Below are 57,316 nucleotides of genomic sequence, written 5' to 3' on the forward strand. Positions count from 1 at the left end.
GCTGTTCACCCGGTTGTTCCTTCTGGAAAGTTCTGAAGCGTCGTAACTCCAGTCTCCCAGACTCTTCCGGGTGAACAACCTATTGAGACATCACATCTAGGCAGGCAGTCAAACAGGGAGACAACAATGATCAGGTTCAGGAAAGACGGCACATCATCGAAGAGGGCGGCAGCACTGGCCTGCCTGCTGTGGGCAGGCGCCACGTGGGCGCAGGGCTACCCGGCCAAGCCGATCACGCTCGTGGTGCCGTTTGCGGCCGGCGGGCCCACCGACGTCGTGGCGCGCATCCTGGCCGGGTCGATGACCCGCACGCTGGGCCAGACCGTGGTGGTGGAGAACAAGGTCGGCGCCGGCGGCACGATCGCCGCGGCCTACACCGCGCGCGCCACGCCCGACGGCTACACCTTCCTCATCCACCACAACGGCATGGCGACGGCGCCCGCGCTCTACCGCAAGCTGAGCTACAGGCCGTTGGCCGACTTCGAATACGTCAGCCAGGTGATCGACGTACCGATGACGCTGGTGGGGCGCAAGGACATGCCCGCCAGGGACTTCCGCGAGCTCATGGCCTACGTCAAGGCCAACGGCGACAAGACCAACCTGGCGCATGCGGGCCTGGGGGCCGTGTCGCACCTGTGCGGCGCGCTGCTTCGCCAGGCCATGGGTGCATCGATGACCACCGTCCCCTACCAGGGCACGGGCCCGGCGATGAATGCGTTGCTGGCCGGCCAGGTCGACCTGCTGTGCGACCAGACCACCTCCACCACGCCCTACATCAAGGCGGGTTCGGTCAAGCTCTACGGCGTGACCACGAGCACGCGCCTGAAGACGCTGCCCGACACGCCGACCCTGGCCGAGCAGGGGCTGAACGGATTCCACCTGGTGGTCTGGCATGGCATCTACGCGCCCAAGGGCACGCCCCGCGAGGCCATCGACAAGTTCGGCGCTGCGCTGAGGGCGGCGTTGAAAGACCCGGCGGTCGCGCAGCGCCTGGCGGAACTCGGTGCGGTGATTCCCTCCGACGACAAGCTGACGCCGGCCGGCCTGCAGAGCTGGCTGCAGGAGGAGACGAAGCGCTACGAGCCGGTGATCAAGGCGGCGGGACAGTTCGCCGATTGAGTCGGCCGCCTTGCCCTAGAAGCTCACGCCCAGCGACAGCACCACGACCTGGTCGGCCGATCCCGGATTGAACCAGTAGCCGCCCAGCGTGAACCGCTCCCAGCTCAGCTGGGCGAAGGGCCCGGCCTGGACGTTGCGGTCGCCGCCGTAGGCGCGGGTGCGCTGCACCGCCGCGCCCAGCCGCAGCCAGGGCGCGGCCTTGAAGCCCAGCTCGTTCCAGGCGTAGAGATAGCGGCTGCTGCGGTCGTCGGGGTTCCGCACGTATTCGATCTCGGTGTAGAAGTCCACGCGGCCCCAGGCGAGGCTGCCTTCCAGGCCCGGCACGAAGGCGTCCGTCGTGCCCCAGGCGCCGCCCAGCAGCGGCGTCAGCTCCCAGCTCAGCGGGCCGCTGCTGCCCGAGAAATTCCAGCCCACGAAGGCCGAGCGCGCGCCCACCGATTCATAGTTGTAGCGGGCTTCCAGGTGCAGCGCGCCGCGGTCGGCGGTGACGATGGCGGACGTGTAGCTGTCGCCGTTGCGGATGGAGGTGGGATAGACCGTGGCCGCAAAGCTCCAGGCCGACTCGTCCTTCTGTGCAGCACCGTCGTCTGCGGCCTGCGCAGCGCCTGCTGCAGCAGCCACCAGCAGAAGCAGGATGCCCTTGCGCACGATCGCCCTCATCCGCCCAGCGCGTGAATGGCGCCCACCAGCAGCGTGCCCAGCGCCGCCATCTTGATGCCGGCGCGCCAGCTGCCATAGCCGGCGTAGTGGCCCAGCGTGAAGCCGCCGAAGAAGAGCATGGCCAGTGCAATGATGCGCGACAGCGTCTTGGCCGCGCCTACGTCGTCCATCAGCGCGAAGGGAATCACGACCGGGAAGGTGGCAATGACCACCAGCAGGAACACCGCCAGCGCTGCCAGCAGGTCGCGCCCGTTCAGGCTGGCGCGCGCGGGCACCGAGGGCAGGGAGACGATGCGCAAGCGGATGGCCTCCAGCTCTGCGGTGGAGACCAGGCCGGAGACCACGCGCGTGAGCGAGCGCTCGATCAGGTCCTGGCCGGCCTGCGGACTGGCGCCCGCCGCGCGCACCGCGTTCAACAGCGTGAGCGACTTGCCGCGTTCGGTCGCCGTGCGCACCAGGTACATCACCGCGTCCACCAGCCCCCATGCCAGGTTGCAGCCCACGGCGGCCACGAACAGGGCGCGGATCTCCGCGTGCCCGGCCTCGGCCACCGACACGGCGCCTGTGAAGCTCACGGCCATCAGCAGGCCGAAGATCAGTTCGGAAATCCGGTCCACGGGATTGAGCACCGGCTCGCGTTGGGCACGTGCAGGGACGGCGTCCTGGCTCATGGGCATTTCTCCTCGCAACCCTCTTGGGGCCGGATGATGGCCACACGCAGGCGCCGTGGCAAGTAGACTCGTGCCGGGTGGAAGCTAGGAGGTGGTGATATGGCAACACTGTGGCGGGACATTCGCCAGAGCCCCTTGCTGTGGCTGCTGGTGTTCGTGCCGGTGGTCTTCGTGGCGGCCCGGCTGCGGCCGAGCTCGCACACGCTGCTCTTCGTGCTCTCGGTGCTGGCCATCGTGCCGCTGGCGGCGCTGCTGAGCCACGCCACCGAGTCGGTCGCGGCCAAGACCGGCGACGCCGCCGGCGGGCTGCTCAATGCCACGCTGGGCAACCTCACCGAGCTGGTGATTGCGCTCACCGCGCTGGCGGCGGGGCAGGTGATGCTGGTGAAGGCGTCCATTGCCGGCGCGATCGTCACCAACACGCTGTTCATGCTGGGCGCGTCCTTCCTGCTGGGTGGCCTGAAGCACCATGTGCAGGAGTTCAACCGGCTCAGCGCGCGAGTGCAGTCGGGGCTGCTCTTCCTGGCCACGATTGCGCTGCTGGTCCCCTCGGCCATCACCACCGCCGACCCCGCCGCCAAGGCGGCCTTCACGCAGACGCTGAGCGTGGGACTTGCAGTGCTGCTGATTGCGGCCTACGGGCTGGGCCTGCTGTTCTCGCTGAAGACGCACCGCGAGCTCTTCGCCAGCGCCTCGCATGGGGAGGAGGGCGAGGCACCCTGGCCCATCGGCCTGGCGCTGGCTACGCTGGCTGCCGTCACCGTCCTGGTGGCCCTGGTGAGCGAGGTCTTCGTCGAGTCGGTGCAGGCCGCTGCCGAAGCCTTCGGCATGACGCCGGCGTTCGTGGGCTTCATCGTGGTGTCGCTGGTGGGCGGCGCGGCCGAGATGGCCTCGGCCTTCTCCGGCGCGCGCAAGAACCGGCTGGACCTGAGCGTGGGCATCGCCCTGGGCAGCGCCTCGCAGATCGCGCTGTTCGTGGCGCCGGTGCTGGTGCTGGTGAGCTACTTCATCGGGCCGGCGCCGATGAGCCTGCAGTTCTGGCCCGGCGCGGTGGTGATGATGCTGGTGGCCACGCTCACTGCCGTGTTCGTGACCAACGGCGGACGCTCGGCCTGGTTCGTGGGCGTGCTGCTGCTGATGGTCTACCTGATTTTCGCGATGACGCTTTACCTGATGCCGCCGCGCTGACGCTGTACCTGATGCCGCCGCGCTGACGCGGCGGGCGGCGTGATGGCCAGGGTCTCAGCGGGCAGGCAGTGGTTCCAGTTTCTTGAGCAGCTCTCGATCCGCCGGCATTGGAACCGAGGCCGGGCGAAGCAGCGAGGGGCTTCTGGGTCAGCTACTGATCGGCGGGCGCCCACCAAGAGGCATGTCAAACCCCCCAGTCGCATCTCCCGGGACGCGGCGCCCGCGCGTCAACCACCTTGGCGCAGCGTTCAGCGAAATGACCCACGCCCGCGGTGGAATTTGACCTACGCGCGTGGCGCGCCGCAACGCTCACGGCTTGGGTTCCTTGATATTTACATTGGTGCGACGCAAATTTTCCAGAGCGAACGTCGAAACAGGACTTGCCATGACGAGCCGAAACACAACTTTTCAAACTTCGACTCCCGAGCCAACAGGCGTACCTGGCCTGGACGAGGTATTGACTGGCGGACTGCCCGGTGGCCATCTCTATCTCATCGAAGGAACGCCCGGTGCGGGCAAGACGACTCTCGGCTTGCAGTTTCTTCTTCAAGGTCGAACCCTTGGTCAGAAAGGGCTGTACGTGACCTTGTCAGAAACCTCCGATGAACTGGCTGAAGGCGCCTTCTCGCATGGTTGGGACTTGCAGGACATCGAGATCTTCGATCTCCTGAGCGACGAAGGTCTCAGCGCGGAGGCAGAGCAGAGCATCTTGCAGCCCTCCGATTTTGAACTCGGGGAGACGATTCGCGGGATCATGGCGCTCGTAGAGCGCATCCGGCCGGAGCGCGTGGTCTTCGATAGTCTTTCTGAGCTGCGACTGTTGTCGCAGAATCCGCTGCGCTATCGACGTCAGATACTGGCGCTCAAACGCTTCTTCCATACGCATCAATGCACCGTTCTGATGCTTGACGACATGTCGACTGGTGCAGGAGATATGCATCTGCACAGCATTGCGCACGGCGTGATCCGACTGGAGCAGAACACAGGGACTTATGGGCCCGACAAGCGGCGTCTGCGAGTGGTGAAGTTGAGAGGCGTTCGGTTTCGCGAAGGCGTCCATGACTTCAACCTGGACAAGGGCGGAGTTCAGGTATTCACCCGCCTGGTGGCCAGCGAACACGGACGCGCACATGCGGTCGAGGCCGTCAGTTCCGGCAACGCGCAGCTTGACCAGCTGTTGGGCGGCGGTCTCGTCCCCGGAAGCAATGTGTTGTTTGCGGGCCCTGCGGGCGTCGGAAAGACGACGACGGCTGTGTGTTGCGCGCGGGCGGCAATGGAGCGTGGAGAAAAGGCTGCTCTCTTCCTGTTCGACGAAGGCATCAAGACTCTTCTCATGCGGTCGCGGGCTTTGGGACTTGACGTCGAGCGGTTCCACTCGACAGGGCAGTTGTCCATTCGAACCGTCGATCCCGCCGAGATCTCCGCGGGCCAGTTCTCGCACTATGTTCGCGATGCCATCGAGCAGCAGGGCGTGAGCACGGTGGTCATCGATACGCTGAACGCTTACCTGCTCGCAATGCCTGGCAGCAACTTCCTGCTCCTGCAGATGCACGAGCTATTGACATACCTCAATTTGCAGGGGGTGACGTCCATTCTGGTCCTGTCTCAGCACGGCCTCGCGGGAGACATGCCGAACGATGTTGATCTGAGCTATCTGAGCGATTCGATGCTGCAGTTCCGCTACTTCGAGGCCCGAGGGCAACTCTTGAAGGCAGTGTCCGTGGTCAAGAGTCGCGCCACCGCTCATGCTTCCACCATTCATCAGTTTCGACTCGGTGTGGGTGGATTGGAGATCGGCAATGCGTTGACGGACTTTCAGGGTGTCATGGCGGGCGTTCCGCGCTACCTTGGTCGCACATCGTTGCTGGGCGAAACTGGTCAAGCTTGAGGGCAGCGTGGAAAACCGAATACTCGTGCTCGCCCCCTTCGGTCGCGATGCCCAGGTCATCAGCGAGGTGCTTTGCTCACGGAATCTCAAGGTACAAATCTGTCCGGATGGCGATTCATTGGTTCAAGAGATCCAGAAAGAATCCGCAGCGACCATCTTGACGGAAGAGACTCTTGGCGAGGGTTTGGTGAAGGAACTGCATGCGCTGTTGGAGCGGCAGGCGCCGTGGTCAGACTATCCTTTTGTCGTTCTGGCAGCGAAGCAGACGTTGCGGCGCTCCGAACGTGCGCGGTCAGCGCTGGAAGGCCTCACCAACCTGGTACTGCTCGAACGCCCGGTCAATCCTGACACGCTCGCGAGTGCCGCGCAGTCGGCACTCCGCGCACGCCAACGCCAGTACCTGACACGCAAGCATCTCGCCGAACTCCAGGCGTCGAAAATCAGCGTCGAGCGGCTCAACGACCAACTTGAAACACGAATTGCCGAGCGCACCACTGACCTTGCCAGCGCAAATGATCGACTGATGCGCGAGATACTGGAGCGCGAGCGAGTCGAGAACTCGCTTGTTCAGAATCAGAAGATGGAAGCATTGGGCAGGTTGACAGGGGGCATTGCGCACGACTTCAACAACCTGCTGCATGTCGTCAACTTGAATCTGCAACTGATTCAGCGAGGGGAGGTCGCGGACGGCCGCGTGAGTGAGTGTGCGCGAAGGGCGAAGGAAGCCGTCGATCGGGGATCGAGATTGACGGGCCAGTTGCTCTCGTTCGCTCGCACGCAAAGCCTGGTCCCCAAATTGCACGACGTCAACGCATTGATACGAAACATCGGAGAGCTGGTTTCGATCTCGGTCGGAGCGCACGTCAAGCTGTCACTGGTGCTTTGCTCCGAGCCGGCGTATGTTGTAGTCGACGCGGCGCAATTGGAGATGGCGATTCTCAATCTATGCGTGAATTCGCGCGATGCGATGCCCAAGGGCGGTGATCTTGAGATCGCTACCTCGATCGCGGCCGCGCAGGACGGCCGGGGCTGCCCGGAGCACCATCTTGGCTCACTGTGCGTGTCGGTGCGAGACACCGGCGAAGGAATCGCGGAGAACCTGCTGGGGAAGATCTTCGATCCGTTCTTTACGACGAAGCAGCATGCAGGGACAGGGCTCGGATTGAGTCAAGTCTACGGATTTACTCGTCAAACAGGCGGCACGGTTGAAGTCCAGAGCAAAGTCGGTGCAGGAACGACGGTGACGCTGCGCTTTCCGCTCGCACCCGTGCCGGAAGATGCGATTTCCGAGGGCTCGACAGCTGCGCCCGAGGCAGCAGTGATGTCTGCGGCAGAAATCCTGGTGGTGGAGGACGATCCAGGCGTTCGCAGAAGCATGGTCGAGACCCTGCAGGTTCTGGGCTTCCGGGTTCGCCAGGCAGTGGACGGCGTCGAGGGATTGGTTGAGCTCGAGAAGTCGAGGCCGGACCTTCTGCTGGTCGATTTCCTGATGCCGCGCATGAACGGCGCGGAGCTGATCAGTCACGCGCGCGCGATGTACAGCGACATTCCAATACTGCTGGCCACTGGTTATGCCGACATGAATGCAGTGGAACGCCAGATTGGGCCGCAATCGATACTGGCGAAGCCCTTCGACCTGGACACCCTGGGCAAGGCCGTTTCAGCAGCGCTGCGAGGGAGGCCCCCGGCTTTGGGATAGCGGCCGGCTGGTTGCACGAACGTCTTGCGCCGCGGCCGCCGTATACGCCCCTGATCAGAAAGATCGGCGACGTGGTGATCACCGGCACGCCCGAGGGCCCAGGAAGCCATCAGACCGAGCAGCTGCCAGTGCCGGAGATCCGCGGCTCGACGCTCGGCTAGGCGCGCGCGAGGTACATCCCGCTGAAGCTCGGGAAGGAATGCGCCGGATGCCCCGGCAGGATCAGCGAGCGCTCGTGCACCGCCCACTGGTCCTGCAGCGCGAAGCCGGTGCCTTCGAAGTCCGCGATGAAGTCGGCACGGTTGTGCACATGAAAAGGTGCGTAGCAGCCGTCGCCGATGTTCTGCGCCGTGACGAAGTCCGGCCCGTCGTACAGCGGCAGCTTGTTCAGCAGCACATGGCGGGGCCGCAGGCCGTTGGCCTCGAGCAGTTCGGTCGGCCGCTCGTAGTCGAAGAACTGGAGCGCACCCGCGGACAGGACGATGTCGCAGTCGGGGGCCTGAGCGAGATCGTCGACGAATTCCAGTGCGCTCACGCCGCGCCGGCGGGCTTCCTCGCGGCCGATGCGCGTCATGGCCGGGACCTCGACCACGCACCAGGCCAGATCTTCGGGCATCTCCATGTATCTGGCATAGGCGTAGTAGTGCACGCCCACCGAGCCGCCGAGGTCCAGCACCCGTCGCGCGCCGCTGGCCAAGGCCAGGCGCAGCCACCACAGGATCGGGTAGTCGTAGGAGAAGATCTGGTTCGAGCGGATGTTGATGTATTCATCGGCCAGCGAGTCCTGGTTGAACTCGTTGCTCGCAGGCAGTGCCGCCCGGGCCTGCGCGAAGTTGCTGTACAGGCCGTGGTAGGACCCCGCACCAGCCTCGGAAAGAAAGTACTTGCAGTGCTCGTTGATCCGTGCGGAACGAGCCAGTGGACTGTCTGCGACCTGGCGAACCAGATGGCGCAGGCGTGTGATCGCCATTTCGGGAAACTCCAATCAAGTCTGGGAACATGCCGGCCCACCCTTCGTGGGCTCGGCCGGGATTCGCGGGCCAACTGCATGCAGGCCGATGCCTGGTGCAGATGGCATGCAGCGCGGACCGTGCAGGCACGGCCTCTGGCTGCAGGGCAGATCAGGAAATGAAGCGAGGGGGACGCTCGATGCCGTCGAGAAGAGGTGGGCGCGGAACCGGTACGGCCGGGGTATGCGGGCGCATCGACTGCGTCTGGATCAGCTGGATGTGGTGATCGCCCACCAGGCCCGTGGGTTGGACCTGGTTGTCTTGCGCGATGTACTCGAAGGACTCGGTCGATGCATCCTGCGAGACGGCGCCGTCACGAAGATGGTCCGCCTGTTGCGGCAACTGGAGGGGGGCTGTGCGACCGCGCAGATCTGCCTGGATCATGGCTTGGATGTGCGCAGCGCTGCCCGCAAGAAACACAGCGATCATCATCCAGGCAAACAGGAGTCGGCGGGGCACGCGAGCAGTCTAGCAGGGCCCCTTTCTGCGAAGCGCTTTTCGGGCAGGTGGCTGCGAAGGACGGCGTCCGCGGGTGTTGTAGGCCGCAACTGACGAGCCGGGCGCAGGGACTCAGCGCGCGGTGGCCGCCTCGAAGTGCGCCTTGGCATGGCGCTGGATGCAGGCGACGAACTGCTCTGCGGCCGGCGTGAGTGGGCGCCCGCGCCTTCGCACCACGCACACGCGCATCTCGGGCAGGGGCTCGTCGACGTCCACGCGCACGATGCCGTGGCGCTTGAAGGCCAGGTCTGCCAGGGGTTCGACGAACAGGCCCACCAGGTCCATCTGCCCCACCAGCGCCAGGGCCACGGTGACCGATTGCCCCAGTACCACGCGGGTGGACGGCGGCAGGGCCAGCGGCGCGATCAGCGTGCTCGACATGGCATCGGCCTCCGCACCCCCGTCCCCGGGCAGCACCCATTCCGCGGCGCGCAGGCCTTCCAGCGAGCGAACGTGCCTCAGCGGATGCCGCGTGCGCATGCCCACGACCAGGCGCACCGGGAACAGCTCGGTGCTCTCGAAGTCCGGCCCGAGCGAGCCGGGCTGCACGTGGATCACGGCGAAGTCGATCCGTCCCTCGTGCAGCAGCTTGAGCATCTCCGGCAGCACCGCCTCGTTGAAGTGCACGTCGACCGAAGGCTGGCGCGCATGGAATTCCTTGAACACCGGCGGCAGCAGCGTCAGCGCGAAGGAGGTACTGACGGCCAGCGACACGCGGCCCTGCAGGCCGTCGCGCAGTTGCGCCACCTCGTCACGGGCGCGGCGCATGTCCTCCAGCAGCTGCCGCGCACGGGGCGCGAAGGCGGCGCCGTACTCGGTGAGGCGCACGCCCTTCACGCTGCGCTCGACCAGCGGCACGCCGAGTTCGCGCTCCAGCTCTCGCACGATCTTGGTCACCGCGGGCTGCGACACGCCCAGCTGGCGTGCCGCGCCGCGGATGCTCTGGTGGCTGGCGACAGCGACGAAGGCCTGCAGCTGGTTGGGCTTCATGGTGGGCGGGATGATAACGAGGGGTTATCTCCTGATGCACATTTTTGTCTTTTCGCTGATAGCGCGGCCGCCTACCATGCCGGCGCGACTTCGCCGTGAAAGCAAGTGCCGGCGAGGCCCGAGGCACCTCCAACACCAAAGAGCCCATCCCGATGACCGTTTCTCCCGCACGCCGGCCGGGCAGCCGCCGGCAGACCATCGTCGCCACCACCATCGGCAACGCCCTCGAGTTCTTCGACTTCACCGTCTACGGCTTCCTGGCCGTGCTGATCGGCAAGCTCTTCTTCCCCACCTTCAGCGAGTTCGGCCAATTGCTGGTGGCGGTGGCGACCTTCGGCGTGGGCTTCATCATGCGGCCGCTGGGCGGCATCGTGATCGGCGCCTATGCCGACCGCTCGGGCCGCAAGAAGGCGATGACGCTCACCATCTTCCTCATGGCGCTGGGCTGCGCCATGATCGGCCTGACGCCGACCTACGCGCAGATCGGCGTCGCGGCGCCGATCATCATCGTGCTGGCCCGCCTCATCCAGGGCTTCTCGGCCGGCGGCGAGGTCGGGGCCTCCACCACGCTCCTGGTGGAGCACGCCACGCCTGCCAACCGCGCCTACATGGCCAGCTGGCAGTTCGCCAGCCAGGGCCTGGGCATCCTGATGGGCGCGGTGCTGGTGGGCGCGCTCACCGCGACGCTGGCGCCCGCGTCGATGGAAAGCTGGGGCTGGCGCCTGCCCTTCCTGCTGGGCATGGTGATCGCGCCGGTGGGCATGTACATCCGCCGCCACCTCGAGGAATCGCTGGACGAGGCCTCCAGCGCACCGCGGCCCGAGAAGAGCCGCCTGGCCGAGGTGCTCAGCGAGCACGGCGGCACGGTGCTCGCAGCCATCCTCACCATCAGCGGCGGCACCGTCGCGGCCTACGTGGTGACCTTCTACATGCCCACCTACGCCATTCGCGAGCTCGGCCTGCCGCCGCTGGCGGGATTGATCGGCGCTGTCCTCACCGGCCTGCTGTCTTTCGTGCTGGCGCCCTTCGTGGGCCTGATGGCGGACCGCTGGGGCCGCAAGCGCCTGATCGTGTGGAGCCGCCTGGCGATGGGGGTGCTGATCTATCCCTGCTTCCTGTGGCTGAACGCCGCGCCCTCGCTGGGCGTGCTGTGCACGGTGGTCGTCATCCTCACCATCGGCCTGGTGGTGCAGACCGTGCCGGGCCTGACCATGCTGCCCGAGATGTTCCCCAAGCGCGTGCGCGCCAGCGGCATGTCGCTGGTCTACAGCGTGGGCGTGGCGCTCTTCGGCGGCTTCTCGCCCTTCATCAGCACCTGGCTGGTCAACGCCAGCGGCCACAAGCTGGCGCCGGCCTGGTACCTGCTCATCATGACGCTGCTGTCGCTGGTCGGCCTGATCTGGCTGAAGGACCACACCGGCCGCGACATCGATGCCGTGCCAGCCGCGGCCTGAAATCACCTGGAGCCATCGGAACCCCATGACGAATTCCCAAGCCATTTCGCGTTGCTTCTCCGGCACCTATGCCGAGGCGCGCGGCAAGTTCCTGGATGCGGCCGCTGCTCGTGATGCCCGGGTGCAGAGCTTCGAGCTGCCCGGCCTGCGCGGTGCCCTGGGCGAGACGCTGGCCATGGACGTGGCCCGCCTGGGCCCGGCCGACGCGAAGCGCCTGCTCGTCGTCAGCTCCGGCACGCACGGCCCGGAGGGCTTCTGCGGATCGGGCTGCCAGGTGGCGCTGCTGAACGACGACGAACTGCTGGGCCGCCTGGCCGACGCGAAGCTGGGCCTGCTGCTGATCCACGCGGTGAACCCTCACGGCTTCTCGCACCTGCGCCGCACCAACGAGGACAACATCGACCTCAACCGCAACCACGTGGACTTCGGCAAGGCGCTGCCGCTCAACCCCGCCTATGCCGAGGTCGACCCGCTGGTGCTGCCGGCCACCTGGCCGCCGACGGAGGCCGACAATGCGGCGCTGGCCGCCTACATCGGCAAGCACGGCGAGGCCACCTACCGCGCCAACGTGACCCGCGGGCAGTACGTGGTGCCCGACGGGGTCTTCTACGGCGGCGCGGCGCCCAGCTGGAGCAACCGCACCGTGCGCGCCATCCTGCGCGAGCATGCGGCCGAGGCGACGCACATCGGCTGGATCGACGTGCACACGGGCCTGGGCCCCTACGGCCACGGCGAGAAGATCTACCCCGGCCGCCCCGAGGGCCTGGCACGTGCGCGCGCCTGGTGGGGCGCGGACGTGTTCGCGCCCTTCGAGGGCACCTCCGCATCGGCCGACGTGTCGGGCCCGGTGGTGTCCACCGTGTACGACGAATGCCCGGACGCCGCCGTGGCCCTGATGGGCCTGGAGTTCGGCACGCTGCCCAGCATGGAAGTGCTGCAGCGCCTGCGCGCCGACCATTGGCTGAACCGACACCCCGAGGCATCGCAGGCGCAGCGCCGCGCCATCCGGCAAGGGCTGCGCGAGGCCTTCTATTGCGACGAGGACACCTGGAAGGGCATGATCGTCGGCCAGTCGCGCGTCGTGTTGCTGCAAACCACCCAGGGGCTGCGCGCGGCCTGAGCCCCCGGGGCGGCGCACCACTTCGGCGCCTTCGGAGGGCGCCCGATCGGCACGCACATTGCTTCGACCCTCCGCCCATGGACCCACTGCTCATTCTTGCTGCCGCGCTTCCCGAATGCCGCCTGTCTGCGGGTGAGGCGGTGGTGCGCGAGGGCGAGTCGGGCAGCGGGCTCTGGATCCTTTCATCGGGCGCCCTGAAGGTCGTCAAGGCCGGGACCGAGATCAACACCATCACCCGTCCCGGTGCGGCGGTCGGCGAGATATCGCTCCTGCTCGATGCGCCCTACAGCGCCACCGTGGTGGCCAGCGAGCCCACGGTGCTGCGCTACGCGGCCGACGGGCGCGCCTTCCTGGCCAGCGATCCGCGCATCACGCAGCTCATCGCCGTCGGCCTGGCCGAGCGGCTGCACTTTGTCACCACCTACCTGGCGGACCTCGTCCGCCAGTACCGCGACGCGTCGCCGGGCCTGGCCATGGTCGGCGAGGTGCTCGGCCAGCTGGCGCACCACCAGCGCCCGGCAGCGTGGCCCGGCTCGGTGCGCGAGCCCGATCCCGACTACTGAACCCGTCGCCGCCTGGAGTTGCTCAGAACACGGAGCGCGCCGGTGCGTGCGCTGCATCCAGCGCCACGGACTCCTCTCCCATCATCGAATACCAGGTGGCCGCCCCGGCTGCGAGATCGATCACGATGTGCGCCGGCACCGGCCCGATCTGCCGGCCCGCATTGAAGACCCAGGTGCCGCCGATGCGGTCGGCCCAGGCGCCGGCGGGCTTGAAGGGCGGTTCGTGCACATGGCCGGCCAGGACGAAATCCGGCTGGAATGTTGCGATCCAGCCGGCCAGGTCGGCGTCGCCGTAGTGGCGCCTGCCGTTCCAGCAGGTGGGCGAGCCCATGGGCGGCCAGTGGTAGACCCAGGCCCAGCAGGCCGGTCGGCGGTCTGCGTCGGCGGCCAGCAGGCGCTCGACCTCCTCGCGGCCTGCGGGGCCGTCCCACCAGGGGCAGATGGTGACGAGGGTGTCGTCGCCGGCCTGCGCGTGAAGGTGCAGCGAATCGCCGTCGGTGGCCACGCCCGGCCGGCGGCTGTCGGGCAGCCACAGCGCGGCGCGCTCGCCGTGCCGGTCGCTTCCGGTCAGGTCATGGTTGCCGGACGCCAGCACCAGGGACCGGCCCGGCTTCATCAGCGAGAAGTAGCGCAGCAGCACCAGCGACTGGGTGCCCAGCGGGACGGGCGAGCTCACGTCCAGGTGGTCGCCGGCAATCACCACCAGGTCGAAGGAGGGTGCGCAATGCACCACCCAGTCGAGCTGTGGCAGCGTGTAGTGCAGGTCGGAGACGAGGAGGATGCGCACCCCGAGGACGCAGCAATATCCTTGCCTGCCACCCTTCGCGGGCGGCACCTGCCGGCGCGCTAGCCGTTGTCGCTGCCGGCGTACTCCGCCACCGGCACGCAGGAGCAGAACAGGTTGCGGTCGCCGTACACGTTGTCCACGCGGCCCACCGGCGACCAGTACTTGCCCTGCTTCAGGGCCTGCAGCGGGAAGGCGGCCAGCTCGCGCGAATAGGCGTGGGTCCACTCGGCCGTCATCAGGGTAGCGGCGGTGTGCGGCGCGTTCTTCAGCGGGTTGTCGTCCTTGGACCAGACGCCTTCCTCGACGCGGCGGATCTCGCCGCGGATGGCGATCATGGCGTCGATGAAGCGGTCCAGCTCGGCCAGCGGCTCGCTCTCGGTGGGCTCCACCATCAGCGTGCCGGCCACCGGGAAGCTCAGCGTGGGCGCGTGGAAGCCGTAGTCGATCAGGCGCTTGGCCACGTCTTCGGCGCTCACGCCGCTGCTGTCCTTGAGCGGGCGCAGGTCCAGGATGCACTCGTGCGCCACGTGGCCGTTGGGGCTGGCGTACAGCGTGGGGTAGTGCTCGGCCAGGCGCGCGCTGATGTAGTTGGCGCTGAGGATGGCAACCTCGGTCGCGGACTTCAGGCCCTGCTCGCCCATCATGCGGCAGTACATCCAGCTGATCGGCAGCACGGCCGCGTTGCCCAGCGGCGCCGCCGAGATGGCGCCCACGTGCGGCGCCTCGCCGGCCGTGGCATGGCCGGGCAGGTAGGGCACCAGGTCTTCCACCACGCACACCGGGCCCACGCCGGGACCGCCGCCGCCGTGCGGAATGCAAAAGGTCTTGTGCAGGTTCAGGTGGCTCACGTCGCCGCCGAATTCGCCGGGCGCGGCCACGCCCACCAGGGCGTTCATGTTGGCGCCGTCCACGTACACGCGGCCGCCGTGGGCATGCACGATCTCGCACAGCTCCTTCACGCGGGTCTCGAACACGCCGTGGGTGCTGGGGTAGGTGATCATCACGCAGGCCAGGTCGTCCTTGTGCGCCTCGCAGGCGCGGCGCAGGTCGTCGATGTCCACGTTGCCCTGCGCGTCGCAGGCGGTCACCACCACCTTCATGCCGGCCATCTGCGCGCTGGCCGGGTTGGTGCCGTGCGCGGAGGAGGGGATCAGGCAGACCTTGCGGTGGCCCTGGCCCTGGGCCTCGTGGAAGGCCATGATGGCCAGCAGGCCCGCGTACTCGCCCTGCGAGCCGGCGTTGGGCTGCAGGCTGATGTCGGCATAGCCGGTGGCCTCGCACAGCCAGGCGCGCAGCTGCGCATCGAGCTGCGCATAGCCCAGCAGCTGGTCGGCCGGCGCGAAGGGATGGATGTCGGCGAACTCCGGCCAGGTGATGGGGATCATCTCGCTGGTCGCGTTGAGCTTCATGGTGCAGCTGCCCAGCGGGATCATGCTGCGGTCCAGCGCCAGGTCCTTGTCCGACAGGCTGCGGATGTAGCGCAGCATGGCGGTCTCGCTCTTGTGGGTGTTGAACACCGGGTGCGAGAGGTAGTCGCTGCTGCGGCGCAGCTCGGCGGGGATGCGCGAGGGCGCACTGGCCGCGGCATCGTCGAACGTGGGCGCGCTCTTGCCCGCGGGTGCGAACAGCGACCACAGCGCCTCGACGTCGGCGCGCGTGGTGGTCTCGTCGAAGGACACGCCCAGGTGCTGGCTGAGCTTGCGGCGCAGGTTGATGCCGCGCGCCAGCGCGGCCTGCACGACGCGGTCGGTGTCCTCGCCGGTCTTGACGGTCAGCGTGTCGAAGGAGGTGGCGTTCACCACCTTCAGGCCCATCAGCGCGATGCCCTGGGCGAACACGTCGGCCAGCAGCGCCACACGCTCGCCGATGCGGCGCAGGCCCTGCGGGCCGTGGTAGACGGCGTACATGCTGGCGATGACGGCCGGCAGCACCTGCGCGGTGCAGATGTTGGAGGTGGCCTTCTCGCGGCGGATGTGCTGCTCGCGCGTCTGCAGCGCCAGGCGGTAGGCCGGCTGGCCGTGCACGTCCACGCTCACGCCCACCAGGCGGCCGGGCAGCGAGCGCTTGAACTCGTCGCGGCAGGCCAGGTAGGCGGCGTGCGGGCCGCCGTTGCACAGCGGCATGCCGAAGCGCTGCGTGGTGCCGCAGACGATGTCGGCGTCCCACTCGCCCGGCGGCACGAGCACGGTCAAAGCCAGCAGGTCGGCCGCCACGCACAGGGCGGCGCCCTTGGCATGCGCGATGCCGGCCAGCGGCCGCAGGTCGTGCACGGCGCCGGTGGTGCCGGGGTACTGCGCCAGCGCGCCGAAGAATTCGCCGCCGGCCATCAGCTGCGGCAGGGGTTCGTTGAGGGTGCTCACGCGCACCTCGATGCCCAGCGGCGCGGCGCGCGTCTGCAACACCTCGATGGTCTGCGGGTGGCAGTCGCCAGAGACCAGGAAGACACGGCTCTTGCTCTTCACGCTGCGCATGGCCAGCGTCATGGCTTCGGCGGCGGCGGTGGCCTCGTCGAGCATGGACGCGTTGGCGATCGCCATGCCCGTCAGGTCGGTCACCATGGTCTGGAAGTTGACCAGCGCCTCCATTCGGCCCTGCGAGATCTCGGCCTGGTAGGGCGTGTAGGCGGTGTACCAGGCCGGGTTCTCCAGGATGTTGCGCAGGATCACGCCCGGCGTGTGGGTGCCGTAGTAGCCCTGGCCGATGAAGCTCCTGAACACCTTGTTTTTTCCGGCCAGCGCCTTCAGTTCGGCCAGCGCCTCGGCCTCGCTGGCCGGTGCCGGCAGGCGCATGGGGTGCGAGCGCCGGATGGCCGCGGGCACGATGCCGTCGATGAGCTCGGCGCGCGTCTTCGAGCCCACCACGCGCAGCATGGCGGCCTCGTCTTGCGCGCCGATGCCGATGTGGCGCGCGATGAACTCTTCGTGGTTCTCCAGGTCGCGCAGACGGGACGAGGCGTTTTGGTTGGAGCTATTGGGCGTCAGGGCGGGGGAAGACGACATGGCAGGCAGGCAGGTGTGACAGCAATGGAAAAGGGAGCAGGGGCGGCGCTCAGGCGTCGGCGGAGAATTTCTCGTAGCTGGTGGCGTCCATCAGCGGGTCGAGCTGGCTGGCGTCGGCCAGCTTGATCTTGAAGAACCAGCCGCCGGCCATCGGGTCGCTGTTCGCCAGCGAGGGATCGGCGCGCAGCGCCTCGTTCACCTCTGTGACTTCACCCGCGACGGGCATGTACACGTCGGCGGCGGCCTTCACCGACTCGACCACGCCGGCCACCTCGCCCTGGGCATAGCCCTGGCCGACTTCCGGCAGGTCGACGAAGACCACGTCGCCCAGCGCGTCCTGCGCATGCTGGGTGATGCCCACGGTGGCGATGCCGCCATCGACGGCAACCCATTCGTGGTCCTTGGTGTACTTGAGGCTCATGGTTGGCTCCGTGAAAGAAGTCGAAGTTGAAGAAGATGAAGAAGAGAGAGGGAATCTATCCGCGGTAGTAGCGGGTGGGAACGAAGGGCAGGGTGCTCACTTCCATCGGCACGGGCTTGCCGCGCACGATGGCCTGCACCCGGGTGCCCGGTTCGGAGAATGCCGTGGCGACGTAGCCCATGGCAATGGGCCGATCGGCGGTGGGGCCCAGAAGGCCGCTGGTCACCTGGCCGATGGGCTGGCCTTCGAAGGATTGCAGCTCGCAGCCTTCGCGCACCGGCACGCGGTCCAGCGCGACCAGGCCGACGCGGCGGCGCTTGAGCACCTGCTGGTCGACGTGGCCGGCCAGGTCGGCCGCCACAGCGAGTTGCGCAAGGATGGTGCCCGCGCCCGGGAAGCCGCCTTCGCGCGCACCGCCCTGGCGGCGCACCTTCTGGATCGCCCAGTTGAGCGAGGCTTCCACCGGCGTGGTGCGGGTGTCGATGTCGTTGCCGTACAGGCACAGGCCGGCTTCCAGGCGCAGCGAATTGCGCGCGCCCAGGCCGACGGGCTTGACCTCGGGCTCGGCCAGCAGCAGGCGGGCCAGCGCCTCGGCCTGGTCGGCGGCCACCGAGATCTCGAAGCCGTCTTCTCCGGTGTAGCCGCTGCGGGTGACGAAGGCCGGGATGCCGCCGATCTGCACCGCGCCGCCGGTCATGAACACGAAGCGCTCGATGCCGGGCGACAGTCGGGCCAGCACCGAAGCGGCCTGCGGGCCCTGCAGCGCCAGCAGCGCCTGCTCGGGCAGGGGCACGACCTTGCAGCGCTGGCCGATGCGCTCGCGGATGTAGGCCAGGTCGGCCGCCTTGCAGGCGCCGTTGACGATCACGAAGAGGGAGTCGTTCCCCTCGTTGAAGAACATCAGGTCGTCGAGGATGCCGCCCTCGTCGTCGAGCAGCAGGCCGTAGCGCTGCTTGCCGGGCGCCAGGCCGATCACGTCCACCGGCATGATGCTTTCGAAGGCGGCGGCGGCGTCGGGGCCCTGCAGGCGCAGCTGGCCCATGTGGGAGATGTCGAAGAGGCCGGCGGCCTCGCGGGTGTGCTTGTGCTCGGCCATCAGGCCGGCGGGGTACTGCACCGGCATGGAATAGCCGGCGAAGGGAACCATGCGCCCACCGAGCTCCAGGTGCAGGGCGTGCAGGGGCGTCTTCAGCAGGTCGTCGGATGCGGCGGTCAAGGCGCTTCTCCAAAAGGGGCAGTCGAATTCCATGGCTTGCGCCATGGGCCACCCCTGCTGTCCGCTTTACCTGAGAGATTCGCCCCACGATCGGGGTTTGCTCCTTCGGTGGGTGCCACGCTCACGAAGGGCGCCGCACCTCTCTCCAGCCGGGAAACGCCTTGCAAGAAAGCAGGGCGCCTTGTCAGTCCTTTTGCCTGAGCGTTCGGGCCGCGTGATCGCGGTCCTGCGCCTTCGGCGGCCTCGTCTGGCGAGGCTCTCTCCTGACCGCTGGAGTGTAAGGGATGCACGGGCCGACTATGCTGGCGCCACGGCCACTTCCGCAAAGAGCCCGCCATGGCGCAAGCACCGATCACGGACATGAATCCCACGGTCGCCGAGATGGAGGCGCGCGTCGCGCGTTTCCGTCGGTTGCAGCCGACCGCCGACTACGTGGACGCGGCCTTGCCCGGCTGCGAGCGCAGCACCTACCGGGTGCTGGGCGTGCCGCCCGGCGCGCCGCTGGCGGCCGAGGGCTTCCACCTGAACTTCGTGTGCTGCGGGCCGGGCAAGTCGGCGCCGCTGCACAACCACCTCACGCAGGAAGTCTTCGTGGCGCTCAGCGGCCTGTGGGAGGTGTTCTGGGGCCCCGAGGGCGAGCGCAAGGTGGTGCTGGAGCCCTGGGACACGATCAGCGTGCCGCCGGGCGTCTCGCGCGGTTTTCGCAACGCGGGCACCGAGGTCGCCTGCCTGATGGGCATGGCCAGCGGGCAGGACCCCGGGATGATCAACTGGCCGCCCTCGGTGCGCGAGGCCGCGGCGGCCGCGGGCGTCTCCCTGCCCTAGGCGCGCCGCGCGTCCCCTCAGAACTTCCAGGCCAGGGTGGCCCGAAGGCCGTGGTCCTTCACGCCGCTGCCGACCTGCCCGCTGTAGCTCACGCCCAGGTTCAGGTCGCGGGCCAGCGCCAGGCCAACCCCGGCCTCGATCACCGCGACGTCCTTGGCCAGCGGAACGCCTGCCACCGTGAAGGCGGACTGGCCGGCGAAGGCCAGGGCCGCCGTCGGCGACACGTCGCCGAAGGCATGGCGCCAGCCCACCATGCCGCGCAGCGTGAGCGGCATGCCGGCGGCGTCGACCTGTGTGGCGGCGCGCAGGCCCAGCGTGCTGAAGGTGGTGTTGCTGCTGCTGCTGTCCGCCCTGAGCGCCGCGGCGCCGCCGCTTTCGGTGAAGCCGTCGGTGCGCAGGTTCACGTGGGCCAGGCCAGCGAAAGGCTCCAGCGCCGCGCTGCCGGCATCGATGCGCCAGCCCAGCTCGCCGAAGGCCTGTGCCGTCTGCGCGTGGTAGCTCGCGGCCGGCTGCTCGGCCACGCCGGGAATGTTGACGCTGCGCTGCGTGTCGACGCTGCCATCGGACCAGCTGGCGCCCGCGCGCAGGCCGAGCGCGCCCCACTGGCGTCCGCCGTACACGCCCAGGTGGTAGGCATCGGTGGTGGCCGAGGAAACGGGGGTGTCCAGCTTCACGTCGCTGTGGCTGTAGCCGGCCAATGCGCCGACGCGCCAGTCCTCGGCCACGACGGTGTCGGCGCCGATGAACAGGCCGCTGATCGAGCGGTCGACGTTGGTGGCGTTGCCGTCGCCGTCGATGTCGGCGCGCGAGCCGAAGGCGCGGGCCCACACGCCGCGCGTCGCGGCCACGTCGGCCGGCGCGGCCACCGCACCAAGCGCCTGGCGCACGCGGTCCAGGCCGGCATCGCGCACGAAGCGGCTGTCCTCGATGGCGGTGGTCCTGAGCGAGGCATGCACTTCGCCGGAAAGCTGGTCGAAGGCCGCGCGGCTGGTGGGCGCGTCGAGCTGGACGATGGCGCTGTACAGCGGCTCGCCAGCCTTGTCCACGGCGTCCGCCGCCGCGCGCTGGTTCGGCGTGCCGGCCACCGATTCGAAGCTCACGTCGTTGCGCTGCAGGCGCAGCGCGACGCTCTGCCCGTCGTACGACAGCGTGGGGTCGAGGAAGGCCATGTTGGTCGTGACGCTTCCGAAGCTGCCGCTCACGCCACCGCCCGCCTCGAGGAGGGTGTAGCTGCTGACCGGGTTCCAGTTGCCGCTGGCCAGCACCGACACCGCGCCGCCCTGCAGCGCGACGCTGCCGCTGGCCTGGATCTTGTCGGCCTGGCCGCTGCCCTGCGCCTCCACCTGGTAGGTCGAGCCGGCGGCCAGCGTCAGGTTGCCGGCCACATGCAGCGTGCCGATCGAATTGCCCGGGGCCACGGTGGCGCCGGCCTGCACAAGCGTGTTGCCCACCGTGCCGTTGCCCTTGAGGGTCGTGCCGCCGGCCATGGTCAGCGAGCCGCCCAGCGCGCCGTTGACGGCGAGCGTGCCCTCGGCGACCTGCGTGCTGCCGGTGAAGGCGGCGCTGTTGCCGACGAGGTCGAGCGCGCCGGCGCCGCGCTTCACGAAGATGCCGCTGCCAGACATGGCGTTGGCCATGCTGGCAGTGGCCAGCTGGGTCAGCTCGAGCCTGCCGTTGTTGGCGATCGGGCCAGTGCCCAGGCTGCCGGCCGTGCCTGCCAGCGTGCCGGCGCTGATGACGGTGCCACCGCTGTAGCTGTTGCTGCCGGTGAGCGTGGTGGTGCCGCTGCCCATCTGCTCGACGCTGCCGCTGCCTGAGATCGTGCCCACGAAGGTCACGGCATCGCTGCGGTTGAAGGCGAGCCTGCCGTTGTCGATCACGTCGCCGGTGATGGCGCCGCTGGTGCCGCCGTCGCCGATCTGCAGCGTGCCGCCGGAGATGCGCGTGCCGCCGCTGTAGCTGTTGCTGCCGGTGAGGACCAGGCGGCCCTGGTCGGTCTTCTCCAGCTGCGCGGCACCGGTGAGGGCCGAGGCGATGGTCGCCGTCACGGGCGTGGCACTGCCATCGCCCACGCGGATGATCGACTGCGCCGCCGCGAGTTCGACCGGACCGCCTTGCAGCAGGTAGCCGTCGGTGGCGAACTGCATGCCGGTCACGGCGATCGCGCCCTGCGTGTTGTCGATCGTCACCGTGCCGGCGGCGGCCTGGAAGACCGCGAAGCCCGGCTGGGGCGTCATCGGCGCATTGAGCGCGCCCGAGGCGTCGGTCCAGCTGCCGCCCGTGGCGCTCCAGGTGCCGGTGCCGCCGTCGACGCGGTTGTTGTTGAGGTTCGACACGCTGCCGCCGTCCCAGAAGGCGAGCGCCTGACCGGCGGTGTTGACGAGATTGACCTGGTTGGCAATTGCCGTTTGCACCGTCACGGCGGAGCCGGCCGTCTGGCTGCCCACCTGCAGGCCGTTGTCGGTGAGCGCGCCGGTGTAGTTCATCAGCCGGTAGATGCCGGCGCCATAGCCGCCCATGTCGCTGACGTTCACCTGCCCGTCGAGCGTCAGGGCGCCGTTGACCTGGAAGAGGGCCATGCTGCCCGGCGTGCCGAGCGCGGCCTGGAGGGTCGATCCGCTGGCCAGCGACAGGGCGCCCATCTGCAGCGTCTGTCCCGCGCTGCCTTGCAGTGTGCCGCCGCTAGCCACCGTCACCGCCGCGCCGATCGTGCCCTGGCCGGCGAGCGTGCCGCCGTTGCCGACGCCGACCGCGCTGTTCGCGACGACGCCATCCACCCGCAGGGTGCCGGCCGACACGGTGGTGGCGCCGCTGTAGTTGCTGGTGCCGGCGAGCGTGGTGGTGCCTCCGCCGATCTGCCTCACGCTGCCGGTGCCGGTGATGGCGCCTGCAAAGGCGAGGTTGTCCGAGCGGTCGAAGACCAGGGTGCCGCCGTTGGCTACGTTGCCACTGACGGAGCCCGTGGTGCCGCCGTTGCCGAATTGCAGCGTGCCGGCCGTGATGGTGGTGCCGCCCGCATGGCTGCCGTTGCCCAGGAGCACCGTCGTGCCCGTGCCGGCCTGCACCACGCGGCCCGCGCCACTGATGTCGCCGGCGAAGACGAGTTCGTCGGCGCGGTTGAAGCTGAGCGTGCCGGCGTTGCTGACGTTGCCTGCGAGCGAGCCGCTGGTGCCGCCATTGCCCACTTGCAGCGTGCCTGCAGTGATGTCGATGCCGCCGCCATGGCTGTTGTCGCCCGTGAGGACCAGCGTGTTGGCGCCTTGCTTGATCAGATTGCCGCCGCCGGACACGTTGCCGCCGAAGGTGACGGTGTTGGACCGGTTGAAGGCCAGCGTGCCGTTGTTGACCACGTTGCCGGTGATCGAGCCGGTGGTGCCGCCGCTGCCCAGCTGCAGCGTGCCGGCGGAGATGGTGGTGCCGCCCTGGTAGTTTTCGGTGCCGGTCAGCACCAGCGTGCCTGCACCGGTCTTGCCGAGGGCGCCTGTGCCCGAGAGGTTGCCGCTTTCGGTCAGCGTGGTGCCGCTGTTGGTGTCGATGCTTCCGCCGCCGGCGCCCAGCGTGATGGGCCGGCTGGTGGTGAAGGTGGCCGTCGTTTGAAGCGCGCCGCCATCGAGCGTCAGCGTGCGGCCGCTGGCGCCGAGGTTGGCGTCGCGCGAGATGGCCAGCGTGCCGGCCGTCACTGCGGTGCCGCCGGTGTAGGTGTTGGTGCCGCTGAGTGTCGTGGTGCCGCTGCCGGCCTGGCGCACGCTGCCGGTGCCGGAGATGACGCCGGCAAGCGTCATCGCATTGGAGCGGTTGAAGGCCAGCACGCCGTTGTTCGTGACGTTGCCGGTGATGGAGCCCGCTGTGCCGCCATCGCCCAGTTGCAGCGTGCCGGCGGAGATCGTGGTGCCGCCGCTGTAGGTGTCCGTGCCGGCCAGCACCAGCGTGCCGGCGCCCAGCTTGGTGAGCCGGCCGCTGCCTGAGACCGTACCTCCGAGTGTCAGGCTGGTGCCCGCTGCGGTGTCGAAGCTGCCGCCGCCAGAGCCCAGGCTGACGAGCCGCGTGGCGGTGGTGGTGCCCGTGGTCTGCAGCGTGCTGCCGCCGCTCAGCGTGAGCGTGCCGGCCGAGCCGCCCAGCGCCGCATCCGAGGCGATCGACACCGTGCCCGCCGAGATGTTGGTGCCGCCGGTGTGGCTGTTGCTGCCGGTGATGACGAGGGTGCCCGCGCCCAGCTTGTTCAGCCTGCCGGTGCCCGACACGGTGCCGGCCAGCGCCAGCGTGCTGCCCGCACCGGTGTTGACGCCGCCTGCCGTGCCGGTGAGCGAGACGGCGCGGTTGGCGACGATGGCGCCGCTGGTCAGCAGGGTGCCGCCGTTGAAGGCGAGCGCGCCGGCGCCGTTGCCCAGGTTCGCGTCCGAGCCGATCGACACCGTGCCGGCAGACAACGTGGTGCCGCCCGCGTAGTTGTTGCTGCCATTGAGGACCAGCGTGCCGGTCCCGATCTTGGCCAGGCCGCCCGCGCCCGAGACGGTGCCATCGAGCGTCAGCGTGGTGCCGGTGGCCGTATTGACGCTGCCGTTGCCGGCGCCAAGCGTGACTGCGCGGCTCGATGCAAAGCTGGCCGTATTGAGCAGCGTGCCGCCGCCCAGCGTGAGCGAGCCGGTGCTGGCGCCCAGGCTGGCGTCCGAGGCGACCGACAGGGTGCCGGCCGACACGGTGGTGCCACCTTCGTAGGTCTTCGCTCCCGCCAGCACCAGCGTGCCGGCGCCCGTCTTCTGCAGGCCGCCCAGGCCCTGGACGGTGCCGCCCAGTGTCAGCGTGGTGCCGCTGTTGGTGTTGAGGGTCCCACCGCCGTTGCCGAGCAGCAGGGTGCGGTTGGTCGCGAAGGTGCCCGTGGTCTGCAGTGCAGCGTTGTTGTCGAGCAGGACGCCGCCGTTCCCGTTGCCCAGGTTCGAGTCGCGCGACACGGCCAGCGTGCCGCCCGTGACCGCGGTGCCGCCCACGTAGGTGTTGGCGGCATTGCTCAGGGTGAGCGTGCCTGCGCCCGTCTTGGTCAGCGCCCCGGGGCCCGAGACCACGCCGCTGAGCGTCACGGCGCCGGTGGTGGCATTGATGGTGCCGTTGCCGCTGCCCAGCGAGACGGTGCGGCTGGCGCTGAAGCTGGCGGTGGTCTGCAGCGTGCCGCCGTCGAGCGTGAGGCCGCCGGCGTTGCCGCCCAGGTTCGCGTTGGTGGCGACCGACAGGGTGCCGGCCGTCACCGTGGTGCCGCCGGAGTAGCTGTTGTTGCCCGAGAGCGTGGTGGTGCCGCTGCCGACCTGGCGCACGCTGCCGGTGCCGGAGACGGCACCCGCGACGGTCAGCGCATCGGACCGGTTCATCGCCAGTGCGCCGTTGTTCGTGACGTTGCCGGTGATCGAGCCACTGGTGCCGCCGTCGCCCAATTGCAGCGTGCCGGCGGAGATCGTGGTGCCGCCGGTGTAGGTGTCCGTGCCGGTCAGCACCAGCGTGCCCGTGCCCAGCTTGGTCAGCCGGCCCGCCCCCGACACGGTGCCGCCCAGCGTGAGCGTGGTGCCGGTGGCGGTGCTGAAATTGCCGCCGCCCGTGCCGATGCTCACGTTGCGGGTGGAGCTGGTGCTGGCAGTGGTCAGCAGCGTGCCGCCGCCGCTGATGGCGAGTGCACCCGCCGCGCTGCCCAGGCTCGCATCGGAGGCGATGGACAGGGTGCCGGCCGTGATGGACCAGGGCGTCAGGTCCGCCGTGGTGCCGGTGAGCGTCCAGGTCGAGCTGCCCGACTTCACGAAGCCAGCGAAGTTGCGGTACTGCGCGCCGGCGCCGATGGCACTGGCGTCGAAGTTGCCGGCTGCCGTTCCGCCGAGGATCAGGCGGTCGGTGCCCCCCGCGGTTGCCACCACGTTGCCCGTGATGACCGAGGTGCCTTCCAGCGACAGCGTGTTGGTGCCGCCACCGTTGAACCTGATGGCGTCGCCGGCCGCGCCGGCGCCCGAGTTGCCCGCCGTGATGGTGCCGATGTTGAGCACCGTGGCGCCGCCGCCGGCCACGATGGCCGTGCCGCCCGCGCCCGCTGCGCCGGTCGCCCCGCCTTGCGACGACGCGCCCGCGGCGCCGCCGTTGCCGCCGGCGATCGTGCCGCGGTTCGTGAGCGTGCGCACGCCGGAGAACTGGATGCCCGTGCCGCCATCGCCGCCGTTGCCGCCCGAACCCTGGGTGGCCGTGCCGCCGTTGCCGCCGTCGCCACCGCGCACCGAGGCGCCCGCGTTGACCGTGACGGCGCCGGTGGCGCCCGTCAGGAGCACCCCGATACCGCCCTGGCCGCCACCGCCCGCGCCACCCCAGCCCCAGCCGCCGGGTGAGACCGCCTTGCCTGCGGCACCGCCGTCGCCGCCGCGCCCGCCTGCCACGCTGCTGCCGATGGTGAGCGAGCCGGTGCTCGAACTCGCGATGCCTGCGCCGCCGCCTCCGCCGCCACCGCCACCGCCGTCGATGTAGCCGGCCACGGCGGTGGACGCTTCGGCGCCGGCCACGCCGTTGCCGCCGGTGGTCACTGCCGTGATCGTGGTGTTGCCGCTGGTGATGCGCCGGAATGTCGTGCCCCCCGCACCGCCGGCCGCGGCCGGTGCGGTGCCGCCGCCATTGCCGCCCGCGGCGCCGTCGCCGTTGGCCAGCATGCCGCCGCCACCGCCCCCGCTGCCCAGGGTGTAGCCGTCGAGGGACGCGGTGCTTCCCGTGCCGCCGACCGGCTGCGCGGCCGTGCCGCCGACGCCTGCCACGCCGTTGCCCTGGTAGCCACTGCCGCCCGCACCGCCGTCGGCCCGGGCGCCGGTGGTCCCCAGGGCCGCCAGGGCCGTCAACGCCAGCAGGCAGGCCGTGGCCAGGGCTGATCGCGCCGGCATCGAGGCCACCGCGCTGGCGGAACCGTCCGCGCCGGGCCGCGCCGCGGAAGCCACCTCTGACACGGCCTGGCAGACGCCCTTGGCGCGGTTGAAGACGATGCGGTGGATGCGATTCATTCGTTGCGACCCAATTGAAAACAAAGTGATGACATTGTTAACAATTTAGTTACAACTAAGGCGTGTCCGCCGCAGGATCAACCCGGAGAAAACGAGAAAAAAGCACTCATTTGGGGAAGAGCAACGGGGTGCCGGGGCGCGTTCACCACACCGAGTGCGCACCGCGCACGGCGGCGGTCACGGATTCCGGGACGAATCAGGGCCGGCGGCCGGGCTGGACCTGCCGGTCGAGCTGGGCGCGCACGTAGTCCACGTGCTGGCGCAGCGTGTAGACGCGGTCGGAGATCTCCAGCGGGAACTTGGTCCTGACGATCTCGTTCTCGATGCGGTCCAGCTGCTGGTGAGCGCGGACCAGTTCGTCCGCGCCCATTTGCCGCGAGGCCAGATCCAGTTCCAGGTACTTCAGTTCGCCGTAGCGGCGGTACAGCCGGCTCTGGCGGCGCCAGTTCAGCAGGGCCGGCAGTACGCGCATCAGAGGCACCAGGATGGCCGCCAGCGGCACCAGCCACAGCAGCAGCCGCTGGACGTAGATCGCCACCCAGAAGGGCAGGTAGTTCTGCAGGAAGGGCTGGCCGTGCTTGAAGAAGCGCTCGGCCTGTTCCGACAGCGGGTAGTCGGTGTCGCTCGGGCTGGGGAACTCACCCGGGCGGCGGATCAGGGTGGGCTGCGAATGCACCTGCTTGGCCGCTTCCAGCAGCAGGTAGGCCAGGGCGGGGTGAAGCTCGTCGCGCACCACCAGGTTGGCGGTGGTGGCCAGCAGGTGCACGTCGGCCGGTGGCAGGTTGCGCGCCGGGTCCACCGCGCCGCGGCGCAGCACGATCGACTGGAAGTAGGGATGGCGCTGCGCCAGGCCCTCGACCTGGTCCAGCGAGGCCAGGCGCAGGCGCCCATCGTTGAGCAGCTGCTGCACCGCCGGTGCCTGCGAGGCCGCGATCATGATCACCGCGTCCACCTGGTGCTCCAGCAGCAGCTTGGCCGCGGCCGTGCCGCCTTCCCTGACGAACTGGGTGCCGTCCTTGTCCGCGCGCACGTTGAAGCTGGAGAGCAGTTGCTGGGCCACGCGCTCGTTGCCGCTGCCCGGCACGCCGACGGCGATGCGCTTGCCCGCCAGCGCGCCCAGACCCCTGGACACGTCCAGGGTGTGGGTGAAGATCCAGACCGGCTCGAAGGCCACCGTGGCCAGCGCGCGCAGCGGGGTGGAATCGGGCGTGGCTTCCGGGTCGGTGGCCAGGATGCCCGTGCCGCCCTGCACGAAGCCGACCGACGCGGTGCCGGCATTGAGCCGCTCGATGTTCTCCATGCCGCCGCTGGAAGGCAGCAGCTCCAGCCGGATGCCGCTGGCGCGCAGGATCTCCTGGTAGCGCAGGCCGAAGCGGTGGTAGGCGCCGTCGGTGGCGCCGGTGCTCATGACCAGGGTGCGCGGCGGCGCCGGGCTGACATAGCGCACCGCAAGCCACAGCAGGCCCGCCAGCACGACGATGAGCAAGGCCCACCATGCCAGGCGCCGGCCGGTGGGCAGGTGCAGCTCGGGCAGCGTCATCGGGCGGGAACGGGCCCTGCGCCGGGCTTACATGCCCACGTAGTTGGGGCCGCCGCCGCCCTCGGGCGTGACCCACACGATGTTCTGCGTCGGGTCCTTGATGTCGCAGGTCTTGCAGTGCACGCAGTTCTGCGCGTTGATCTGCAGGCGTTCCTTGCCGGCGTTGGCTTCGTCGGGCACGAACTCGTACACGCCGGCCGGGCAGTAGCGCTGCTCGGGGCCGGCGTACTGCGGCAGGTTGATGCGCGTGGGAACCGTCGGGTCCTTCAGCGTCAGGTGGGCCGGCTGGTTCTCTTCGTGGTTGGTGTTGCTGATGAACACCGAGGAGAGGCGGTCGAAGGTGAGCTTGCCGTCCGGCTTGGGATAGGCAATCTTCTTCGATTCGGCTGCAGGCTTGAGGCGCACGTTGTCGGGCTCGGCGCGGTGGATGGTCCACGGCACGTGGCCGCGCAGCAGGAACTGCTCGATGCCGGTCATGAGCGTGCCTACCGTCAGGCCCTTCTTGAACCACTGCTTGAAGTTGCGCGCCTTGTGCAGCTCCGTGCGCAGCCAGCTCTTCTCGAAGGCCTCGGGGTAGGCGGCGAGCTCGTCGTGCGAGCGGCCGGCCATGACGGCGTCGTAGGCGGCATCGGCGGCCATCATGCCGGTCTTGATGGCGGCATGGCTGCCCTTGATGCGGCTGGCATTGAGGTAGCCGGCGTCGCAGCCCACCAGGGCGCCGCCCGGGAACACCGTCTTGGGCAGCGAGAGCAGGCCGCCGGCCGTGATGGCGCGCGCGCCGTAGCTCAGGCGCTTGGCGGGCTTCAGGCCCTTGTCCTGGCCCTCGAAGTACCAGCGGATGTTGGGGTGCGTCTTGAAGCGCTGGAACTCCTCGAAGGGGCTCAGGTGCGGGTTCTGGTAGTCCAGGCCCACCACGAAGCCGACCACGACCTTGTTGTCTTCCGCGTGATAGAGGAAGGAACCGCCGTAGGTGTCCGAGGGCAGGGGCCAGCCGGAGGTGTGCACCGCCAGGCCGGGCTGGTGGCGCGCGGGGTCGATCTCCCACAGCTCCTTGATGCCGATGCCGTAGCTTTGCGGGTCCTTGCCGTCGGCCAGCTTGAACTTGTCGATCAGCTGGCGGCCCAGGTGGCCGCGGGCGCCCTCGGCGAAGATGGTGTACTTGCCGTGCAGCTCCATGCCGAGCTGGAAGTTCTCGGTGGGCTCGCCGTCCTTGCCGATGCCCATGTTGCCGGTGGCCACGCCCTTGACGGCGCCCTTCTCGTCGTAGAGCACTTCGGCGGCGGCGAAGCCGGGGAAGATCTCCACGCCCAGGCCCTCGGCCTGCTGGGCCAGCCACTTGACCACGTTGCCCAGGCTGACGATGTAGTTGCCCTCGTTGTGGAAGTTGTGGGGCAGCATGAAGTTCGGAACGCGCGTGCCGCCGGTCTCGGACAGCATCAGGAAGGCGTCTTCGGTCACGGGCTGGTTCAGCGGCGCGCCCTGCTCGCGCCAGTCGGGCAGCAGCTCGTTGAGGGCGATCGGGTCCATGATGGCGCCCGACAGGATGTGCGCGCCGGGCTCCGAGCCCTTCTCGAGCACCACCACGGAGATTTCCTTGCCATGGTGCGCGGCCTGCTGCTTGAGGCGGATGGCGGTCGCGAGGCCGCCGGGGCCCCCGCCGACGACAACCACGTCGTATTCCATCGCTTCGCGCGGGCCGAATTGGGCAAGGATCTCTTCTTGTGTCATGGGGTCTGGCTCAGTGTGGTTATCTCGGACGTGCGCCGGCGCACAGCCCACAATTCTATTGCCCCCCGATGGGGGCGGCCCCTACCCATAGAGGGGGCGGCGGTGGCGTGCCACGGGGCGCGCCGCGGGATGCTGTCGCAAATGCGATAGCCTGCCTTTCTACGGGCATCGTGCTGCGCGCGCCTTGCTTCTCTCCTCTACGGACCCTCGAAAGAACTCCCTGGTGCAATCGGCAGACGTCTACTTCTATCTCCTGCTCAACGCGGACTCGGCCTGGCCGCTCTGGTCCATCCGGCTCTTCACCTGGATCGGCGACTGGCTGCCCAAGGCCCTGATGGTGCTGCCTGCACTGCTGGCGCTGGCCCTGCCGGCCTGGCGCCGCACGCTGTGGCTGGCCGTGTGCTGCCTGGCCATCACGTGGCTCATGGTGCGGGTGTTCCGCACCTGGCTGCCGATGCCTCGCCCCGACGCCCTGAACCTGGGCATGCAATGGCTGCCGCAGGGTGCGCGGCCGGGCTTTCCGAGCATGCACGCGGCCGGCAGCTTCGGCGTGGCGGTCGTGATGCTGATGTCGCGCGGCGGCCCGCTGGCCTGGGCCTACCTCCTGGCAGCCGCGCTCATCTCGGCCAGCCGCGTCGTGCTGGGGCTGCACTTTCCGCTGGACATCGTGGTGGGTGCGCTGCTGGGCAGCCTGGTCGCGGTGGGCGTGGTGGGCGCAGCGAACCGCGCCGTGCTCGCGGGCCGGGTCCACTCGCTTCGCCGCCTCCGGGCCGCGCGAGGCCGCGGCACGCGAGGCTAGCGCGGCCTCGGGCGGCCTCAGCTGGCCGGTTGCAGGACGATGCGTGCCTCCAGCCCGCTGTCGGCGCCTGGCGGCGGCGAGTACAGCTCGAGCTGCCCGTCGTGCTTGTCGACGATGGTGTGCACGATGGACAGGCCGAGGCCATAGCCCGCGCGCTCGGCGCTGTGGCGCACGTGGCGCTGGTGCAGCGTCTGCAGCTTCTCCGCGCTCACCCCGGGACCGAAGTCACGCACGGCCAGGGTGCAGGGCGGCAGCACCTCCAGCACCACCGGCTTGCCGTTGCCGTAGTGCAGCGCGTTCTCCACCAGGTTGCGCAGCGCGATGGCCAGCGCGTCCACGTCACCCAGTGCGGGCGGCACCTCGACGGGCGGCACGCGCAGGTCCAGGCGGGCCCGGGCCTCGTCCTCGCGCCAGAATTCCTGCGCGACCAGGGCGGCAAGCCGGACCAGGTCCACTGGCTGGCGCGAGAGCGAGGCGCCCGATTCGGCGCGCGAGAGCTGCAGCAGCTTTTCGGTGCGGTGGCTCAGCGTGCGCAGGGCGCTCAATGCCCCCTCCACGTCCTCGCGGCGCAGGCCATGGTCCAGCGCCGTCTGCAGCCGCAGGCGGGCCGAGGCCAGGGGCGTGCGCATCTCGTGCGCCGCGTTGGCCGCCAGTGCGCGCTCCACGTCCAGCGCCTGTGACAGCCGCCCCAGCAGGCGGTTGACGTCGTCCCCCACGGACTGCAGCTCCTGCGGCAGTTCGGGCAGTGCGACGGGGCGCAGGTCGGAGCCCCCGCGCTGCGCGATCTGTTCGGCCAGCCACTGCAGCGCGCGCAGTTCCTTGCGCGCGATGTTGCGCAGCACCAGGGCCAGCAGGGGCAGCCCCGCGGCCAGCGGGATGATCAGGCCCAGCAGCGTGCTGTTGACGGCTTCGCGACGCTCGTCCAGCGGGTCGGCCACCTGCAGGTACAGCGGCCGCGTCGGGTGCTGCACGGTGTAGATGCGCCAGGGGCCCGAGTTCTTGAACCCGGGGCGAAGCGGCACGTCGAAGGCCTTGCCGTCGATGGCGGCGGTGTGCATGAGCACGCGGCCTTCGCCGTTCTTCACCACGAACATCACCACGTCTTCGCTGAACAGCGGGTCGGAGGCCACCAGGGGCTCCACGCCGGGGCGGGCCTGGATCCCGCGGTCGAGGTCGCGCGCGGCGAAGTCGAACAGGCGGTGCGAGATCTCGGCCAGCTCGTTGTCGAAGTTGTGGTTGATCTCGCTGCTTACGTACCACACCACGCCCATTACGCTGAGCAGCCACACGCCGCCCACCCAGATGATCAGCGTGCGCGTCAGGTGACCGGCGAGCGACTCGCGCTTGCGTGCGCCGCTGCGATCACGCGTGCCCTTGTGTTCGCGCGTGGCCTGTGCCACGCCGTCGGCGGCCTCAGTCTTCATCGTCCGAGGGCGAGAGGCGGTAGCCCAGGCCGCGCAGCGTGACGATGTGGCCGCGCCCGAGCTTGCGGCGCAGGCGGCTGATGAACACCTCCAGCGTGTTGCTGTCGGCTTCCTCGTCCCAGCCGTACAGCGCATCCTGCAGCAGGTCGCGGGTGTGGATGCGCTCGGGCCGCGAAGCCATCACGCGCAGCAGCGCCCATTCCTTCTGCGTGAGCGGCACCTGCCTGCCGTCCTTGCGCACCATGTCGCGTGCCAGGTCGATCTCCAGGCTGCCCAGCTGCAGCACCGGCGTGTTGCTGGCGCTGCGCCGGCGCTCCACCGCGCGCAGCCGTGCCAGCAGTTCGCCCGGGTCGTAGGGCTTGATGATGTAGTCGTCGGCGCCGGCATCCAGGCCGCGGATGCGGTCGGTGACCTGGTCGCGCGCAGTGACCACGATGACGATCGGCCGGTCGGCCAGCGCCCGGATGCTGGGCAGCAGCGACAGGCCCTCGCCGTCGCCCAGGTGCAGGTCCAGCAGCACCGCGGCGTACTGCGGGCCCAGCAGCGCGGCGCGCGCATCGCTCAGGCCGGGCGCCACGTCGACCACGAAGGCCTTCGATTCGAGATAGCTGCAGACGGCACTGGCAAGTGCCTCGTCGTCTTCGACCAGCAGGATGCGCAACAGGGGACTCCTTGAGTGGGCGGGGTGATTATGGAAGAGCGCCAGCTTCAGGGTGCGTTCAGGCTGATTCCCTACGCTTGCGTCCCATGCTCAGAATGCCTTTCAGCCGCGCGCTGGGCTGGACTGCCATTGCCTTCTTGCTCCTGCTCGCATGGGACGCAAGCGGCTTCGATCTTCCAGCTGCCAGACTCTTCGCGACCCCCGCGGGCTTCGCGCTGCGCGACAACGCCTTCCTGGTGCAGGTGATGCACGAGGGCGCGAAGACGTTCAGCTGGGTGCTGGTCATCGCCTTGTTCATCAGCGTCGCCCGGCCCGTGGGCTTCTTGCGCGCGCTGGACAGATTCGAGCGCGCGCAACTGGCGCTGAGTATCGTGGCCGGCGTGCTGGTGATCACTCTCATCAAGCACGGCAGCCGCACCAGCTGCCCCTGGGACCTGGACGCCTTCGGCGGCGTCGCGCACTACGTGTCGCACTGGTCGTGGGGGCAGGGCGATGGCGGGCCGGGGCGCTGCTTCCCGGCCGGGCACGCATCGGCGGCCTTCGCATTCCTCGGTGGCTACTTCGTGCTCGCGCGGCGGCTGCCCAAGGTGGGCCGCTGGTGGCTGGCCGGCGCGCTCGCGGGCGGGCTGGCGCTGGGCCTCGTGCAGCAAGCGCGCGGCGCCCACTACATGAGCCACACCCTGTGGACCGGCTGGCTGTGCTGGACCACCGGACTGCTCATCGATGGCGCTTGCCAGTGGTGGCGTGCGCGTGCCGGCCATGCCGCGGCATTGGCCGCGGCCCATTCCTCAAGAACGCTTCTCTAGTCCTTCACGCCCATGGCGCGCAATCTCTCCTGGCCGCTGGCCCTCTCCGGCACGCCCGACACGGGCGCCTCCTCCCTCGCGCAGGTTGCGACGCAACTGGCCGGCAGCCGCTGGCAAGCCGTGCGCGACTGGCTCGCACGACCGCGTTCGGCACGCACCCTGGTCGTCTGGCTCGGCCTGTATCTCACGCTGGCCTGCAACTGGCCGCTGTGGGGAGAGCTGATGCACATCGGCAACGGCCAGGCCGCCGACTACCTGCCGCACGTGGCGCTCATGGCCCTGCTGGTGGCCTGCGGGAGCATCGCGATGCTGTCGCTGAGCGCGTGGTCGCGCTGGATGAAGCCGCTGTGGATGGCCGTGGTGCTGGTGGCCGCCGTGTCGCAGCACTACATGGCCACCTATGGCGTGGTGATGGATCCGACCATGATGGCCAACGCCACGCAGACCGACATGAGCGAGGTGCGCGACCTGCTCAATTGGCGGCTGCTGTTCAACGTGCTGCTGGTTTCCGCGCTGCCGATGGTGGTGATCTGGCATGCGCGCCTGCGGCGCGAGCGCCTCCTGTCACAGGTCTGGCGCAACGCGGTGCTGCTGCTGGCCGTGGCGGCAGTGGCTCTGGGCGCCGCGCTGGCCATGAACCGCGAACTCGCACCGCTCATGCGCAACCACACCAAGCTGCGCTACATGACCAACCCGCTGGCGCCCGTCTACTCGGCGGTGATGACCGGAAAGCGCGTCATCTTCAAGCACCAGCGCAAGCTGATCCCGGTGTCCGGCGGCGCCGCACTGGGGGCAAGCTATGCGGACCAGGCGAAGCCGCCGCTGTTCGTGGTGGTGGTGGGCGAGACCGCGCGTGCCGACCACTTCGCGCTCAACGGCTACGAGCGCGACACCACGCCCCAGCTGGCCGCACGCAAGGTGCTGAGCTGGAAGAACGTGCACTCCTGCGGCACCAGCACGCTGGCCTCGGTGCCCTGCATGTTCTCGCCGCTGGGCAAGGCCGGCTACGAGTCGGCAAGCGACGACTACGAGAACCTCGCCGACGTGCTGCAGGCCGCAGGCCTGGCCGTGTTCTGGCTGGACAACCAGCCTGGCGGCTGCAAGGGCGTGTGCGACCGCGTTCCCCATGCCTCGGCCTTCGCCGACCTCGATTCCGTGACCAAGACAGCCCTGTGCCCCGGTGGCGACGAGTGCCTGGACGAAGTGATGCTGCGCGGCCTGGATGCCCGCATCGAGGCACTGCCGGCCGAGCGCCGCGCCCGCGGCGTGGTGCTGCTGATGCACCAGATGGGCAGCCATGGCCCGGCCTATTACCAACGCTCCTCACGCAGCACCAAGCGCTTCATGCCGGAGTGCAAGGTGAACGTGCTGTCGGACTGCAGCCACGACGAACTGCTCAACGCCTTCGACAACTCCATCGCCTACACCGACGACTTCCTGGGCAAGACCATCGACTGGCTCAAGGCCCGCTCGGACCGTTACGACACCGCCATGCTCTACCTGAGCGACCACGGCGAGTCGCTGGGCGAGTTCGGCCTGTTCCTGCACGGCATGCCCTACGGCGTGGCGCCCGAGGTGCAGAAGCACGTGCCGTGGGTGATGTGGTTCAGCGACGGCATGCGCGAGCGTGAGAAGCTCTCGCGCAACTGCCTGGAGGGCGAGCTGGACAAGCCGCTGACCCACGACAACCTCTATCACACCGTGCTGGGCACGATGGACGTGCAGTCGCCCACCTACAAGCCCGGCCTGGATGCACTGGGCGAGTGCCGGGGCGATGCGCTGGCCGGCAAGCCTTCACCGAAGGTGACGCGAGCCCTCGGCTAGCACGCGCATCGCGCTGTTTCATGAACCGCCTGTTCCACTTCGATGCGTGGATGTTCGGACTCGTCAACGCGGGTGCCGGCACGCCGATGTGGCGCATCCACGCCGCCACCTTCGTCTCCGACTTCCTGCCCGCCTGCCTGCTGCTGGCGCTGGCCCTGCTGGCACTGGTGCAGCCGGAGCGCCGGCGCACGCTGTGGATGGCGCTGCTGAGCCTTTGCATCACCTGGCTGGTGGTTCGCTTGGTGCGTGAGCAATGGCCGCTGCCCCGGCCGGCGGCGCTGGAACTGGGCATCCAGTGGGTGGTGCACAACGCTCGTGGCGGTTTTCCCAGCCTGCATGCCAGTGGCGCGTTCGCGGTGGCGATGGTGCTGCTGTTCGAGCGCCGCGACCGCTGGGCAGCACTCTTCGTGTCTGCGGCCGCGGCCATCGCCTGGAGCCGTGTGTACCTGGGGCTGCACTTCCCGACCGACGTGCTGACCGGCGCGGCGCTCGGCAGCCTGGTGGCGCTGATGGTGCTGCGCGTTTCCGATCGCCGCCGCCCGCCGGCGCGCCGCGCCCGGCGCGCGCTGCCCTAGGCCTTCTTCTCGCGCGGCAGGCGCCCCATCAGGTAGAACTCGTCGTTGGGCTGCATGCCGCTGAAGCTGGCCATGCGGTTGGACAGGCCGAAGAAGGCGGTGATGGCCGCGATGTCCCAGATGTCCTCGTCCGAGAAGCCGTGGGCATGCAAGGGCGGGAAGTCGGCGTTGTCGATCTCGTGCGAACGCTCGCACACCTTCATGGCGAACTCGAGCATGGCCTTCTGCCGCATCGAGATGTCGGCCTTGCGCCAGTTCACCGCCACCTGGTCGGCCACCATCGGCTTCTTCTCGTAGATGCGCAGCAGCGCGCCGTGCGCCACCACGCAGTACAGGCACTGGTTGGCGGCGCTGGTGACGGTGACGATCATCTCGCGATCGCCCTTGGTGAGCGAGCCTTCTTCCTTGAGCATGAGCGCGTCGTGGTACGCGAAGAAGGCGCGCCACTCGGCCGGCCGCCGAGCCAGTGCGAGGAAGACGTTGGGCACGAAGCCGGCTTTTTCCTGCACCTCCAGGATCTTGTCGCGGATGTCCTCGGGCAGGTGGGCCAGTTCGGCCATGGGGTAGCGGCTGCTGACGGGGGTCATGGGCTTGTCTCCTGATTCGTCTTGGATGCGGGCAGGAGGGCCGCCGCAGGGGCGGCCTCCAGGGTGTCGTTCTCGCTCTCGTCCTTGAGCGCCACGCCGCTGAGCGCGCGGCGCAGCGACTCGCGCATCAGCCAGGCCAGCCTGGCCGCCGCGGCCGCCGGCACCAGGCCTTCGTTGCGCACGTTGGAGATGCAGTTGCGTTCCGCATCCGTGCGTCCGCGCCGCGGGCCGAAGGTGAGGTACAGGCCCAGGCTGTCGGGCGAGCTGAGGCCCGGCCGTTCGCCGATGAGCATGACCGAAAGGCGGGCACCCAGGCGCTCGCCGATGTCGTCGGCCAGCGCGACGCGGGCCTGGCTGGCGAGGACCAGCGGGCCGTAGCGCCAATCCGATGGCAGCAGGGGCTTGAGCGCAGCCAGCAGGGGCGCGGCATGGCGCTCGACCGCCAGGGCCGAGAGCCCGTCGCCCACCACGATGCACACCTCGCAGCCGCCGGGCACCGGCTGCAGCCGCTGCGCATCCGCTTCGTCGAGCAGGCGCCCCAGGTCGGGCCGTCGCAGGTAGGTGATGCGGTCGCTTGCCTGGCTCTTCACGCGCAGCGTGTCCCAGCCCTGGGCCTGCAAGGCGCCCTCCAGCGCGTCGAGGTCGGGCTGGGCGTGGATGGCATCGCGCGCGCTGGCGTGCGCCCAGCCGAAGCGCAGCAGTTCGGCGGTGGGCGCGGCGTCGCCCACGCGGCCGAGGCCGATGCGCGCCGGCGTGCTGCGACGCCAGTGTTCCCAGGCATCGGGCGTGTCGGTCGTGCTGGGCGGCTGGCTCATTGGCGTACCTTCGTGCTTCGCAGCGCAGTGAGAGCTTGCGCGGTGCGGCCCGGCGCTGTGTTCATTCGCGCACCTTCGTGCTGCGCACTGCGGTGCCAGCTTGCTTGGGTCGGTCCGGCTGCGCTCATGCGCTCAGGGCCGCCAGGGCGTCCATGCCGGCCAGGCGCGGCGTGGCGCCGGCTTCGAGCAGGTGGCCGCCCGCGTCGGTGATCTGCATGCGCTGCAGCCAGTCCTCGAACTCGGGCGCGCGCTTCAGGCCCAGGGTGCGGCGCAGGAAGAGGGCGTCGTGGAAGGAGGTGCTCTGGTAGTTCAGCATCACGTCGTCGGCGCCCGGCACGCCCATGAGGAAGTTGAGGCCCGCGCTGCCCAGCAGCACCAGCAGGTTGTCCATGTCGTCCTGGTCCGCCTCGGCATGGTTGGTGTAGCAGATGTCGCAGCCCATGGGCAGGCCCAGCAGCTTGGCGCAGAAGTGGTCCTCCAGCCCGGCGCGGATGATCTGCTTGCCGTCGTAGAGGTACTCGGGCCCGATGAAGCCCACCACCGTGTTCACCAGCAGCGGCTGGTAGCGGCGCGCCAGGCCGTAGGCGCGCGCTTCGCAGGTCTGCTGGTCCACGCCGAAGTTGGCGTTGGCCGACAGGGCGCTGCCCTGGCCCGTCTCGAAGTACATGAGGTTGCGGCCCACCGTGCCGCGCGAGAGCGACTGCGCGGCGTCGTGCGCCTCGTGCAGCAGCTCGGGCGTGATGCCGAAGGAGCGGTTGGTGGCCTCGGTACCGCCGATGGACTGGAACACCAGGTCCACCGGCACGCCCTGCTCGATGAGCTGCAGGGTGTTGGTCACGTGGGTGAGCACGCAGGATTGGGTGGGAATGGCAAAGCGCTGGATGACCTCGTCCATCATGCGCGTGAGCCGGCCCAGCGCGTGGATGCTGTCGGTGACGGGGTTCACGCCGATGACTGCGTCGCCCGCGCCCATCAGCAGGCCGTCGAGCATCGAGGCGGCGATGCCGCGCAGGTCGTCGGTGGGATGGTTGGGCTGCAGCCGCACCGCGATGCGGCCCGGCAGCCCCAGCGTGTTGCGGAAGCGGCTGACCACGCGGCACTTGCGGGCCACCGCGATCAGGTCCTGGTTGCGCATGAGCTTGGAGACTGCCGCCGACATCTCGGGCGTGAGGCCCGGCGCCAGTGCGGCCAGGGTCTCGGAATCGGCCGCCTCGGACAGCAGCCAGTCGCGCAGGCCACCCACCGTGAGGTGCGCGACCGGCGCGAAGGCGGCCGCGTCGTGGGTGTCGATGATCAGACGCGTGATGTTGTCGCTCTCGTAGGGCACCAGCGCCTCGTCGAGGAACTGCGAGAGCGGCACGTCGGCCAGCACGTGGCGCGCCGCCATGCGCTGCTGCGCGCTGGCGGCGGCCACGCCGGCCAGCTCGTCGCCGGAACGCGGCGGGCTGGCCATGGCCATGACCTGGCGCAGGTCGTCGAAGGAGAAGCTCTCCGTGCCGATTCGGGTGCGATAGCGCATCGGACAATAATGAACTGCTTCCCACCAACGCCAAAGGACCTGTTGTGAGATCCCTACTGATTGCCACTGTCATTGCCGGTGCATTGCCCTTCGCCGCCTGGGCCCAGGGCAGCGCCCCGGAGAAGACGTCGAGCGGCCTGATCTTCCAGACGACCAAGGAAGGCACGGGTCCGTCGCCGACGGCCAACGACACGGTGCGGGTGCACTACCGCGGCACCTTCCCCGACAGCGGCAAGGAGTTCGACAGCTCCTACTCGCGCGGCGAGCCGGCCGAGTTTCCGCTGCGCCGCGTCATTCCCTGCTGGACCGAGGGCGTGCAGAAGATGAAGGTGGGCGGCAAGGCCAAGCTCACCTGCCCGGCGGCCATCGCCTACGGCGCGGCCGGGGCGCCGCCTGCCGTGCCGCCCAACGCCACGCTGGTGTTCGAGGTCGAGCTGCTGGCCATCAAGGGCCGCTGATCTTCTTCAATCCGCCGCGGCCCAGCGGCTTTCCGACAGCATGATCTGGTGATGGCCGCAGCCGGCCGGGATCATCGGGAAGCAGTTCTCCTGCGGCAGCACCGCCACGTCGAGCACGAAGGGGCCGGGCGAGGACAGGCAGGCGTCCAGCGCGCCGTCCAGCTCGCCCGGGTGCTCGACCCGCCCGGCTGACCAGCCGAAGGCCCGCGCCAGCGCCACGAAGTCGGGCAGGGCCTCGGTGTAGCTGTGGCTGTAGCGGCCGCCGTGGTGCAGCTGCTGCCACTGGCGCACCATGCCCATGCAGCCGTTGTTGGAGATGATCAGCTTCACCGGGCAGCGATGCTGCGCCGCGGTCGACAGCTCCTGGATGTTCATCAGCACCGAGGCGTCGCCGCTCACGCACAGCACCAGCCTGTCCGGATGCGCGACCTGTGCGCCGATGGCCGCCGGCAGCCCGTAGCCCATGGTGCCCGCGCCGCCCGAGGTGAGCCAGCGGCGTGGCCGCTCGAACTTCAGGTGCTGCGCGGCCCACATCTGGTGCTGGCCCACGTCGGTGGCGACGATGGCGTCCTGGCCCTCGACCTGCCGCGCGATGGCGCTCATGAGCTGCTGCGGAAGGATCACGTCCTCGCGCGGCGTGAAGGACAGCGAGCGCTGGTCCCGCCATGTCCCGATGCGTTGCCACCAGTCGTGGGTGCGCTGGCGGGTCACCGCCTCATTCTCATCGGGCAACGCCTGCAGCAGGGCTTCCAGCAGTTCGGTGGCGTTGCCGGTGAAGGGCAGGTCGGCCTTCACCACCTTGTTGATGGAAGTCGGGTCGATGTCCAGGTGGATCACCTTCGCCTGCGGGCAGAAATCCTGCAGCCGCGCGGTGACGCGGTCGTCGAAGCGCGCACCCACGCACACCACCAGGTCGCTGTGGTGCATGGCCAGGTTGGCCTCCAGCGTGCCGTGCATGCCCAGCATGCCCAGGTACAGCGGATGCGATGCGGGAAAGGCGCCCAGGCCCATCAGCGTGAGGGTGCAGGGGCTGTGCAACTGCTCTGCCAGTTTTCCGAAAAGCTCGCAGGCCCTTTCTCCGGCGTTGACGAGCCCGCCGCCTCCATAGAGCACCGGCCTTTGCGATTCGCGCATCAACGCGGCCGCTTCCCGCAGGCGCTTGGGAGGCGGCAGCGCCGGCGCGGCTTTCGCGCAGGGCGCGGCCGGCCCAGGGGCGGCCTGCGCAAGCACTTCCTCCTTCTGCACGTCCTTGGGCAGGTCGATCAACACCGGCCCCGGCCGGCCTTCGGTGGCCACGCGCAGGGCGCGCCGGGTGACGTCCGCGACCCCGGCCGCACGGCGCACCTGCACGTTCCACTTGGTCACCGGGCGCGAGATGCCCATTGCGTCGCATTCCTGGAAGGCGTCGGTGCCGATGGCGGCGCGCGCCACCTGGCCGCTGACGCACAGCACCGGGATCGAGTCGCTCATCGCATCGAGCAACCCCGAGATGGTGTTGGCCACGCCCGGCCCCGAAGTGACGAAGACCACGCCCACGCGGCCGGTGGAGCGCGCGTAGCCCTCGGCCGCATGGACCGCGGCCTGCTCGTGGCGCACCAGCACGTGGCGGATGCGTGGCTGCGCGTGCAGCGCGTCGTACAGAGGCAGCACCGCGCCGCCGGGGTAGCCGAAGACCGTGTCCACGCCCTGTTCGATGAGGGCTTCGAGCAGGGCGCTCGCGCCGGTGGCTGGCGTCGTGGCGGGATGGGGATTCGAAGCTTGCGTAGGGGCCAGGGCGGAAGTCATGGCCAAGGATCGTATTCAATGAAGCACGGAAAGTGCTTCATAATCTTCCAATCGTGGTGCCTCTGACTTGAAGAATATTCCGTAAATGGCCAAAACGAAGGAAAACAATTACGATTCGATCGACCTGGCGCTGCTGCGCGAGCTGCTCAAGGATTCACGCCGCAGCTTGCAGGAGATCGGCCAGCAGGTCGGCCTGTCCTCCACCGCCTGCTGGAACCGCATCAAGCAGCTGGAGAGCGCGGGCGTCATCGAGGGCTACACCGTCAAGGTGGACCTGGAGCGGCTGGGCTTCCAGAACAGCGTGATCGTGCAGGTCAACCTGGAAAGCCACAGCGACGAGACGCTCTACGAATTCGGCCGCGTGCTGCAGACCATTCCCGAGGTGCTGGAGGCGCACCTCATCTCCGGCGACTACGACTACCTGATCCGCATCGCGGTGAAGGACACGCGCGACTACGAGCGCCTCTTGCGCGAGAAGCTCTACAAGATCCCCGGCATCCGGCACAGCAAGTCCAGCTTCGTGCTGCGCACGCTGAAGAAGTCGGACACGCCGCTGATCTAGCGGCAATCTTCAGTCGCGTCGGATCGCGACCTTGAGCGGCAGCGGCTCGATGGCCGCCTGCAGCGCCTTGTGCAGCGCATCGGCGCGCTCGCCGCCCAGCGAGGTGGCATCGATGCGCACCACCACGCCCTCGGGCTCGCTGGCGCGCACCTGCGGCGCCAGCGCCTCGCCGAGCTTCATCTCGCCGGCCACCTTCGCGACCAGCGCCTGCACCACGGCCTGCGCGGCCATGAGCCGCAGTTCGGGCTTGTAGACCTTGCCGACGTTGGTCATCGGGATCTTGTCGAGGATCACCACCGACTTGGGCCGCGCGGGCGCCTCGTCCACGCCGCGAGCAGCGAAGTCCAGCAGTTCGCCTTCATCCACCGAGACGCCGGGCAGCAGGCTCACATAGGCCACCGGCAGCTCGCCGGCATAGGCATCGGGCGCGCCCACCGCTGCGCAGATCTGCACGGCGGGATGGGCCGAGAGCGCGTCCTCGATGGTCTTGGGGTCGATGTTGTGGCCGCTGCGGATGATCAGGTCCTTGGCGCGGCCGCTCAGGTTCAGGCGCTCGTCGGCGTCGATGAAGCCCAGGTCGCCGGTGATGAGCCAGCCGTCCTCGGTGAAGGCGCCCTCGTTGTCCTTGGGATTCAGGTAGCCCGAGAACAGGTTGGGCGACTTGAACAGCACCATGCCGGCTTCGCCACGCGGCATCTCGCGCTGCGAGGGCTTGCCGCTGGCGTCCAGCGCCACGATGCGCAGTTGCGAATAGGGCAGCCGGAAGCCCACGCAGCCGGCCGGCCCCACCACGCCCGGCGGCGTGATGGTGGAGATGCCGGCCATCTCGGTCATGCCCAGGCTTTCGTGCACGTGGACGCCGAAGAGCCGCTCGAAGCGCGCCGCCAGCTCGGGCGAGAGCACCGATGCGCCGGTGCGGCAGAAGCGCACCGAGGAGATGTCGGCGCCGTCCAGCGGGACGGTGCACAGTGCTGCCAGCACCGTGGGCACGGCGGAAACGGAGGTGGCTCGATACGCCTGCACCAGGCGCCAGTAGTTGGCCAGCACCTCGCGGTTGCGCATCAGCGAGGGCGTTGGGATGACCGTCTCGGCACCGGCAGACAGCGAGGTGAGCGCCGCCGGCAGCACGCCTGCGACGTGGAAGAGCGGATAGCCGTTGATGCCCAGGTCCGTCGGCCCGATGGCCTGCAGCTGCGTGCTGGCCCAGGCGGTGAAGACCTGCGCCCCGTGGCTGTGGCGCGCGAGCTTGGGCGCGCCGGTGGTGCCACCGGTGTGGAAGTAGGCGGCGATGTCGGTGGGCTGGATGCGCCGGCCGCTCACCAGGCGGTCGTCGGCTTCGCCCGCGCGCTCGGCATTGAAGTCCAGCACGCCGGCGGGCAGGTCGACGGGCGGCGTGGCCTCGTCATGCGGCGCCACGCGCAGCAGGTACTTGAGCGTGGGCACGTCGCCGCGGATGCGCAGGGCCTTGGACCACATGCCCGATTCCTCGTCCGATCCGTAGGCGATCAGCACGCGCGCCCCGGCGGTGCGCATCAGCGAGACGAGCTTCTCGTCGGTGAGCAGCGGATTGAGCGGCTGCACGATAGCGGCTGCCTCGCCGCCCCAAAGGGCCAGGTGGTAGTCCAGGCAGCCGGGCAGCAGCACCGCCACCGCGTCGCTGGGCTGCACGCCCAGGCGGTGCAGCAGGTTCGCGGTCTGGTGGATGCCCTGGAGCAGCTTCGCGTAGCTCCAGCGGATCGGTTCGTCCTCGGGCTTGCCGGTGCGCAGGAAAGTCAGCGCGGTCTTGTCGCCGAAGGCCCGCGCCGAGTTGCGGAAGATCTCGTAGGTGCTGGCCACCGGCAGCGCCTCTGCGATGGGCGTGCGCTCCAGCCGCTGCACGTCCTCGATGCTGCGGATGGGAAAGGCGGCTGCGAAAGGCGCGGCGAAGCCGTCGTGGGCGGCAGCGGTCATGGCGGTCTCCTGGACGAGGCGGGCGACGAGGAACGGCGGCTCAGTCGAGGCTGGCGCCGGTGTCTTTCACCACACGTTGCCACACCGGCAGCTCGCGTGCATAGAGGGCGGCGAACTGCTCGGGCCCGTAGGCGGTGGGTTCGCTGCCCAGCAGCGCGAGCATGCGCGTGCGCACCTCCGGCAATTCGCAGGCCTTGCGGATCTCCTCGGCCAGCTTGTCGATGACCGGCTTGGGCGTGGCGGCGGGCGCGGCCACGGCGGCCCAGCCGGTGATGCGGAAAATGTCGTCCTTCCAGCCCTGCTCCAGCAGGGTAGGCGAATTGGGCAGGGCGCCGCTGCGCTTCTCGCCGGTGACGCCCACGATCTTCAGCTTGCCTGCCTCGGCGAAGGTCTTGGCCTGCAGCGTGCTGGCAAAGGCCATCTGGATCTGGCCGCCGACCAGGTCCTGCAGCATCGGCGCCTCGCCCTTGTAGGCCACGTGCGTCATGTCGGCGCCGAACTTCTGGCTCATCTCGGCCAGCGAGAGGTGGCCGGCCGAGCCCACGCCCCACGAACCGTAGGAGATCTTGCCCTTGTTGGCGCTGATGTACTTCGCCAGCTCGACGGCGTTGCTGGCCGGCAGGCTGGGATGCACCAGCAGCGCGATGGGCGCGTTCACCACATGGCTGACCAGCGCGAGGTCCTTCTGCGGGTTGTAGGGCAGCTTCTTGTAGAGGAACTGGTTGATCAGCAGCGAGGTGCTCAGCGAGAACACCACCGTGTGCCCGTCGGCCGGTGCCCGGGCGACGAAGTCGGTGCCCAGGATGCCCGAGGCGCCGGGCTTGTTGTCCACCAGCACCGGCTGGCCCAGCTGGACGCGCAGCTTGTCGGCGATCAGGCGCGCCGCGCCGTCGGTCGCGCCGCCGGCGGGGAAGGGCACGACCATCGTGATCGGCTTGCTGGGAAAGCCGGCGGCGTTGGCGCCCTGCGCATGCGCGTCGCGCGTGGCGGCGGCGACAGCGGTCGAGGCGAGGGCGAGGCCCAGAAAATCGCGGCGGCGGACGGTGGCAGCTTGCAAACGAGTCTCCTGAAATTTGTATGTGACGGCGGATCGGGGCGTCCGTTGCGGCGCCAGCCTGAATTCTTGATTCGGCGGGCCTTCTTGACAATCAGAAGGCTGGTTGACAGACTGTCAAAAACTATTTGACACCCCGCAGTCCGTGGAGCCCGGCGCACTCACCCTCCTGGTCGACATCATCGACGCCGGCAACCTCAGCGAAGCCGCGCGCCGCCTGAAGATGACCCGGGCCAACGTCAGCTACCACCTGGGCCAGCTGGAGCGTGCCGTGGGCCTGCAACTGGTGCGCCGCACCACCCGCCGCCTGGAGCCCACCGAGGCCGGCCTGCGCCTGTACCAGCATGGCCTGGGCATCCAGAACGAGCTGGCCGCCGCGCGCGAGTCGGTCACCGCCCTGGGCCAGACCCTGCAGGGGAGGGTGCGCCTGAACGCGCCCAGCGGCTACGGGCAGGTGGTGCTGGCACCCTGGCTCATCGAGTTCAAGCTGCGCTATCCCGGCATCGTGCTGGACGTGATGTTCGAGAACCGGGTGGAAGACCTGCTGAGCGACGAGGTGGACATCGCCATCCGCATCATGTCCGAGCCGCCGCCGCACCTGGTGGCGCGCGAGATGGGGCCGGTGCGATACGTCGCCTGCGCCTCGCGTGCCTTTGCGGACCAGCACGCCATGCCGACGCAGGTGGAAGACCTGCGCAGCATGCCGCTCTTGACCTCCGGCGTGGTCAGCCGGCAGTTGCGCCTCTCGGCCTACCGCGACGAGCAGCGCCAGGTGCTGATGCTGGAGCCCACGCTGACCTCGGAGAACTTCAACTTTTTGCGCCAGGCGGTGCTGGCCGGCATCGGCGTGGGCATCGTGCCCGACTACGTGATGGCCGACGACGTGGCCTGCGGCGACGCCGTCACCGTGCTGGACGACTGGCGCCTGAGCATCTTCGGTGACCGCATGTTCATGCTGTACATGCCCAACCGGCATCACACGCGGGCGACGGCGACCTTCATCGAGCACGTGCTGGCGCGGGCGAGGGCGGCGCCCGCCTAGTGGTCGGTGTCGAGCTTCACCACGCGGGCAGCATCGGCGGACACGGATGCATCCGGGCCATCGCGATGGCGTCGACGTATTGGCCGTTGCGCAAGGCGTATGCGAGATGCCGGCCTTCGTGCATGAAGCCCAGGCGCGAGTAGAGCGCGATCGCCCGTTCGTTGTCGGCATTGACCGTGAGCTCGATTCGAAGCACCGCGCCCCATCCGTCGGCCCAGCGCAGCAGGCGCTCCATCAACGCGCGGCCCAACCCTTGGCCTTGATGCGACGAGGCGATCGCGATGCCCAGGCCGCGCACGTGCTGCCTTCGAATACTGTTCTGCGTCTTGTGCAGTCCCGCATGAGCGACGACTCGGTCGCCATCGAGGGCGACCAGGCGGCAGATTTGCGCATCCGTGACCCTCAGCGTCTCAATGCGCGAAGCCACTGGCACGTCTGGCATCTGAAGCAACTGTTCGAAGACGCCGCTACTGCCCATCAATTCAGAAATGCGTTCCGCGTCCGCCGGTTCGGCGCTGCGGATGACGATCGAATCGCCCATTGCCTGTCCTCCCTTTTTTGGAAGGATCGTAACCGCTCAGGAAGAGCGAACTTCAACCCGCGATCAGCTTCTGCACCAGCTCCGCCGTCGTCGCCGCCGCGTACTTGCGCATCAGCCGCGCGCGGTGGATCTCCACCGTGCGGTGGCTGATGGCCAGGGCCTTGCCGATCTCCTTCGACGTGAGGCCGCGCATCACCTGCGCCGCCACTTCGCGCTCGCGCGGCGTGAGCTGCTCCTTGCCCGTCAGGCGGCGGGCGCCCAGGTCCTCGAAGGTCCAGATGCCGGCCTCGTGCGGGGCCTCCCGGTTCATGGCGCGGCCGGTGACGTGGCACCAGAAGGATTCACCCGCGTTGCCGCCGCCCACGCGCTTCATCATCCGGTTGTCGGCGTAGTGGCCGCTGGCGTTGAGGATGGGCTCCATGCGCTTGCCGATGCGCTCGAACTCGGCAACGCTGGGGTAAAGCACGCTGAAGGATTGCCCCACCAGCGCCTCGGCCGGCGAGCCGAACATCTCGCACAACTCCTCGTTGCATGCGACGATGGCGCGGTTGCGCGAAACGACCATCCCCACCGGCGCATGTTCGAAGGCCAGCCTGTAATCGATCTGCTGCAGCATCGGGTCTCACCATTACGAATTACTACGTATGCGAATACGTAGTATCGTCCAATCCTTCCCAGATTCCTTCATCCATCGAGAGGAGCACGCGTGAACAAGCTTTTTCCCTCCGCCGACGCTGCGCTCAAGGGCGTGGTGGCCGACGGCCAGACACTTGCCGTCGGTGGCTTCGGCCTGTGCGGCATTCCTGAGGCCCTGATCGAGGCGCTCAAGGAAAGCGGCGTCAAGAACCTGACCTGCATCTCCAACAACGCCGGCGTCGATGGCTTCGGCCTCGGCAAGCTGCTGGAGACACGCCAGATCAAGAAGATGATCGCCAGCTACGTGGGCGAGAACAAGGAGTTCGAGCGCCAGTACCTGGCCGGCGAACTCGAGCTCGAGTTCACGCCCCAGGGCACGCTGGCCGAGAAGCTGCGCGCCGGCGGGGCCGGCATCCCGGCCTTCTTCACCAAGACCGGCGTGGGCACCCAGGTGGCCGAGGGCAAGGAGCTGCGCGAGTTCGATGGCCAGACCTACGTCATGGAGCGCTCGCTGGTGCCCGACGTGGCGCTGGTCAAGGCCGACGTGGCCGACCGCTCGGGCAACCTGCGCTTCCGCCTGACGGCGCGCAACTTCAACCCGGCCGCCGCCATGGCTGGCAAGATCTGCATCGTCGAGGTGGAGAAGCTGGTCGAGGTGGGCGAACTGGCCCCCGACGACATCCACCTGCCGGGCATCTACGTGCACCGCATCGTGGTCAACAGCAATCCCGAGAAGCGCATCGAGAAGCGCACCATCAGCGCCGCTGCGCCCACCGATGTCGTCGCCGCCAAGGTCGAGGCGCAGGCCGTCATCGCGCAAGCCGCTGCCGGCAGCGAAGTGCCTGCCCCCGTCAAGAACACCAAAGGAGCCTGAGATGGCCTGGACCCAAGACCAGATGGCCGCACGCGCGGCGCAGGAGCTGGAAGACGGCTTCTATGTGAACCTCGGCATCGGCATCCCCACGCTGGTGGCCAACTTCGTGCCTTCCAACAAGGAAGTCTGGCTGCAGAGCGAGAACGGCATGCTGGGCATCGGCCCCTTCCCGACCGAGGACGAGGTCGACGCCGACCTCATCAACGCCGGCAAGCAGACCGTGACCACGCTGCCGGGAAGCGCCATCTTCGGCAGCCACGACAGCTTCGCGATGATCCGCGGCGGCAAGATCAACCTGTCGATCCTGGGCGCCATGCAGGTCAGCGAGAAGGGCGACCTGGCCAACTGGATGATCCCCGGCAAGATGGTCAAGGGCATGGGCGGCGCCATGGACCTGGTGGCCGGCGTGCCGCGCGTGATCGTGCTCATGGAGCACGTGGCGCGCAAGAAGGACGGCACCACCGACATGAAGATCCTGCCCGAGTGCACCCTGCCGCTGACCGGCGTGGGCGTGGTCGACCGCATCATCACCGACCTGGCCGTGATGGACGTGACGCCCAAGGGGCTGAAGGTGGTGGAGCTGGCCGACGGCGTCAGCTTCGACGAGCTGCAGGCGAAGACGGGGGTGAAGCTGGTGGAGTGATGCGAAGCTGCGCTTTGCATTTGCCCAGCGGGCCGGCTCATGCCGGCCCGTTTGCTTTCTGCGGCCCGCCTCGTCTTTCAGTCCACCTCTTGCGTCGAACGTATTGCGCTTTATCGCAGACAGCCAAGCTAGTGTGCGGCGCGATCGGGATGATGTCTGCTCTCCAACTTGACGAGTGACCGCAAAGGAGCACCATGCCGAAGCGCGTGCACACCCATTCGCCATACGGCAGGATGCGGCCCACAAGCGGTCCTTCGTTGTCCGGCCACCCGGCGCCAGATCCGGAAGGTATGGGAAAGCCGTCAGAACACGTGCCGGATCCCGACGTCGTATCCGGCTGACGAGCTCGGGACCGGCACCGAGCCATTGACGGCCTTGGTGTAGAAGGCCGGACCCCCCACCGTCAGGTCGGCACCATTCGTGTTGTTGATTCGCGCGACGGTGCCGTAGAGGGCGGTGCGCTTCGACAGGTTGTGCACGTAGCCCACGGCGTACTTTTCCGACTTCGGGTCCGGTGCCAGGCCGGGAATGACCTGGCTCAACGCGGCGACTTTGTTGTACTTCACCTGGGTGTAGACGAGGCGAATCAAGCCGGGTCCGACCGGCACGGTTGCGCCTACCAATGCGCCATTCGCACCGGGGCTGGTAAAGCCGAGTGAGTTGGGCAGGGGCGGGGTGCCGGAGAAGAAGGTTTTCGTCTTGTTGTTCGAGTATTCGGCGAACAGCTTGACGACATCGAAGTTGTAGGTGACCGCTACGTTCCAGATGTCGAGGACACTCGTCGCGCCCGCGAAGAACTGGTCTCCGATGGTGCTTCGGCCCATGGCCGCAGCGACATCCAACGGCCCACTGGTGTAGCCGAAGCGACCGCCGACGTAGCGCCCGGCTCGCTGGCTGTTCGGAACATTCGGTGTCAGCGTACCTGGGTCGTACTTGTTCGCTTCATTGAACGCGTACATGACTTGTCCGTAGAAGCCTCCGAGGTTGGACGGCAGGAAATAGCCCACCGAGTTGGAAGCGCGTAGGTAGTTGGGGTTGCCTTGAAAACCGTTCGCCACCTGGCCCGGGGAGTTGAAGCCGCTCGCAGTGGCGATCAGGTTGATGCCCACGCCGTTGGAAGTAAATGGATCGGCCACGGCGTCGTTCCAGAAAGTGGGCGTGTAGTCCCTGCCCAGGCGAATTTCGCCCAACGCGCCCGACAGGCTGACTGTCGAGCGACGGTTGAAGGCAAGCCCTCCGCCGGCGCCCAGGCCGGCGCCGGAGTCGTTGAGCAATCCCGCTTCGAGCCAAAAGCCCGCTGAAGCGCCCCCACCGAGATCCTCCGTGCCCCGAAACCCAAGGCGACTGCTGGCATAGCCTCCGCTGTTCTGCCCCGTGCTGCTGGTGGTGACTGCCACACCAAGCGGTGTCTCAGACCTGTTCGAGTAGTGACTGACCGTGGCGTCCACCACGCCGAACACGATGACGGAGGATTGCGCCGACGCGGCGCCGCTGGCGGCGAGGACGGTCATGGCGAGCACGCCTTTGTTCATGGCTATTACTTCTGTTGAGGAGACGATGTGAGAGCGAGTGCTGGCACGTCACAGCGAGTCGCTTGCCGTGCGCCTGAGGTTCTGGTCGACTCGCTTGCGTAAGGGGAGGCAGGTCAAGGAACAAGAACGGTCGAGCCAATCGTCCGGCGTCCCTCGAGCGCCCGGTGTGCCTCGGCTGCATCGGCCAAGGCAAAGCTTTGCCTCGGCTCGCTGACAATCCGTCCGGCGAGTACATGGTCGAACAGCTCTCTGGCCATGTCGAGCATGTGAGAGCGTGGTTCGATGTAATGCCTCATGGCCGGACGGGTGAACCAGATGGACCCTTTTGTCGCCAGCCGCCCGGTGTCGAAGATCACCGGGCCCGAGGCTGTGCCGTTGCTCACCATCGTTCCGCGAACCTGCAAGCTGTCGAGTGAAGCCTCGAGCGTTTCCTTGCCAACGGAGTCGTAGACGACCGGAACGCCCTTTCCGTCTGTGATCTCGCGCACGCGCCTGGCAATGTCCTCGCGGGAGGTCACGATGGTGTGGGCGCAACCATTTGCCTTCGCGATTTCGGCCTTCTCGTCGGTGCTGACGGTGCCGATCATGGTCACGCCGATGGCGCGCGCCCACTGGCAGGCGATGAGACCGACGCCACCGGCCGCGGCGTGGTAGAGGATCGTCTCGCCGCCCTTGAGCGGGTAGACCTGGCGGAACAGGTACTGGGTCGTCATGCCTTTCATGACGAGTGACGCCGCCGTGCGATCCGTGACGCCGTCCGGCAGGGGGATCAACACATTGGCGGGCATCACGCGAGCTTGTGAATAGGCGCCTTGCGGGCCCACCAGATAACCCACGCGGTCGCCCACATTGATGTCCGTCACGCCAGGGCCGATGGCCTCGACCACACCTACCGCATCGGTGCCCAGACCGTTGGGCAACTCGAGCGGATAGCGGCCAATGCGGAAGTAGATGTCGGCAAAGTTGACCGCTATGTAGCTGTGACGTATGCGTGCCTCGCCGGGCCCGGGTTCCCCGACCTCGACGTCTTGCAGTTTCATGACGTCTGCGCCGCCTGTTTCGTAAACGCGAATGGCCTTGGTCATCTGAGTCTCCTGTGATTGCGGTTGGGACGCGATTCTTGCGGCGCAACCTGGAGACTGAAAGCTCGTCGTCAGCTCTGTCCCACTTCATCAAGTTCGTGTCTCACTTGGACAAGTTCACCGGGCCGGGCCGGCAGATACTGCAAGCGCTGGTGACCTCGACTTCGCATGGACATAGGAGACAAACATGAAACTTCAGCGACTTGTACGCTCCGCGCTGCTTCTGGTGAGCTGCTCGCTCGCTCTCAGCGCATGGGCAATGGGCGAGAAGCCTCTCAAGCTGATCGTCCCGGCCCCGCCGGGGGGGACGATGGACATCGCGGCGCGTGTCGTCGGGCAGCAGATGTCCTTGGACTTGGGCCGACCGGTCATCGTGGAGAACCGCGCAGGTGCGAGCGGGTCCATCGGGCTGAGCGCCATGCTGAAGTCAGAGGCCGACGGCAACACGATTGCAGTGGGCGCGAGCAATCTGCTGGTGGAGTCGCCGCTGGTGATGAAGGTCCCTTACGACCCTCTGAAGGACATCACGACGGTCGCAAGAGTGGCCTTCTCGAGCTACGTGCTGGTGACGGGCTCGAACTACCCGGCCAAGGACTTCCAGAGCCTCGTTGCCCATCTGCAGACGCGCAAGGGCAAGTCCAGCTTCGCGAGCTATGGCACGGGTACCGTGTCTCACTATTCCGGCTTGATCCTCAGCAGTCAGGCCGATCTCGGCATGCAGCACGTTGGCTATCCCGGATCGCCTCCCGCACTTCAAGACGTCATCGGTGGCCAGGTGGACATCATGTTCGACGGCATGGTGACTTCATTGCCGCTGATCAAGAGCGCAATGCTGCGGGCCTACGCCGTCTCCGGCACGAAGAGGTCCCGGTATCTCCCCGACGTGCCCACCATGCCCGAACTCGGCTACCCGGAGCTGCAGTTCCAGGGACAGATCTGCTTCTATGGCTCGAGCAAGCTGCCGCCTGACGTACTGGCGAAGCTCCAGGCGAGCATCAAGAAGGCGGCGCAAACACCTTCGGTGCAGCAGAAGCTGAGTGACATCGGCCTGGAGCCGGACGTGAGCATCGATACGCCCGCCCTGCTCGCAGAAAACAAGGCTCTGTCCAAACGCTACGCCGCCATCGTCAAGAAGTTCGACATCCAGCCCAACTGAGCGACGTCATGCATTTCCCATGGAGACGGTGATGAAGATCAGACAAATCACGCCCAGCATCGGCGCGCAAGTTTCAGAAGTCCACCTCGGCGAGGCGGCACGCTCGCCCGAACTCTTCGCATCGATCAAGTCCGCCTTGCTCAGGCACAAGGTGCTCTTCTTTCGCAGTCAGGAGATCACGCGTGGCGACCACGTCGCATTCGCTCGATGCTTCGGCGATCTCGAAGATCACCCGGTCCTCGACAGCGATCCTCAGTACCCCGGACTGGGTCTCATCTATCGCAGTGAAAGCAGACACAGCTACGAGAACGTGTATCACTCCGACGGTCTATGGCGACCCAAGCCGCCGATGGGGGCCGTCTTGCGCTGCATCGAATGCCCGGAGGTCGGTGGCGACACCATCTGGGTCAACATGGTGCAGGCGCATGAAGAGCTTCCCGAAGACATCAGGAAGAAGATCCAGAACCTGCGTGCCAAGTCGAGCATCGAGCCGTCGTTCGGCGCCGTGATGTCGCAGGAGCAGCGGCAAAAGCTGGATCGGGAGAACCCGCCAGCAGAGCACCCCGTCGTCCGCACGCATCCGGAAACTGGCGAAAAGGTCCTGTTCGTCGGCAGCTTCACGACGCACTTCGTCAATCACAACACGCCCGAGAACATCCGCCATGGGATCGACAAGACGCCGGGCGCATCGCTTCTGCTGAACTACCTGCTGAGCCGCGCCAGTATTCCCGAGTACCAGGTGCGCTGGTCCTGGCAGCCCGGAGATGTGGCTGTCTGGGACAACCGAAGCACACAGCACTATGCAGTGAACGACTACTGGCCGGCACCTCGCAAGATGGAGCGCGCCGCCATCCTCGGAGACGCTCCGTACTGAGCATCCGTCTTCTCATTTTTCATCTTGCAACGCAACCCCTTGGGCAATCATCATGAACTTCCTTGACGGCCATCTTTATCCCGAGAACCAACAGCCTTTGATCATCACGGCCGCACCTTATGCGCCGGGCTGGATTCCCTCCGATTTTCCGGAAGACATTCCGGTCACCATGGAGGACCAGATCCAGAAGGCCGTGGATTGCTATGAAGCCGGCGCCCGGGTGCTGCACCTGCATGTGCGGGAAGAAGACGGCAAGGGCAGCAAGCGCCTGTCGCGGTTCAACGAGCTGATTGCCGGCGTGCGAGAGCGGGTGCCGGAGATGATCATCCAGGTGGGCGGCTCCATCAGCTTCGCGCCTGAAGAAGGACAGCCGGCCAAATGGTTGAGCGACGACACGCGGCACATGCTGGCCGAACTCAAGCCGACGCCCGACCAGGTGACGGTGACCGTCAACACCTCGCAGATGAACGTGACGGAGCACGCCGGCGTCGATGACTTCCGCGGCGTCTCGCGCGGCTTCCCGAACCTGTACTCGACCTACAAGGACATGGTCGTCCCCTCCAACCCCAGCTGGTACGAGGAGCACATCCGTCGTCTGACGGCCGCCGGGATCCAGAGCGAGTTCCAGGTCTACAACATGAGCAGCTACGAGACGATCGAGCGTCTGATCCGCCGCGGCGTCTACAAGGGCCCCCTGGTGATGAACTGGGTGGCCATCAGCGGCGGCATGGACCAGGCGAGCATCTACAACCTTGCCCATATGCTGCGCGCCGTGCCCGACGGCGCGGTGGTGACGGTGGAAAGCTCGGTGCTCAACGTGCTGCCCATCAACACCATCGGAATCGCGCTGGGCCTGCATGTGCGCTGCGGCACCGAAGACGTGCTCTGGAACCCCACGCGCACGGGCAAGATGAGCTCGGTGGAACAGATCAGGCAGCTGGTGCGGATCTCCGGCGAACTGGGCCGCCCCATCGCAACGGCGCAGCAGGCGCGGGAGATCATGCAGATCGGCGTCTTCTACAAGACGGTGGAAGAGACACTCGAGAAGAACGGCTTCGCGCCGAACCGCAAGGGCGCGCACCAGGGATTCCTGCGCAAGCAGGAATGCATGTAGGGAAAGAGGACTGCGGCGCTCAGGTAGAAATATCCGCCTTGAGCGCCTTCTTGCTCCACTGCGAGGCGCTGCAGCCGAACGACTTCTGGAACCAATGGCTGAAGCTGCTCTGGCTTGAAAAGCCCAGCAACTCGCCAATCTCGGCCAGGCGCAGGTCACTTCCCTGCAAATGTTGCGTCGCCAATTCAGCGCGCACGTGATCGAGCAAGCCGATGAAGGTGAGACCTTCCGCTTCCAGTCGACGATGCAGGGTGCGGCGATCGACTCGCAAGTGCCTTGCAACCTCTGCCGCCGTGCAAGCGCCTCCCGGAAGCAGCGCCAGGATGAGCTGGCGGCAGGCTTCTTGCGCGCTTTCAGTGCGACTGCCTAGAGCGGCCTCCAGATACTTCCGGGCAAACCCGGCCGCCACGTGGTCCACCGACTTCCGCGGCTTGGACAAGTCACTCGCCCTGCACACCAGGCCATTGAATTCCTGATTGAACTTGGCGCTTCGCCTGAAGAACGCCCGATAGGGGGAGAGATCCTTTGGCGGACGATGTGTGAAGCAGACTTCCATCGGTTGCCAGTCTTCCCCGATCAGTTCGCCGAGTATCTGGAACATGGTGCCGACCGCCAACTCGACGGACTGTCGCATTTGCAGCCCGGGGCTCGGGAGCAGGTCTTCCCGAATGACGACAACGCTGCCGGCATCTTCGACACGAATCATCAGCGAGGCATTGACGAGCTTGAGATACCGACACAGCGTGTCCAGGCCATCCCTGGGTGTCGTCTCCTCTTTCAAGACGAGGCTGATAGGTCCGAGCGAGGAGAGCTTGCGTTGTGACGCAAGACGCAGCGCGAAATCCTCCGTTTGCGTGGCGCGGGCCGTAATCTCCAGGAGCTCGCGGGCTGCATCTCTGGGGATCAGCATCTCCGGGTCCTTGAGGAACTCCGCCTTGAGCCCCACGGTGCGCAGGAATGCATGGGGACTTCGACCCAGTGAAGTCACCAACTCGACGTATCCGTTCAAGCTGGCGCTTCGTATCAGCCGCGCAATGTGCCTCATGGACCGTCATTCTGCCGAGTCGTGAGTCCTGGAGGTAGGGTCGCATGCCCAAGCCGATCACAGCTGGTGCGCAAGCGCCTGGTTGACGGCATTCGCGCCGCGCGAGCAGCGGCTTTGGCAATCGACACCCTTGGGGGCAGGGCGGCCTGACTGCTATCGGCTGGCGGCGGCGGGTGCCGACGCAGGAGCAGGCGCAGGCGTAGTAGCCTGCGCCGCCTGCTGCGGATGCGGCGGAATCTGGAAGCTCCAGGTCTCGCTGATCGCCTTGCCGCCCTGGGCCAGCGCGGCGCGCAGTTCGGTGGGCTGGGCCGGGTCCTTCACCTTCACGCGCAGCGTCAGGCGCCAGCCCTGGGTCACCGGATTGGGCTGCAGGGCGGTCTCCAGCAACTCGGCGTTGGGGCTCACGCTCACCTGCGTCTCGGGCTGGGTGCCCGGCGGCAACTTGGCGAGCGCGCCGCCCACGAAGTCGACCATCAGGGCGGTGCTGCCGTCGGTCTGGCGGATCAGGTTGGGCTGGTACTGCTCGCTCTCCGTCTGGAAGGTCTGGCGCACCCAGGCGTTCTCGGCCGCGTGCAGCGCGCGCTCGTCGGTGGTCCAGTGCATGCGGTAGGCGAACTGCATCATCTTGCCCTTGGTGGCCGGCTCGTCCGGCGTCCAGAAGGCGACGATGTTGTCGTTGGTCTCGTCCGCCGTCGGAATCTCCATCAGCGTGACCTTGCCCTTGCCCCAGTTGCCCCGCGGCTCGATCCAGGCGCTGGGCCGAAGGTCGTAGCGGTCCTTCAGGTCTTCGTAGGCGCGGAAGTCCCGCCCGCGCTGCAGCAGGCCGAAGCCGCGCGGGTTCTCCACCTGGAAGCTGCTGATGGCCACGGCGCGCGGGTTGTTCAGCGGGCGCCAGATCCACTCGCCGTTGCCGGTGAGGATGGCCAGCCCGTTCGAGTCGTGGATGGCCGGGCGGTAGTTGCGCAGGTGCTCGGGCCAGCGCTGGTTGGGCCCGTACAGGAACATGCTGGTCAGCGGCGCGATGCCCGGCATCGGCACGCTGTCGCGAAAGACGATGTTGGCCTGCACGTCCAGCGTGGTGTCGCCACCGGGCGTGAGGATGAACTGGTAGGCCCCGGTGGCGCGCGGCGAGTCGAGCAGGGCGTAGATCACCAGCTCCTTGTCCTGCGGCGCGGGGCGGCGGATCCAGAACTCGCGAAAGCGCGGGAACTCCTCGGCGCCGGGCGGCGCCGTGTCCAGCGCCAGGCCGCGGCCCGAGAGGCCGTACACCTGGCCCTTGCCGATCACGCGGAAGTAGCTGGCGCCCAGCAGGCTCATGACCTCGTCGTACTTGCCCGCCTGGTTGATCGGGTAGAGCACGCGAAAGCCCGCATAGCCCAGCTTGCTGGTGGCCTGCTTGTCGAAGCTGAGGTTGCCGAAGTCGAAGCGCTCGGGTTCGTAGTTGAGCTCGCGCACCTCGCTGCCGACGATCTCGTTGATGCGCACCGGGGCGTTGAACTGCATGCCCTGGTGATAGAAGTTGAGGCGGAAGGGCGTGCCTTCGTCGCGCCACTCGAAGCGGTCCTGCCGGGGCTGGATCTTCATGTAGTCGGCGAACTGCATGTTGGCGAACACCGGCGGCAGGTTGCTGGCCGGTGCCTCGTAGGGCTTGGCGGCCAGCGCGCGGGCGCGCTCGGTCACGTCGTCGAGCGAGAAGGCGCGCGAAGGGGATGAGAACCACTGGGCCTGGGCGCTGAAGGGCAGAACCAACAGCAGGCCAAGCAGGGGGGCGATGAAGCGGCCGGCGCGCGATGCGTCCTGGCCAGGTCGTGCGAGGCGGAAGAGCATGGAGCGGCAAAGCTTAGCATTGCCCGGCGCGCTCTCCGGCCATTGCCCGGTGCGCTGCGGGGCCAACGGTAAGATCAACCGCCCCGTGCCTGCCGCGGGCGCCCCTTTCCCCCTAGGAGTCCTTACTTGTCGTCGTTCAAGTTGTCGTCCGTGACGGCGGCCGCCCTGGCCGCCGTGCTGGCCTCTCCGGCCCTCGCACAGCCCAATCCTTCCCTGTTGAACAACAAGCAGGCCTTCATCGCCGACCTCATGCGTCAGATGACGCTGGAAGAAAAGGTAGGACAGCTCCGACTCATCAGCATCGGCCCCGAAATGCCCGCGCCGCAGCTGGCGCGCGAGGTCGCGGCGGGCAAGGTGGGCGGCACCTTCAACTCGGTCAACCGCAAGGAGCAGCGCCCGCTGCAAGAGGCCGCGGTGAAGCAGAGCCGCATGAGGATCCCCATGTTCTTCGCCTACGACGTGGTGCACGGCCATCGCACGTCCTTCCCCATCGGCCTGGGGCTGGCATCGAGCTGGGACATGGACTCGGTGCGCCGGGTGGCGCGCATCTCGGCCATCGAGGCGGCTGCCGACGGCATCGACATCACCTGGTCGCCCACGGTGGACATCGCCCGCGACCCGCGCTGGGGCCGCAGCTCCGAGGGCTTCGGCGAAGACCCGTACCTGGTCTCGCAGCTGGCGCGCGCCATGGTGACGGGCTTCCAGAACGGCTCGCCCGCCAAGGCCGACAGCATCATGTCCTCGG

At 68.1% G+C, this 57,316-nt stretch carries 47 protein-coding genes and 2 riboswitches (1 of these 49 cut by a window edge); of the genes, 21 read left to right on the top strand and 26 right to left on the bottom strand.

The genetic code is table 11. The features are described 5' to 3' along the window. Positions 1-126: 126 nt before the first annotated feature. Positions 127-1,119, top strand: a complete 993-nt coding sequence (locus BM345_RS26820; protein WP_093386109.1) for a tripartite tricarboxylate transporter substrate-binding protein — start codon at positions 127-129, stop codon at positions 1,117-1,119. 15 nt (positions 1,120-1,134) lie between these two features. On the opposite strand, the gene BM345_RS26825 is transcribed toward BM345_RS26820, so the two are convergent. Together BM345_RS26825 and BM345_RS26830 are read right to left on the bottom strand one after the other, a co-directional pair. Then, on the bottom strand, positions 1,135-1,779 hold the full coding sequence (locus tag BM345_RS26825; RefSeq protein ID WP_093386112.1) for a hypothetical protein: 645 nt from the start codon (positions 1,777-1,779) through the stop codon (positions 1,135-1,137). Beyond that, positions 1,776-2,450: a hypothetical protein gene (locus tag BM345_RS26830; RefSeq protein WP_093386115.1), complete on the bottom strand. Its 675-nt coding sequence runs from the start codon at positions 2,448-2,450 to the stop codon at positions 1,776-1,778. The genes BM345_RS26825 and BM345_RS26830 overlap by 4 nt, the downstream gene beginning before the upstream one ends. Positions 2,451-2,549: 99 nt before the next feature. On the opposite strand from BM345_RS26830, the gene cax reads away from it, so the two are divergent. From cax to BM345_RS26845, 3 genes are all read left to right on the top strand, one after another. Then, on the top strand, positions 2,550-3,638 hold the full coding sequence (gene cax / locus BM345_RS26835; protein ID WP_093386117.1) for a calcium/proton exchanger: 1,089 nt from the start codon (positions 2,550-2,552) through the stop codon (positions 3,636-3,638). 385 nt (positions 3,639-4,023) lie between these two features. After that, positions 4,024-5,526 (top strand): ATPase domain-containing protein, encoded by a 1,503-nt coding sequence (locus BM345_RS26840; RefSeq protein ID WP_093386120.1) that lies wholly within the window; start codon positions 4,024-4,026, stop codon positions 5,524-5,526. A 7-nt stretch (positions 5,527-5,533) separates the two neighbouring features. Next, the gene (locus tag BM345_RS26845; RefSeq protein WP_093386122.1) at positions 5,534-7,225 is read left to right on the top strand and encodes a response regulator; all 1,692 of its coding nucleotides are present in this window, start codon (positions 5,534-5,536) and stop codon (positions 7,223-7,225) included. A 157-nt stretch (positions 7,226-7,382) separates the two neighbouring features. Here the strand turns inward: BM345_RS26845 and BM345_RS26850 are convergent, their stop codons facing one another. The 3 genes from BM345_RS26850 to BM345_RS26860 all read right to left on the bottom strand — a co-directional run bounded on the left by BM345_RS26850 (position 7,383) and on the right by BM345_RS26860 (position 9,723). Beyond that, a complete protein-coding gene (locus BM345_RS26850; RefSeq protein WP_093386125.1) occupies positions 7,383-8,195 on the bottom strand; it encodes a methyltransferase, TIGR04325 family in 813 nt (270 codons plus the stop codon). Positions 8,196-8,346: 151 nt separating this feature from the next. Next, positions 8,347-8,694 (bottom strand): hypothetical protein, encoded by a 348-nt coding sequence (locus BM345_RS26855; protein ID WP_093386128.1) that lies wholly within the window; start codon positions 8,692-8,694, stop codon positions 8,347-8,349. Positions 8,695-8,805: 111 nt separating this feature from the next. Continuing rightward, entirely contained in the window at positions 8,806-9,723 is a 918-nt protein-coding gene (locus tag BM345_RS26860) for a LysR family transcriptional regulator (RefSeq protein WP_093386130.1), read from the bottom strand. A 152-nt stretch (positions 9,724-9,875) separates the two neighbouring features. Here BM345_RS26860 and BM345_RS26865 point away from each other — a divergent pair, with 152 nt between their 5' ends. The 3 genes from BM345_RS26865 to BM345_RS26875 all read left to right on the top strand — a co-directional run bounded on the left by BM345_RS26865 (position 9,876) and on the right by BM345_RS26875 (position 12,860). After that, positions 9,876-11,177 (top strand): MFS transporter, encoded by a 1,302-nt coding sequence (locus BM345_RS26865; protein ID WP_093386133.1) that lies wholly within the window; start codon positions 9,876-9,878, stop codon positions 11,175-11,177. Positions 11,178-11,202: 25 nt separating this feature from the next. After that, on the top strand, positions 11,203-12,297 hold the full coding sequence (locus tag BM345_RS26870; RefSeq protein ID WP_093386135.1) for a M14 family metallopeptidase: 1,095 nt from the start codon (positions 11,203-11,205) through the stop codon (positions 12,295-12,297). Between the two features lie 77 nt (positions 12,298-12,374). Next, positions 12,375-12,860: a Crp/Fnr family transcriptional regulator gene (locus BM345_RS26875; protein WP_093386138.1), complete on the top strand. Its 486-nt coding sequence runs from the start codon at positions 12,375-12,377 to the stop codon at positions 12,858-12,860. A 22-nt stretch (positions 12,861-12,882) separates the two neighbouring features. Here BM345_RS26875 and BM345_RS26880 read toward each other — a convergent pair whose 3' ends face one another. From BM345_RS26880 to gcvT, 4 genes are read right to left on the bottom strand one after another with little or no spacing between them, the layout of a single operon-like run. Then, on the bottom strand, positions 12,883-13,647 hold the full coding sequence (locus BM345_RS26880; RefSeq protein ID WP_093386140.1) for a metallophosphoesterase family protein: 765 nt from the start codon (positions 13,645-13,647) through the stop codon (positions 12,883-12,885). A 59-nt stretch (positions 13,648-13,706) separates the two neighbouring features. Then, positions 13,707-16,646, bottom strand: coding sequence for an aminomethyl-transferring glycine dehydrogenase (gene gcvP, locus BM345_RS26885; RefSeq protein ID WP_093386143.1), 2,940 nt, complete (start codon positions 16,644-16,646; stop codon positions 13,707-13,709). 49 nt (positions 16,647-16,695) lie between these two features. Next, entirely contained in the window at positions 16,696-17,067 is a 372-nt protein-coding gene (gene gcvH / locus BM345_RS26890) for a glycine cleavage system protein GcvH (protein ID WP_093386145.1), read from the bottom strand. Positions 17,068-17,122: 55 nt separating this feature from the next. After that, complete coding sequence (gene gcvT / locus BM345_RS26895; RefSeq protein WP_093386247.1) at positions 17,123-18,316, bottom strand: glycine cleavage system aminomethyltransferase GcvT; 1,194 nt, start codon at positions 18,314-18,316, stop codon at positions 17,123-17,125. A 14-nt stretch (positions 18,317-18,330) separates the two neighbouring features. Continuing rightward, positions 18,331-18,442, bottom strand: a riboswitch (glycine riboswitch). Between the two features lie 20 nt (positions 18,443-18,462). Then, positions 18,463-18,559: riboswitch (glycine riboswitch) on the bottom strand. 60 nt (positions 18,560-18,619) lie between these two features. Here gcvT and BM345_RS26900 point away from each other — a divergent pair. After that, the gene (locus tag BM345_RS26900; RefSeq protein WP_093386148.1) at positions 18,620-19,108 is read left to right on the top strand and encodes a cupin domain-containing protein; all 489 of its coding nucleotides are present in this window, start codon (positions 18,620-18,622) and stop codon (positions 19,106-19,108) included. Between the two features lie 17 nt (positions 19,109-19,125). Here the strand turns inward: BM345_RS26900 and BM345_RS26905 are convergent, their stop codons facing one another. The 3 genes from BM345_RS26905 to BM345_RS26915 form a co-directional block, all read right to left on the bottom strand. Then, a complete protein-coding gene (locus BM345_RS26905; protein ID WP_093386151.1) occupies positions 19,126-26,118 on the bottom strand; it encodes an autotransporter-associated beta strand repeat-containing protein in 6,993 nt (2,330 codons plus the stop codon). Positions 26,119-26,314: 196 nt separating this feature from the next. Further along, positions 26,315-27,658, bottom strand: a complete 1,344-nt coding sequence (locus BM345_RS26910; protein WP_093386153.1) for a TAXI family TRAP transporter solute-binding subunit — start codon at positions 27,656-27,658, stop codon at positions 26,315-26,317. Between the two features lie 27 nt (positions 27,659-27,685). Next, entirely contained in the window at positions 27,686-29,386 is a 1,701-nt protein-coding gene (locus BM345_RS26915) for an electron transfer flavoprotein-ubiquinone oxidoreductase (RefSeq protein ID WP_093386156.1), read from the bottom strand. 223 nt (positions 29,387-29,609) lie between these two features. Between BM345_RS26915 and BM345_RS26920 the strand changes: the two genes are divergently transcribed. Further along, positions 29,610-30,185, top strand: coding sequence for a phosphatase PAP2 family protein (locus tag BM345_RS26920; protein ID WP_093386158.1), 576 nt, complete (start codon positions 29,610-29,612; stop codon positions 30,183-30,185). 17 nt (positions 30,186-30,202) lie between these two features. Here BM345_RS26920 and BM345_RS26925 read toward each other — a convergent pair whose 3' ends face one another. Both BM345_RS26925 and BM345_RS26930 read right to left on the bottom strand, forming a co-directional pair. After that, positions 30,203-31,609, bottom strand: a complete 1,407-nt coding sequence (locus BM345_RS26925) for a sensor histidine kinase (RefSeq protein ID WP_093386161.1) — start codon at positions 31,607-31,609, stop codon at positions 30,203-30,205. Then, entirely contained in the window at positions 31,599-32,270 is a 672-nt protein-coding gene (locus tag BM345_RS26930) for a response regulator transcription factor (protein ID WP_093386163.1), read from the bottom strand. Before BM345_RS26930 ends, BM345_RS26925 begins: the two co-directional genes overlap by 11 nt. Before the next feature lie 86 nt (positions 32,271-32,356). Between BM345_RS26930 and BM345_RS26935 the strand changes: the two genes are divergently transcribed. From BM345_RS26935 to BM345_RS26945, 3 genes are read left to right on the top strand one after another with little or no spacing between them, the layout of a single operon-like run. After that, positions 32,357-33,076 carry a phosphatase PAP2 family protein gene (locus BM345_RS26935; protein ID WP_093386165.1) on the top strand — a complete coding sequence of 240 codons (720 nt, stop codon included), beginning with the start codon at positions 32,357-32,359 and terminating at the stop codon, positions 33,074-33,076. 12 nt (positions 33,077-33,088) lie between these two features. Beyond that, the gene (locus BM345_RS26940) at positions 33,089-34,900 is read left to right on the top strand and encodes a phosphoethanolamine transferase (RefSeq protein WP_093386167.1); all 1,812 of its coding nucleotides are present in this window, start codon (positions 33,089-33,091) and stop codon (positions 34,898-34,900) included. A gap of 20 nt (positions 34,901-34,920) precedes the next feature. Next, positions 34,921-35,475 carry a phosphatase PAP2 family protein gene (locus BM345_RS26945; RefSeq protein WP_093386170.1) on the top strand — a complete coding sequence of 185 codons (555 nt, stop codon included), beginning with the start codon at positions 34,921-34,923 and terminating at the stop codon, positions 35,473-35,475. Here BM345_RS26945 and BM345_RS26950 read toward each other — a convergent pair. The 3 genes from BM345_RS26950 to BM345_RS26960 form a co-directional block, all read right to left on the bottom strand. After that, complete coding sequence (locus BM345_RS26950; protein ID WP_093386172.1) at positions 35,472-36,062, bottom strand: peroxidase-related enzyme; 591 nt, start codon at positions 36,060-36,062, stop codon at positions 35,472-35,474. The two genes, BM345_RS26945 and BM345_RS26950, sit on opposite strands and share 4 nt — an antisense overlap. Further along, positions 36,059-36,877: an ethanolamine ammonia-lyase subunit EutC gene (gene eutC, locus BM345_RS26955; protein ID WP_093386175.1), complete on the bottom strand. Its 819-nt coding sequence runs from the start codon at positions 36,875-36,877 to the stop codon at positions 36,059-36,061. The genes BM345_RS26950 and eutC overlap by 4 nt, the downstream gene beginning before the upstream one ends. A 124-nt stretch (positions 36,878-37,001) precedes the next feature. Next, a complete protein-coding gene (locus BM345_RS26960) occupies positions 37,002-38,396 on the bottom strand; it encodes an ethanolamine ammonia-lyase subunit EutB (protein ID WP_093386177.1) in 1,395 nt (464 codons plus the stop codon). A gap of 44 nt (positions 38,397-38,440) precedes the next feature. On the opposite strand from BM345_RS26960, the gene BM345_RS26965 reads away from it, so the two are divergent. Further along, positions 38,441-38,854: an FKBP-type peptidyl-prolyl cis-trans isomerase gene (locus BM345_RS26965; RefSeq protein ID WP_093386180.1), complete on the top strand. Its 414-nt coding sequence runs from the start codon at positions 38,441-38,443 to the stop codon at positions 38,852-38,854. A 6-nt stretch (positions 38,855-38,860) separates the two neighbouring features. On the opposite strand, the gene ilvB is transcribed toward BM345_RS26965, so the two are convergent. Beyond that, positions 38,861-40,639 carry a biosynthetic-type acetolactate synthase large subunit gene (ilvB, locus tag BM345_RS26970; RefSeq protein ID WP_093386249.1) on the bottom strand — a complete coding sequence of 593 codons (1,779 nt, stop codon included), beginning with the start codon at positions 40,637-40,639 and terminating at the stop codon, positions 38,861-38,863. 85 nt (positions 40,640-40,724) lie between these two features. On the opposite strand from ilvB, the gene BM345_RS26975 reads away from it, so the two are divergent. Next, on the top strand, positions 40,725-41,201 hold the full coding sequence (locus BM345_RS26975) for an Lrp/AsnC family transcriptional regulator (RefSeq protein WP_175545164.1): 477 nt from the start codon (positions 40,725-40,727) through the stop codon (positions 41,199-41,201). Positions 41,202-41,210: 9 nt separating this feature from the next. Here the strand turns inward: BM345_RS26975 and BM345_RS26980 are convergent, their stop codons facing one another. Beyond that, on the bottom strand, positions 41,211-43,151 hold the full coding sequence (locus tag BM345_RS26980; RefSeq protein WP_093386182.1) for an acyl-CoA synthetase: 1,941 nt from the start codon (positions 43,149-43,151) through the stop codon (positions 41,211-41,213). 40 nt (positions 43,152-43,191) lie between these two features. Further along, entirely contained in the window at positions 43,192-44,208 is a 1,017-nt protein-coding gene (locus BM345_RS26985) for a Bug family tripartite tricarboxylate transporter substrate binding protein (protein WP_093386185.1), read from the bottom strand. Between the two features lie 142 nt (positions 44,209-44,350). Here BM345_RS26985 and BM345_RS26990 point away from each other — a divergent pair, with 142 nt between their 5' ends. Then, a complete protein-coding gene (locus tag BM345_RS26990) occupies positions 44,351-45,247 on the top strand; it encodes a LysR family transcriptional regulator (protein ID WP_093386188.1) in 897 nt (298 codons plus the stop codon). Between the two features lie 16 nt (positions 45,248-45,263). On the opposite strand, the gene BM345_RS26995 is transcribed toward BM345_RS26990, so the two are convergent. Together BM345_RS26995 and BM345_RS27000 are read right to left on the bottom strand one after the other, a co-directional pair. After that, the gene (locus BM345_RS26995; RefSeq protein WP_093386190.1) at positions 45,264-45,788 is read right to left on the bottom strand and encodes a GNAT family N-acetyltransferase; all 525 of its coding nucleotides are present in this window, start codon (positions 45,786-45,788) and stop codon (positions 45,264-45,266) included. A gap of 52 nt (positions 45,789-45,840) precedes the next feature. Beyond that, on the bottom strand, positions 45,841-46,401 hold the full coding sequence (locus BM345_RS27000; protein WP_093386254.1) for a LuxR C-terminal-related transcriptional regulator: 561 nt from the start codon (positions 46,399-46,401) through the stop codon (positions 45,841-45,843). Positions 46,402-46,494: 93 nt separating this feature from the next. Between BM345_RS27000 and BM345_RS27005 the strand changes: the two genes are divergently transcribed. Together BM345_RS27005 and BM345_RS27010 are read left to right on the top strand one after the other, a co-directional pair. Then, positions 46,495-47,298 carry a CoA transferase subunit A gene (locus BM345_RS27005; protein WP_093386193.1) on the top strand — a complete coding sequence of 268 codons (804 nt, stop codon included), beginning with the start codon at positions 46,495-46,497 and terminating at the stop codon, positions 47,296-47,298. Position 47,299: 1 nt separating this feature from the next. Beyond that, positions 47,300-47,941 carry a CoA transferase subunit B gene (locus BM345_RS27010; protein WP_093386194.1) on the top strand — a complete coding sequence of 214 codons (642 nt, stop codon included), beginning with the start codon at positions 47,300-47,302 and terminating at the stop codon, positions 47,939-47,941. A 302-nt stretch (positions 47,942-48,243) separates the two neighbouring features. Here the strand turns inward: BM345_RS27010 and BM345_RS27015 are convergent, their stop codons facing one another. Both BM345_RS27015 and BM345_RS27020 read right to left on the bottom strand, forming a co-directional pair. Further along, the gene (locus BM345_RS27015; RefSeq protein ID WP_093386197.1) at positions 48,244-49,473 is read right to left on the bottom strand and encodes a porin; all 1,230 of its coding nucleotides are present in this window, start codon (positions 49,471-49,473) and stop codon (positions 48,244-48,246) included. 113 nt (positions 49,474-49,586) lie between these two features. After that, complete coding sequence (locus BM345_RS27020; RefSeq protein WP_093386199.1) at positions 49,587-50,558, bottom strand: quinone oxidoreductase family protein; 972 nt, start codon at positions 50,556-50,558, stop codon at positions 49,587-49,589. 184 nt (positions 50,559-50,742) lie between these two features. On the opposite strand from BM345_RS27020, the gene BM345_RS27025 reads away from it, so the two are divergent. From BM345_RS27025 to BM345_RS27035, 3 genes are read left to right on the top strand one after another with little or no spacing between them, the layout of a single operon-like run. Then, complete coding sequence (locus BM345_RS27025; protein WP_093386203.1) at positions 50,743-51,711, top strand: Bug family tripartite tricarboxylate transporter substrate binding protein; 969 nt, start codon at positions 50,743-50,745, stop codon at positions 51,709-51,711. A gap of 31 nt (positions 51,712-51,742) precedes the next feature. After that, positions 51,743-52,585: a TauD/TfdA dioxygenase family protein gene (locus BM345_RS27030; RefSeq protein WP_093386257.1), complete on the top strand. Its 843-nt coding sequence runs from the start codon at positions 51,743-51,745 to the stop codon at positions 52,583-52,585. Between the two features lie 52 nt (positions 52,586-52,637). Next, on the top strand, positions 52,638-53,699 hold the full coding sequence (locus BM345_RS27035; protein ID WP_093386206.1) for a beta-keto acid cleavage family enzyme: 1,062 nt from the start codon (positions 52,638-52,640) through the stop codon (positions 53,697-53,699). 19 nt (positions 53,700-53,718) lie between these two features. Here the strand turns inward: BM345_RS27035 and BM345_RS27040 are convergent, their stop codons facing one another. Next, the gene (locus BM345_RS27040; protein ID WP_368086506.1) at positions 53,719-54,708 is read right to left on the bottom strand and encodes an AraC family transcriptional regulator; all 990 of its coding nucleotides are present in this window, start codon (positions 54,706-54,708) and stop codon (positions 53,719-53,721) included. Between the two features lie 189 nt (positions 54,709-54,897). After that, positions 54,898-56,571, bottom strand: coding sequence for a glucan biosynthesis protein G (locus tag BM345_RS27045; RefSeq protein ID WP_093386211.1), 1,674 nt, complete (start codon positions 56,569-56,571; stop codon positions 54,898-54,900). A gap of 126 nt (positions 56,572-56,697) precedes the next feature. Here BM345_RS27045 and bglX point away from each other — a divergent pair, with 126 nt between their 5' ends. Next, positions 56,698-57,316: the 5' end (the start) of a beta-glucosidase BglX gene (gene bglX / locus BM345_RS27050; protein ID WP_254790022.1), read on the top strand. Its footprint extends 1,691 nt past the window's final position; only the first 619 of its 2,310 coding nucleotides appear in the window; the start codon lies at positions 56,698-56,700; the stop codon falls past the right edge of the window.

This window comes from Variovorax sp. OV329 (assembly GCF_900114785.1).
GTDB lineage: Bacteria > Pseudomonadota > Gammaproteobacteria > Burkholderiales > Burkholderiaceae_C > Variovorax.

Coding starts and splice junctions, on each gene's coding strand:
- BM345_RS26820 (WP_093386109.1), top strand. CDS start 127: ATGATCAGGTTCAGGAAAGACGGCACATCATCGAAGAGGGCGGCAGCA.
- BM345_RS26825 (WP_093386112.1), bottom strand. CDS start 1,779: ATGAGGGCGATCGTGCGCAAGGGCATCCTGCTTCTGCTGGTGGCTGCT.
- BM345_RS26830 (WP_093386115.1), bottom strand. CDS start 2,450: ATGAGCCAGGACGCCGTCCCTGCACGTGCCCAACGCGAGCCGGTGCTC.
- cax (WP_093386117.1), top strand. CDS start 2,550: ATGGCAACACTGTGGCGGGACATTCGCCAGAGCCCCTTGCTGTGGCTG.
- BM345_RS26840 (WP_093386120.1), top strand. CDS start 4,024: ATGACGAGCCGAAACACAACTTTTCAAACTTCGACTCCCGAGCCAACA.
- BM345_RS26850 (WP_093386125.1), bottom strand. CDS start 8,195: ATGGCGATCACACGCCTGCGCCATCTGGTTCGCCAGGTCGCAGACAGT.
- BM345_RS26860 (WP_093386130.1), bottom strand. CDS start 9,723: ATGAAGCCCAACCAGCTGCAGGCCTTCGTCGCTGTCGCCAGCCACCAG.
- BM345_RS26865 (WP_093386133.1), top strand. CDS start 9,876: ATGACCGTTTCTCCCGCACGCCGGCCGGGCAGCCGCCGGCAGACCATC.
- BM345_RS26870 (WP_093386135.1), top strand. CDS start 11,203: ATGACGAATTCCCAAGCCATTTCGCGTTGCTTCTCCGGCACCTATGCC.
- BM345_RS26875 (WP_093386138.1), top strand. CDS start 12,375: ATGGACCCACTGCTCATTCTTGCTGCCGCGCTTCCCGAATGCCGCCTG.
- gcvP (WP_093386143.1), bottom strand. CDS start 16,646: ATGTCGTCTTCCCCCGCCCTGACGCCCAATAGCTCCAACCAAAACGCC.
- gcvH (WP_093386145.1), bottom strand. CDS start 17,067: ATGAGCCTCAAGTACACCAAGGACCACGAATGGGTTGCCGTCGATGGC.
- gcvT (WP_093386247.1), bottom strand. CDS start 18,316: ATGGAATTCGACTGCCCCTTTTGGAGAAGCGCCTTGACCGCCGCATCC.
- BM345_RS26900 (WP_093386148.1), top strand. CDS start 18,620: ATGGCGCAAGCACCGATCACGGACATGAATCCCACGGTCGCCGAGATG.
- BM345_RS26905 (WP_093386151.1), bottom strand. CDS start 26,118: ATGAATCGCATCCACCGCATCGTCTTCAACCGCGCCAAGGGCGTCTGC.
- BM345_RS26910 (WP_093386153.1), bottom strand. CDS start 27,658: ATGACGCTGCCCGAGCTGCACCTGCCCACCGGCCGGCGCCTGGCATGG.
- BM345_RS26915 (WP_093386156.1), bottom strand. CDS start 29,386: ATGACACAAGAAGAGATCCTTGCCCAATTCGGCCCGCGCGAAGCGATG.
- BM345_RS26925 (WP_093386161.1), bottom strand. CDS start 31,609: ATGAAGACTGAGGCCGCCGACGGCGTGGCACAGGCCACGCGCGAACAC.
- BM345_RS26935 (WP_093386165.1), top strand. CDS start 32,357: ATGCTCAGAATGCCTTTCAGCCGCGCGCTGGGCTGGACTGCCATTGCC.
- BM345_RS26940 (WP_093386167.1), top strand. CDS start 33,089: ATGGCGCGCAATCTCTCCTGGCCGCTGGCCCTCTCCGGCACGCCCGAC.
- BM345_RS26945 (WP_093386170.1), top strand. CDS start 34,921: ATGAACCGCCTGTTCCACTTCGATGCGTGGATGTTCGGACTCGTCAAC.
- BM345_RS26950 (WP_093386172.1), bottom strand. CDS start 36,062: ATGACCCCCGTCAGCAGCCGCTACCCCATGGCCGAACTGGCCCACCTG.
- eutC (WP_093386175.1), bottom strand. CDS start 36,877: ATGAGCCAGCCGCCCAGCACGACCGACACGCCCGATGCCTGGGAACAC.
- BM345_RS26960 (WP_093386177.1), bottom strand. CDS start 38,396: ATGCGCTATCGCACCCGAATCGGCACGGAGAGCTTCTCCTTCGACGAC.
- ilvB (WP_093386249.1), bottom strand. CDS start 40,639: ATGACTTCCGCCCTGGCCCCTACGCAAGCTTCGAATCCCCATCCCGCC.
- BM345_RS26975 (WP_175545164.1), top strand. CDS start 40,725: ATGGCCAAAACGAAGGAAAACAATTACGATTCGATCGACCTGGCGCTG.
- BM345_RS26980 (WP_093386182.1), bottom strand. CDS start 43,151: ATGACCGCTGCCGCCCACGACGGCTTCGCCGCGCCTTTCGCAGCCGCC.
- BM345_RS26995 (WP_093386190.1), bottom strand. CDS start 45,788: ATGGGCGATTCGATCGTCATCCGCAGCGCCGAACCGGCGGACGCGGAA.
- BM345_RS27010 (WP_093386194.1), top strand. CDS start 47,300: ATGGCCTGGACCCAAGACCAGATGGCCGCACGCGCGGCGCAGGAGCTG.
- BM345_RS27015 (WP_093386197.1), bottom strand. CDS start 49,473: ATGAACAAAGGCGTGCTCGCCATGACCGTCCTCGCCGCCAGCGGCGCC.
- BM345_RS27020 (WP_093386199.1), bottom strand. CDS start 50,558: ATGACCAAGGCCATTCGCGTTTACGAAACAGGCGGCGCAGACGTCATG.
- BM345_RS27025 (WP_093386203.1), top strand. CDS start 50,743: ATGAAACTTCAGCGACTTGTACGCTCCGCGCTGCTTCTGGTGAGCTGC.
- BM345_RS27030 (WP_093386257.1), top strand. CDS start 51,743: ATGAAGATCAGACAAATCACGCCCAGCATCGGCGCGCAAGTTTCAGAA.
- BM345_RS27035 (WP_093386206.1), top strand. CDS start 52,638: ATGAACTTCCTTGACGGCCATCTTTATCCCGAGAACCAACAGCCTTTG.
- BM345_RS27045 (WP_093386211.1), bottom strand. CDS start 56,571: ATGCTCTTCCGCCTCGCACGACCTGGCCAGGACGCATCGCGCGCCGGC.